Annotated in this window: 47 protein-coding genes; 39 read left to right on the forward strand and 8 right to left on the reverse strand. The window is 38.4% G+C overall.

The genetic code is table 11. The features are described from left to right. Nucleotides 1–266 precede the first annotated feature (266 nt). Nucleotides 267–1,346: a 3-deoxy-7-phosphoheptulonate synthase gene (locus ACT29I_RS21910; RefSeq protein ID WP_430934146.1), complete on the forward strand. Its 1,080-nt coding sequence runs from the start codon at nt 267–269 to the stop codon at nt 1,344–1,346. On the opposite strand, the gene ACT29I_RS21915 is transcribed toward ACT29I_RS21910, so the two are convergent. Continuing rightward, entirely contained in the window at nt 1,328–2,332 is a 1,005-nt protein-coding gene (locus ACT29I_RS21915; RefSeq protein WP_444794419.1) for a radical SAM protein, read from the reverse strand. The two genes, ACT29I_RS21910 and ACT29I_RS21915, sit on opposite strands and share 19 nt — an antisense overlap. A 265-nt stretch (nt 2,333–2,597) precedes the next feature. Here ACT29I_RS21915 and ileS point away from each other — a divergent pair, with 265 nt between their 5' ends. From ileS to cysQ, 21 genes are all read left to right on the forward strand, one after another. Then, nucleotides 2,598–6,044, forward strand: a complete 3,447-nt coding sequence (ileS, locus tag ACT29I_RS21920) for an isoleucine--tRNA ligase (protein WP_444794420.1) — start codon at nt 2,598–2,600, stop codon at nt 6,042–6,044. Nucleotides 6,045–6,061: 17 nt separating this feature from the next. Continuing rightward, nucleotides 6,062–6,439, forward strand: coding sequence for a TraR/DksA family transcriptional regulator (locus ACT29I_RS21925; RefSeq protein ID WP_430934140.1), 378 nt, complete (start codon nt 6,062–6,064; stop codon nt 6,437–6,439). Nucleotides 6,440–6,603: 164 nt separating this feature from the next. After that, a complete protein-coding gene (locus tag ACT29I_RS21930; RefSeq protein ID WP_430934138.1) occupies nt 6,604–7,206 on the forward strand; it encodes a lipoprotein signal peptidase in 603 nt (200 codons plus the stop codon). A gap of 318 nt (nt 7,207–7,524) precedes the next feature. Further along, complete coding sequence (locus ACT29I_RS21935; RefSeq protein ID WP_444794421.1) at nt 7,525–9,921, forward strand: SLBB domain-containing protein; 2,397 nt, start codon at nt 7,525–7,527, stop codon at nt 9,919–9,921. Between the two features lie 26 nt (nt 9,922–9,947). Continuing rightward, a complete protein-coding gene (locus ACT29I_RS21940; protein WP_444794422.1) occupies nt 9,948–11,069 on the forward strand; it encodes a Wzz/FepE/Etk N-terminal domain-containing protein in 1,122 nt (373 codons plus the stop codon). Nucleotides 11,070–11,090: 21 nt separating this feature from the next. Then, a complete protein-coding gene (locus ACT29I_RS21945; RefSeq protein ID WP_444794423.1) occupies nt 11,091–12,497 on the forward strand; it encodes a nucleotide sugar dehydrogenase in 1,407 nt (468 codons plus the stop codon). Nucleotides 12,498–12,508: 11 nt separating this feature from the next. After that, nucleotides 12,509–13,540: an NAD-dependent epimerase gene (locus ACT29I_RS21950; RefSeq protein WP_444794424.1), complete on the forward strand. Its 1,032-nt coding sequence runs from the start codon at nt 12,509–12,511 to the stop codon at nt 13,538–13,540. Next, nucleotides 13,533–14,747 (forward strand): lipopolysaccharide biosynthesis protein, encoded by a 1,215-nt coding sequence (locus ACT29I_RS21955; protein WP_444794425.1) that lies wholly within the window; start codon nt 13,533–13,535, stop codon nt 14,745–14,747. The genes ACT29I_RS21950 and ACT29I_RS21955 overlap by 8 nt, the downstream gene beginning before the upstream one ends. A gap of 135 nt (nt 14,748–14,882) precedes the next feature. Further along, complete coding sequence (locus tag ACT29I_RS21960) at nt 14,883–15,176, forward strand: acyltransferase family protein (protein WP_444794426.1); 294 nt, start codon at nt 14,883–14,885, stop codon at nt 15,174–15,176. Next, complete coding sequence (locus ACT29I_RS21965; protein ID WP_444794442.1) at nt 15,107–15,763, forward strand: hypothetical protein; 657 nt, start codon at nt 15,107–15,109, stop codon at nt 15,761–15,763. The genes ACT29I_RS21960 and ACT29I_RS21965 overlap by 70 nt, the downstream gene beginning before the upstream one ends. Nucleotides 15,764–15,776: 13 nt before the next feature. Further along, a complete protein-coding gene (locus tag ACT29I_RS21970) occupies nt 15,777–16,895 on the forward strand; it encodes a hypothetical protein (RefSeq protein ID WP_444794427.1) in 1,119 nt (372 codons plus the stop codon). Beyond that, the gene (locus ACT29I_RS21975; protein ID WP_444794428.1) at nt 16,877–17,791 is read left to right on the forward strand and encodes a glycosyltransferase; all 915 of its coding nucleotides are present in this window, start codon (nt 16,877–16,879) and stop codon (nt 17,789–17,791) included. The genes ACT29I_RS21970 and ACT29I_RS21975 overlap by 19 nt, the downstream gene beginning before the upstream one ends. Nucleotides 17,792–17,809: 18 nt before the next feature. Beyond that, a complete protein-coding gene (locus ACT29I_RS21980; RefSeq protein WP_444794429.1) occupies nt 17,810–18,382 on the forward strand; it encodes an acyltransferase in 573 nt (190 codons plus the stop codon). A gap of 8 nt (nt 18,383–18,390) precedes the next feature. Continuing rightward, a complete protein-coding gene (locus tag ACT29I_RS21985) occupies nt 18,391–19,554 on the forward strand; it encodes a glycosyltransferase (protein ID WP_444794430.1) in 1,164 nt (387 codons plus the stop codon). Beyond that, nucleotides 19,545–20,726: a hypothetical protein gene (locus tag ACT29I_RS21990; protein ID WP_444794431.1), complete on the forward strand. Its 1,182-nt coding sequence runs from the start codon at nt 19,545–19,547 to the stop codon at nt 20,724–20,726. Before ACT29I_RS21985 ends, ACT29I_RS21990 begins: the two co-directional genes overlap by 10 nt. 406 nt (nt 20,727–21,132) lie before the next feature. Then, nucleotides 21,133–22,248, forward strand: a complete 1,116-nt coding sequence (locus ACT29I_RS21995; protein WP_444794432.1) for a glycosyltransferase — start codon at nt 21,133–21,135, stop codon at nt 22,246–22,248. Nucleotides 22,249–22,528: 280 nt separating this feature from the next. Further along, nucleotides 22,529–24,145, forward strand: a complete 1,617-nt coding sequence (locus ACT29I_RS22000; protein WP_444794433.1) for a hypothetical protein — start codon at nt 22,529–22,531, stop codon at nt 24,143–24,145. Between the two features lie 118 nt (nt 24,146–24,263). After that, nucleotides 24,264–25,658 carry a sugar transferase gene (locus tag ACT29I_RS22005; protein WP_444794434.1) on the forward strand — a complete coding sequence of 465 codons (1,395 nt, stop codon included), beginning with the start codon at nt 24,264–24,266 and terminating at the stop codon, nt 25,656–25,658. Between the two features lie 34 nt (nt 25,659–25,692). After that, complete coding sequence (locus ACT29I_RS22010; protein WP_444794435.1) at nt 25,693–26,529, forward strand: DUF4296 domain-containing protein; 837 nt, start codon at nt 25,693–25,695, stop codon at nt 26,527–26,529. Beyond that, on the forward strand, nt 26,526–27,089 hold the full coding sequence (locus ACT29I_RS22015; RefSeq protein ID WP_444794436.1) for a hypothetical protein: 564 nt from the start codon (nt 26,526–26,528) through the stop codon (nt 27,087–27,089). The genes ACT29I_RS22010 and ACT29I_RS22015 overlap by 4 nt, the downstream gene beginning before the upstream one ends. Then, entirely contained in the window at nt 27,089–27,943 is an 855-nt protein-coding gene (cysQ, locus tag ACT29I_RS22020; RefSeq protein ID WP_430934100.1) for a 3'(2'),5'-bisphosphate nucleotidase CysQ, read from the forward strand. Before ACT29I_RS22015 ends, cysQ begins: the two co-directional genes overlap by 1 nt. A gap of 41 nt (nt 27,944–27,984) precedes the next feature. Here the strand turns inward: cysQ and ACT29I_RS22025 are convergent, their stop codons facing one another. After that, nucleotides 27,985–28,137 (reverse strand): hypothetical protein, encoded by a 153-nt coding sequence (locus ACT29I_RS22025; RefSeq protein WP_444794437.1) that lies wholly within the window; start codon nt 28,135–28,137, stop codon nt 27,985–27,987. A 199-nt stretch (nt 28,138–28,336) separates the two neighbouring features. Between ACT29I_RS22025 and ACT29I_RS22030 the strand changes: the two genes are divergently transcribed. The 4 genes from ACT29I_RS22030 (at nt 28,337) to gltX (ending at nt 35,577) form a co-directional block, all read left to right on the forward strand. Continuing rightward, nucleotides 28,337–29,512 carry a phosphoglycerate kinase gene (locus ACT29I_RS22030; RefSeq protein WP_430934098.1) on the forward strand — a complete coding sequence of 392 codons (1,176 nt, stop codon included), beginning with the start codon at nt 28,337–28,339 and terminating at the stop codon, nt 29,510–29,512. 152 nt (nt 29,513–29,664) lie between these two features. Further along, on the forward strand, nt 29,665–30,891 hold the full coding sequence (locus tag ACT29I_RS22035; protein ID WP_430934096.1) for a 3-deoxy-D-manno-octulosonic acid transferase: 1,227 nt from the start codon (nt 29,665–29,667) through the stop codon (nt 30,889–30,891). 432 nt (nt 30,892–31,323) lie between these two features. After that, nucleotides 31,324–33,882, forward strand: coding sequence for an adenosylcobalamin-dependent ribonucleoside-diphosphate reductase (locus ACT29I_RS22040; protein ID WP_430934095.1), 2,559 nt, complete (start codon nt 31,324–31,326; stop codon nt 33,880–33,882). 159 nt (nt 33,883–34,041) lie between these two features. After that, nucleotides 34,042–35,577 (forward strand): glutamate--tRNA ligase, encoded by a 1,536-nt coding sequence (gene gltX, locus ACT29I_RS22045; protein WP_430934094.1) that lies wholly within the window; start codon nt 34,042–34,044, stop codon nt 35,575–35,577. Between the two features lie 261 nt (nt 35,578–35,838). On the opposite strand, the gene ACT29I_RS22050 is transcribed toward gltX, so the two are convergent. The 6 genes from ACT29I_RS22050 to rsgA form a co-directional block, all read right to left on the reverse strand. After that, on the reverse strand, nt 35,839–36,840 hold the full coding sequence (locus tag ACT29I_RS22050) for a beta-ketoacyl-ACP synthase III (RefSeq protein ID WP_430934092.1): 1,002 nt from the start codon (nt 36,838–36,840) through the stop codon (nt 35,839–35,841). 339 nt (nt 36,841–37,179) lie between these two features. After that, on the reverse strand, nt 37,180–37,365 hold the full coding sequence (rpmF, locus tag ACT29I_RS22055) for a 50S ribosomal protein L32 (RefSeq protein ID WP_081736061.1): 186 nt from the start codon (nt 37,363–37,365) through the stop codon (nt 37,180–37,182). 12 nt (nt 37,366–37,377) lie between these two features. Then, nucleotides 37,378–37,920, reverse strand: coding sequence for a YceD family protein (locus ACT29I_RS22060; protein ID WP_430934091.1), 543 nt, complete (start codon nt 37,918–37,920; stop codon nt 37,378–37,380). 159 nt (nt 37,921–38,079) lie between these two features. Continuing rightward, on the reverse strand, nt 38,080–39,219 hold the full coding sequence (locus tag ACT29I_RS22065; RefSeq protein ID WP_430934089.1) for a sensor histidine kinase: 1,140 nt from the start codon (nt 39,217–39,219) through the stop codon (nt 38,080–38,082). Nucleotides 39,220–39,378: 159 nt separating this feature from the next. Next, nucleotides 39,379–42,165 carry a response regulator gene (locus ACT29I_RS22070; protein WP_444794438.1) on the reverse strand — a complete coding sequence of 929 codons (2,787 nt, stop codon included), beginning with the start codon at nt 42,163–42,165 and terminating at the stop codon, nt 39,379–39,381. Between the two features lie 51 nt (nt 42,166–42,216). Continuing rightward, complete coding sequence (gene rsgA / locus ACT29I_RS22075) at nt 42,217–43,143, reverse strand: ribosome small subunit-dependent GTPase A (RefSeq protein ID WP_430934087.1); 927 nt, start codon at nt 43,141–43,143, stop codon at nt 42,217–42,219. Between the two features lie 303 nt (nt 43,144–43,446). Between rsgA and ACT29I_RS22080 the strand changes: the two genes are divergently transcribed. The 13 genes from ACT29I_RS22080 to ACT29I_RS22140 all read left to right on the forward strand — a co-directional run bounded on the left by ACT29I_RS22080 (nt 43,447) and on the right by ACT29I_RS22140 (nt 57,570). After that, a complete protein-coding gene (locus ACT29I_RS22080) occupies nt 43,447–44,028 on the forward strand; it encodes a TetR/AcrR family transcriptional regulator (protein WP_444794439.1) in 582 nt (193 codons plus the stop codon). A 154-nt stretch (nt 44,029–44,182) separates the two neighbouring features. Next, nucleotides 44,183–44,950, forward strand: coding sequence for an outer membrane lipoprotein-sorting protein (locus ACT29I_RS22085; RefSeq protein ID WP_430934085.1), 768 nt, complete (start codon nt 44,183–44,185; stop codon nt 44,948–44,950). 46 nt (nt 44,951–44,996) lie between these two features. Further along, complete coding sequence (locus ACT29I_RS22090) at nt 44,997–46,214, forward strand: ABC transporter permease (protein WP_430934084.1); 1,218 nt, start codon at nt 44,997–44,999, stop codon at nt 46,212–46,214. A gap of 3 nt (nt 46,215–46,217) precedes the next feature. After that, nucleotides 46,218–47,435 carry an ABC transporter permease gene (locus ACT29I_RS22095; RefSeq protein ID WP_430934083.1) on the forward strand — a complete coding sequence of 406 codons (1,218 nt, stop codon included), beginning with the start codon at nt 46,218–46,220 and terminating at the stop codon, nt 47,433–47,435. A gap of 16 nt (nt 47,436–47,451) precedes the next feature. Then, nucleotides 47,452–48,138 carry an ABC transporter ATP-binding protein gene (locus ACT29I_RS22100; protein ID WP_430934082.1) on the forward strand — a complete coding sequence of 229 codons (687 nt, stop codon included), beginning with the start codon at nt 47,452–47,454 and terminating at the stop codon, nt 48,136–48,138. Then, nucleotides 48,122–49,282, forward strand: a complete 1,161-nt coding sequence (locus tag ACT29I_RS22105) for a hypothetical protein (protein ID WP_430934081.1) — start codon at nt 48,122–48,124, stop codon at nt 49,280–49,282. Before ACT29I_RS22100 ends, ACT29I_RS22105 begins: the two co-directional genes overlap by 17 nt. Before the next feature lie 366 nt (nt 49,283–49,648). Continuing rightward, complete coding sequence (locus ACT29I_RS22110; RefSeq protein ID WP_430934080.1) at nt 49,649–49,882, forward strand: hypothetical protein; 234 nt, start codon at nt 49,649–49,651, stop codon at nt 49,880–49,882. Nucleotides 49,883–50,325: 443 nt separating this feature from the next. Next, nucleotides 50,326–51,030, forward strand: a complete 705-nt coding sequence (locus ACT29I_RS22115; RefSeq protein ID WP_430934079.1) for an ABC transporter ATP-binding protein — start codon at nt 50,326–50,328, stop codon at nt 51,028–51,030. Then, nucleotides 51,023–52,246 (forward strand): ABC transporter permease, encoded by a 1,224-nt coding sequence (locus ACT29I_RS22120; protein WP_444794440.1) that lies wholly within the window; start codon nt 51,023–51,025, stop codon nt 52,244–52,246. The genes ACT29I_RS22115 and ACT29I_RS22120 overlap by 8 nt, the downstream gene beginning before the upstream one ends. Before the next feature lie 11 nt (nt 52,247–52,257). Next, entirely contained in the window at nt 52,258–53,523 is a 1,266-nt protein-coding gene (locus tag ACT29I_RS22125; protein WP_430934077.1) for an ABC transporter permease, read from the forward strand. A 32-nt stretch (nt 53,524–53,555) separates the two neighbouring features. Continuing rightward, complete coding sequence (locus ACT29I_RS22130; RefSeq protein WP_430934076.1) at nt 53,556–54,638, forward strand: efflux RND transporter periplasmic adaptor subunit; 1,083 nt, start codon at nt 53,556–53,558, stop codon at nt 54,636–54,638. A gap of 67 nt (nt 54,639–54,705) precedes the next feature. Further along, the gene (locus tag ACT29I_RS22135; protein WP_430934075.1) at nt 54,706–56,043 is read left to right on the forward strand and encodes a TolC family protein; all 1,338 of its coding nucleotides are present in this window, start codon (nt 54,706–54,708) and stop codon (nt 56,041–56,043) included. A 240-nt stretch (nt 56,044–56,283) separates the two neighbouring features. Beyond that, nucleotides 56,284–57,570 carry an efflux RND transporter periplasmic adaptor subunit gene (locus tag ACT29I_RS22140; RefSeq protein ID WP_444794441.1) on the forward strand — a complete coding sequence of 429 codons (1,287 nt, stop codon included), beginning with the start codon at nt 56,284–56,286 and terminating at the stop codon, nt 57,568–57,570. Nucleotides 57,571–57,671: the final 101 nt, after the last annotated feature.

Raw genomic sequence — 57,671 nt, forward strand, 5'->3', positions numbered from 1 at the left:
AAGAGGACTGTCCTTTTTGCGTTAATCGCGTTTTTTCCACCAGTGCCCTGTCAGGCGCTTCACAACGGAGCTATTTCCAAGGCGATGTCAACTGTTCCGAAATGTAGATTTTTTGGAAACTTTGCTTAACACTTTTAAAGAAACCCTTTTATAAAAACCATTCAACTTTTTTGAGAATGTTTCTGGGATTAATTATATTTTATGAAAAATATCAGCTAATTTCGGCACGCATTTAAATTAGGCCAATAACAAAAGTAATTCAAAAGATGACTGATAAAAGAATTGAAAATATAAACGTAAGTGCGGAAGAGGCAATTATCACCCCAAATCAATTAAAAGACCTTTACCCTCTCAACGAAAATATTATTAAGACGATTGAAGAAGGCCAAAATACTATTAAAAGAATTCTTAGAGGTGATGACAGACGGTTATTAGTTGTTGTTGGACCTTGTTCGATTCATGACATAGATGCTGCGAAAGAATATGCCCAAAAGCTAAAAAGGTTAGCCGAAGAAGTGAACGGATCATTGTACTTGGTGATGCGGGTATATTTTGAGAAACCTAGAACTACAGTAGGTTGGCAAGGATTAATCAATGATCCATATTTAGATGATACTTATAAATTAGAAGAGGGATTAAAGCAGGCAAGGGAATTATTGTCGTATATAGCCGAACTAGGGTTACCTGTGGCCGGAGAAGCATTGGATATAGTCACTCCTCAATACATTCAGGATTTAATTTCGTGGACAGCCATTGGTGCCAGAACAACAGAATCTCAAAGCCATAGAAAAATGGCAAGTGGTCTTTCATCTGTGGTTGGTTTTAAAAACGGAACCGATGGGAATATAAAAATAGCGATTAACGCATTGGAATCGGTGGCTTCACCGCATAATTTTATTAGTATTGATCCCGAAGGGCATGTTGCTGTTGTAAGAACAAAGGGAAATGCTGATACCCATATTATTTTAAGAGGAGGTAAGAGACCAAATTACGATAAAGAAAGTGTTAGGGATTATGAGAAACGCCTCGAAGAAGCAGGACTTCCGGCGCGATTAATGATAGACTGTAGTCATGCCAACAGTTTAAAAAAAGCTGAGAATCAGAAGTTGGTTTTAAAAAGTATTGAGGAACAAATTCTGGCCGGGAATAATTCTATTATGGGAGTTATGGTAGAGAGTAACCTGTTCCATGGGAAGCAATCTATTCCTTCTGATATATCCACGCTAAAGTACGGAGTATCTGTAACAGATGAGTGTATTGGGTGGGATGAAACGGAGCAATTGTTAAAGAAGTTTGCTAATGCTGTTAATTCATCTTTAAATCAAAATCACTCAAAAACCTCATAATTAGCCGTAGACTTGTTTAGCGTAGATTCTTTTTTTCCTAAAATCAGGGTGTAGAGTTTTTTGCGCCAAGCTGTTTGTCGGGTGAATTCAGCAAAATTTGTATTTTTCCATGTAATATTTAATTCTTCAGTTGTCTTGGGACCAATATAACAATATACTGCATCGGCAACTTTAGCGTTATTGTTCTTCCTGGTAAATTGAACATTTGTTGTATTTGCAAGTAATCGAATCCCCCTCATTGAACATTCATTTTTGAGCGAATTTATAATGTTATTGTATTCTGGAATTTGTTCGTCGGTTATTGCATGAGAGTACTTACCCCCAATGTTTATAACGGGACGGATTTGTAAGGTATTAATATTGTACTTATCGAATACCGTGAAGAATTTATTCAATTCTGATAGATTCTTATTGTTGACCGTATAATTAATCCTTATTTCAGGATACTTTGACTTTTTAATATTTTTATATTTCTCAATTAATTCAAGCGTATTTAAAAAGCGATTAAACTTTGAGTTTGTCATAAAGTGCTCGTAAGATTCTTTTGTTACGCCATGACAAGAAAGGGTGAGTTCGTTTAGTTTAATATCAGTCAGATATTCAATTTGCTTTTCTGTTAATAATTGTCCGTTGGTAACTACGCCAACGTCCGGTACTTTGTATTCTTTAGCTAATTTTACAAGTTCAATAAAGTTTCTGTGTGTTGTGGGTTCTGCACCACATCCAACATAGACTTGAAAAGCGCGTGGAAATAGTACTTTTGCAATATGGCTGAAATCAATTTCAGGAATGATGCCTTTTAGCTTTTTGCGCTGCTCCATGGAGCTGAAGTAACACATTCTGCAAAACAAATTACAATTGAGCGAAGGATCAATCCTTACCGATAAATGTCTTCTGTCCAATAAATGCAAAACATAGATTCCTATTAATTTTAGGGTAGTACTTTTTATTTTCTTACTAATATTTAAAAGTGTATAAAAATTCATGATTCTAATATCTTGTATAAAGTATCTGGTAAAAGTAAGCTTTTTAGAATTTAAAGGATCGTATTTAGGTAATGTTGTGAAAAAGTAATAGAATAGTTGTTTTTGAGGTAATAAAATTGAAAGAAAAACTGGTGTAAAGCTATTAAAATTATGGGGTTAAAGTGTTGAGAATAAAATGCGTTTAAATAAACGGCATCTCTATTGTCAAGTATCGCTCGAACTATTATATTTGTACACTTTTTAAAATTAGGAGAATTAAGAACAGATGGGTGCTAAGTTCAAAGAATATAAAGGATTAGATTTATCTCAGATAAATAAGGATGTATTAAAACGTTGGGAAGACAACAATACTTTCGGGAAAAGTGTAACCGACCGGAAAGGCCATCCTTCATTTGTTTTTTACGAAGGGCCTCCTTCTGCCAACGGACTGCCAGGTATTCATCATGTTATTTCACGCTCATTAAAAGATATTGTTTGCAGGTACAAAACGCAACAGGGATTTGAGGTTAAGCGCAAAGCGGGTTGGGACACGCATGGTCTTCCTGTTGAACTTGGTGTGGAAAAATCTTTGGGTATTACGAAAGAAGATATTGGAAAAAAAATATCTGTGGCAGAATATAATGCCTCTTGCCGTAAAGATGTGATGAAATATACCGATGTGTGGGAAGATTTAACCCACAAAATGGGTTATTGGGTGGATATGGATCATCCATATATCACTTATGACAATAAGTATATTGAAACGTTATGGTATTTGTTAAAAGAACTTTATAATAAAGGATATCTGTACAAAGGATTTACCATTCAACCCTATTCCCCGGCTGCAGGAACCGGACTGAGTACGCATGAACTGAATCAGCCGGGCTGCTATCGTGACGTAAAAGATACAACCTGTACCGCACAGTTTAAAGTAATAAGAGATGCAAAATCCGATTTCTTATTTGAAGGTGTTGAGGAAGAATTGTTCTTTTTAGCCTGGACCACTACCCCTTGGACTTTGCCGTCGAATACCGCATTGGCTGTTGGGCCACAAGTGGTCTACCAAAAGGTGAGAACTTTTAATCCGTATACGGGAACACCTGAGGTGGTGGTATTGGCCAAAAATCTGGTTTCAGCATATTTTAATGTTAAAAATGCAGAGCTGTCTTTAGACGATTACAAACCTGGGGATAAGAAAATTCCTTTTGAATTGCTGGAAGAATATACCGGGAAACAACTTGAAGGATTGAGGTATGAGCAACTGATTCCCTGGGTGAAACCTGATGGCGATGCATTCAGAGTAATTTTAGGCGATTATGTGACCACCGAGGATGGAACCGGAATGGTGCATATTGCCCCTACTTTCGGTGCCGATGATGATAGAGTTGCCAAGGTTGCCGGTATTGTTCCGCTTATCCTAGTGGATAAAGAAGGTAAGCGAAATCCGATGGTGGATAAAACCGGAAAATTTTTCCTAATAAAAGATTTGGATCCGTCGTTTGTAAAAAACTTTGTGGATCTGGACACCTATATGGAGTACGCAGGTCGTTACGTGAAAAACGACTATGACGATAGTTTAACGGAGAAGGATCCGACTTTGGATGTGGATATCTCGGTTATGCTAAAGCAGGGGAACCGGGCTTTTAAAGTGGAGAAACATACGCATAACTATCCGCATTGCTGGAGGACTGACAAACCGGTGCTTTATTATCCTCTTGACTCATGGTTTATAAAAACCACCGCCGTTAAGAAAAGGATGATGGAGTTAAATAATACAATCAACTGGAAGCCGGAATCGACGGGGACGGGTCGATTTGGTAAGTGGTTGGAGAACCTGGTTGATTGGAACCTGTCGCGCTCCCGTTATTGGGGTACGCCTTTGCCTATCTGGCGCACTGAAGATGGAAAAACAGAAAAATGTATTGGTTCTGTTGAAGAGCTGACAGAAGAAATAAAAAAAGCGGTTGCTGCAGGCGTGATGGAGAAAAGTCCTTATGGGGACTTTAAAGCCGGAGACTTTTCGAAAGAGAACTACGACAAGGTAGATTTGCACCGTCCATATGTTGACGATATCGTATTGGTTTCCGACAAAGGAGAAAAAATGTACCGCGAACCAGATCTGATTGATGTTTGGTTCGATTCCGGGGCTATGCCATATGCACAAATGCATTATCCTTTCGAAACGGAAGGAGAAGATGGTTCATCATTGGTGTTTCCTGCTGATTTTATCGCAGAGGGTGTGGATCAAACCAGAGGTTGGTTCTTTACCTTGCATGCTTTAGGTACAATGTTATTCGATTCGGTTGCCTTTAAAAATATCATTTCCAATGGTTTGGTGTTGGACAGAAATGGCAACAAGATGTCCAAACGTCTAGGTAATGCAGTGGATCCTTTTGAGGTAATCGAACAGTTTGGTTCAGACCCGTTGCGTTGGTATATGATTACCAATGCACAACCCTGGGACAACCTAAAGTTCGATGAGAATGGTATAGATGAAGTTAGACGTAAGTTCTTTGGTACGCTGTACAATACATATTCTTTCTTTTCGTTATATGCCAATGTAGATGGATTCACAGGGCAGGAAGAAGAGGTTCCGGTTGAAGAGCGCCAGGAAATCGACAGGTGGATCATCTCTTTATTGAACACCTTGATTAAAGACGTAACAGACAGCTTTGAGTCCTATGAGCCAACGAGAGCGGGAAGAGCGATCCAAAACTTTGTTACCGAGAACCTGAGTAACTGGTATGTCCGATTAAACAGAAAACGATTCTGGGGTGGCGGGTATTCTAAGGATAAAATTGCGGCATATCAAACGCTATATACTTGTCTGGAAACAATAAGTAGGTTGTCGGCACCGATTGCCCCTTTTTATATGGATCAATTGTATAATGACTTGCATTCCGTTTCAGGAAAAGCTAAATTTGATTCAGTACACCTGACAGCTTTTCCTAAATATGACGAGAGCAAAATAAATAAGGCCTTGGAACAACGAATGCTTTACGCTCAGAATATTTCTTCAATGGTTCTTGGACTAAGAAGAAAAGAGAGCCTGAAAGTTCGTCAACCGCTTCAAAAGGTGATGATACCTATTTTAGATGTAGAGTTTCATGAACAGGTGGATAAAATTAAAGACTTGGTGCTTTCTGAGGTTAACGTAAAGGAGATGGAGTTTTTAACGGATACTTCCGGGGTATTGGTAAAGAAGATTAAGCCTAACTTTAAGACTTTAGGTCCTAAATACGGTAAGATGATGAAACAAATTGCGGGATTTATCAACCAGATGGGGCAGGAAGAAATAGCGCTGATCGAAAGTGAGGAAAAAATAAATACGCAAATTAATGGCGAAACGGTAGAACTTTCTATCGAAGATGTGGAAATTATGTCGGAAGATATTCCCGGTTGGCTGGTCGCTAGCGAAGGGAAAATTACTGTTGCTTTAGATATCAACATTACCGAGGAATTGAAACAGGAAGGAATCGCCAGAGAATTTGTCAATAGAATTCAAAACTTAAGGAAGGATTCCGGTTTTGATGTGACGGATAAGATTAACCTGGAAATAGTGAAAAATGATGCGATAAATCAGGCAGTAATCAACTATAAAGATTATATTGCGTCGCAAACATTGGCTGAGGAGATAAATTTGGTTGATAAGTGTAACGAAACCGAAGCCAAACTCGTAGAGGTCGACAATGATGTTGAAACCTACATTTTTGTAACAAAAAACACGTTGTAATTCAAATTCTAACTGTTATGGCTGAAAAGACCCGATATTCCGACGAGGAATTGCAAGAATTTAAGCAAATTATAAATGCTAAATTAGGCAAGGCTAAAAAAGATTATGAGCTTTTAAGAAATACCATTACGCATGGTGATGGTAATGATACACAAGACACCTCTCCAACTTTCAAGGTGTTGGAAGAAGGAGCCGCTGTGCTCTCTAAGGAAGAGGCCGGAAAATTAGCACAGCGTCAGTTAAAGTTTATTCAGCACTTGCAAGCGGCTCTTGTGCGTATCGAGAATAAAACTTATGGAGTTTGTCGCGAAACCGGTAAGTTAATCTCCAAAGAAAGGTTAAGAGCTGTTCCACATGCCACTTTAAGCATTGATGCTAAAAGAAATCAGAAGTAAAACCCCTCCCGGTCTCGCCAATAGGGAGAGACCTGGTAGTGAGGTGATACATATTTGGTATGTGGTGGATTTACTTATTATCTTTAGGGTAAAGAATAAATAATTAAGCTGTAAATAGTCCCTCCCCTGGGGGAGGTTAGGAGTGGCGTATAAATTTTAAAATAATGCTTTCAATATTAAAAAAGCCGATCACCATTGTGTTTTTGGTGTTGTTGATTGATCAGGCTTTAAAAATTTGGGTGAAAACCCATATGATGTTGGGTGAGGAGTTCAGTGTTTTTGGAGATTGGTTTATCATTCACTTTATTGAAAACAACGGAATGGCTTTCGGAATGGAGTTGGCCGGCAAGTTCGGTAAAATCATTCTTAGCGTGTTTCGGATAGTCGCAGTTATTGCTATTGGCTATTACCTTTATCAACTTACCCGTAAAAAAGCCCCAACCGGCTTAATCGTTAGCATATCGTTGGTGTTGGCCGGCGCATTGGGAAATATAATCGATAGCGCTGTCTATGGCTTGATTTTTAACGACAGTTATCCGCAAGTGGCCTCTTTATTTCCAGCCGAAGGAGGATATGCGCCATTTTTACATGGTAAAGTGGTGGATATGTTTTACTTTCCTTTGTTAGAAGGTAATTTTCCCGATTGGTTTCCGTTTTGGGGCGGGGAACATTTTGTGTTTTTCCGTCCGGTATTTAATGTGGCGGATTCTGCCATAACGATAGGGATAATACTGATCCTTCTTTTTCAGCGTAAATATTTTAAATAGTAAAAAAATTTTGATTCGGAATGTAATACAATTACTGTGTAACATTCCGATTTTTTACATAATCAAAGCCGAATGACTTTCGCATTTCATAAAACTGACATGTAGATTATGTGACTCAGGAAGCGAAGCGCACCTAATATTTGAGGGGTTTCCTTGTGAATATTACATGTTATAGAGGTTGTGCTATAATTAAATGGAAGAATTTGATAGCTTGTAATTATCAAGCGAGGGATTTGTATTCTTATGGTTTCATAATGTAATTGAAGTCATATTTCGAAGGTAAAATATCAATATAACACATTTGAATTAAGAGATTTCATGAGAGAAAAACTGTTTCTACTGGCAATTTTTATTTTGTTGCCCCTTTTACGAGACATTAAAGCCCAAAATGTTGACCCTTCTGCAGTTAACGTGAGTACTTTAAGTACTTCTGAAATACAACAACTGATATCAGAGATGAACAAAAGGGGCATGTCCGAATCCGAAGCTATTGTTCTGGCAAGAGCTCGGGGTATGTCAGAATCCCAAATTAGTCTGCTGAAGCAAAGAATAGCTGAAGTCAAGATGGGTGGCGGACAAGCCAATGAAGTATATTCTTCGGATGATGCGATGTATTTAAATGAAGATGTATTAAGTGCTAAAGCTGAATTGGATTTTACAAAAGTAGATTCCCGCATATTTGGATTCTCTTTTTTCAATAACGAGAACTTATCTTTTGAGCCCAGTGTAAATAGCGCGGTATCTCCATCCTATATGTTAGGAAGCGGTGATGAGATTTCTATTGATGTATGGGGAGCTTCACAGCAGAGTTATCTATTGATGGTTGACAGGAACGGAAATATAAATATCCCAAATATTGGTCCTATCTCTATTGGAGGACTAACCCTTGAAAACGCATCCCAAAAGATAAGAAGCAAGTTAGTATTGATATACAGAGATCTCGCATCTCAAACTCCAAGGACTTTTGCCAGTATCAACCTGGGTCAAATAAGAAGTATTAAAGTGAATGTTATTGGCGAGGTGTTTGTTCCGGGCACGTATACTATTTCAGGTGCATCTACAGTTTTTAACGCACTTTATCTTGCAGGTGGGCCAAACCCTTCGGGTTCGTTTAGGGAAATAAAATTAATTAGGGACGGAAAGGAAAAAGCCATACTGGATGTGTACGACTACCTGATTAATGGAAACTCAAATGTTAATATTAATTTAAGAGAAGGTGATGTGATTTTGGTTTCTCCGTACCTGAATAGGGTTGTTTTGGAAGGGGAGCTAAAACGGGCTGGTATTTTTGAAGCCAAACAAGACGAGACAGTAGGAGATATGGTGCTATATGCCGGAGGTTTTACGGATGATGCATACACGCATCGTCTTCAGTTGTATAGAAAAACCGGTAGAGACAGATTGTTTAAGGATGTTTTAAATAAGGATTTGGGAAACACAAAAATATCCAATGGTGATAGTATTTTTGTGGGAAAGATTATCGAGCGTCTTCAAAATAGGGTAACTATCAATGGTGCAGTGTATCGTCCGGGTGACTATGAGTTAACCCAAGGGCTTAATTTATCGGAACTGATTAAAAGAGCGGATGGACTGAGGGAGGATGCCAGTATGGAACGAGGTATTATAACAAGGGTGAAAGATGATTTTAGCCTGCAAAGCATCGCCTTTAACGTGTCCGACGTAGTCAACGGAAATTCAGACGTGGCGATGAAAAGGGAAGATGTTATCAGGATATCATCCATCCATGATCTTAGAGAATATCGGACTGTACAAATTTATGGAGAGATTCAGAGACCTGATAAATACGATTTTAAAGAAGGTATGACTATTGAAGATTTAATCTTTGAGGCCGGGGGGTTCCTTGAGTCCGCATCTGACGCTTACATTGAAGTAGCCCGGAAATTAACAGTGGATGAAGGTTCGGAAGTGACAGATAATATGGCACATGTGTTTAAAATGAAGGTGCCGCGAAACCTTGAGTTGGAAAACACTGAAGCATCCTTTAAACTGCAACCTTTCGATTTTGTATTTATACGGGAGTTGCCGGGATATGAAGAGTCTGCAGTTGTTAAAATCACTGGGGAAGTAGCTTATGCAGGAGAATATGCGTTGTCTTCGAAAACAGAAAGGATTTCTGATTTATTAGAAAGGGCAGGAGGTATCACTAAGGACGCATACACGGAAGGTGCTATGGTTACAAGAAGAGTGAAAATAAGCGAGAAACAAAAACGTCTTCGACTGGAATTATTAGAGCGTGACAGCACACTCGAATTTACAGACCTGGATTTTGAGGTGGTAGGTGTAAGTTTGACGGAAGCTTTGCAATATCCAGGAAGCAGGAATGATGTTTTCCTAAAAGATGGGGATGAGATTTATATTCCGCGCGAAATTCAAACTGTAAAAATATCAGGCGAAGTGTTGAATCCAATTTCATCCAACTTTATTAAGGGGAAACCCTTAAAGTCCTATATATGGGAAGGTGGAGGTTTCGGCCTAAGTGCTAAACGGGGAAAAGTATATGTGGTGTATCCCAATGGATCGGCTTCCGGAACCAAAAGATTTTTCTTTTTCCGTAATTATCCTAAAGTAACAGCAGGTTCCGAAATTGTTGTTCCAGCAAAACCATATAAAGATCCTCTTCCTGCATCTGCATGGATCGCGATGGCCAGTGCCATGGCATCTGTTGCAGTGGTCATCTCTAATATTAATTTTTAATTATCATCATTATTCGTGTTCATCTAATGTCTAAACAAGAAATACAAGAAGTAAGAAAACATCAGATAATTAAAGACGATGAAATAGATTTAATAGCCCTGATTAAAACTATTTGGGAAGGACGAAAAACGATTTATTATTCAGTTGGAGTATGCGTTTTTATAGGATTGTTGATTGCGTTTTTGAGTCCAGCTAAGTATACCGCATCAGCAACATTATTACCTTCTTCCGAAAAAATGAGTAATAATCTTGGAGGACTTGGCGCTTTAGCAGGAATGGCTGGTGTCAATTTGTCTTCCATGATGGGACAGTCGGAAGGTATTCCCACAGAAATATATCCACAAGTTATAAATAGTTATCCCTTTTTAAATGAGTTTGTACATGAGAAATTTCATTTTGAAGACTATGCTGAACCAATTTCAATTTATGATTATGTAGTAGCGGATACTATTCCTACATTAGGATCTCAAATAGTTAAATATACTATTGGTTTGCCATGGACTTTAAAAGATGCTATCTTATCAAGTAAAGATGAGTTAGAAAAGGATATTATAGAATATGGTGTATTGAATCTTTCTGAAGAAGAAATTATTGCTTTAGATGTTGTGTTTGAACTTTTGGAAGTTGATGTTGACGACAAAACGGGTCTGGTGAAAGTTTCTGTTGAAGTCGATGAGCCATTGCTGGCAGCTCAGTACGTACAAAATGCAGTTAAATTACTGCAAGATTATGTCATTGAATACAAGACACAACAGGTTAGAGAGAATTTAAAATTTGTACAAGAAAGGTATGTAGAGAAGAAAGAAGAATACGAACATGCTCAAATGGAATATTTTAATTATAAAGATGCACACCGAAATATCGTATCTGAAAGAATGGATCCAGAATTTCAACGTTTAAATGACGTTTATGATATTGCATCTACTGTATACAAAAGTTTAGCGCAACAACTAGAGCAGGCAAAAATTTCAGTTAAGGAAGAGACCCCTGTGTTTACAGTGCTGGAACCAGCTAAGGTACCCTTCGAGAAATCATCCCCAAATACAAAAATAATTTTAGTGTTGAGTGTTTTTTTAGGAGGCTTTATTGGTTTCGGGATAATTTTCGGTAAGATATTGTGGAATAATATTAAGAAGTATTTTAACTAGCAATTTGTACAAAAAAAGGAAATGAATATACCGGATAAAATAAAGAATATATGCTGTATTGGGGCAGGTTATGTTGGAGGACCTACTATGGCAGTCATTGCACAAAAATGTCCAAAGGTTAATGTAAAAGTTGTAGATGTAAATGCACAACGTATTGATGCATGGAATGAAGAACACCTCGATAAACTCCCCATTTATGAACCTGGATTAAAAGAAGTAGTTTCGGAAGCAAGGGGTCGGAACTTATTTTTCTCTACAGATATAGATAAAGCAATTGAAGAAGCAGAAATGATCTTTATTTCTGTCAATACACCAACTAAGACATATGGCGTCGGAAAAGGGATGGCAGCCGATCTAAAATACGTAGAGTTATGTGCTCGTAATATTGCCAAGGTCGCTACATCAGATAAAATTGTGGTAGAGAAATCAACTTTACCTGTTCGCACCGCAGAGTCTATTAAAACAATTTTGAATGCTGAAGGAAAAGATTTACAATTTAAAGTTCTTTCAAATCCAGAGTTCTTAGCAGAGGGTACCGCCATAGAAGACTTGCATAATGCAGATCGTGTATTAATTGGTGGAGATCAGGATGAGGAAGGTTTAAAAGCCATTCAATGTTTGGTAGATATTTATTCACATTGGTTACCTCAAGAACGTATAATTACTACTAATGTTTGGTCATCTGAATTATCGAAATTAACGGCAAATGCGTTTTTAGCTCAGCGTGTGTCTTCTATTAACTCATTATCTGCATTATGTGAGCAAACAGGAGCTAATGTGGATGAAATAGCTAATGCTATTGGAATGGATAGCCGTATTGGTTCCAAATTTTTAAAAGCATCGGTAGGTTTTGGTGGTTCATGTTTTCAAAAAGACATTTTAAACCTGGTTTATATTGCCCGTTCATATGGATTAGTTGAAGTAGCAGATTATTGGGAGCAAGTAATTAAACTAAACGATTACCAAAAACGACGTTTTGCAGAAAAAATTGTAAAGACACTTTTTAATACAGTATCAGGTAAAAAAATTGCTATGTTGGGCTGGGCATTTAAAAAGGATACCAACGACACCCGAGAATCAGCTGCAATTTATGTGGCTGATTATTTATTAAACGAACAGGCTGAATTAGTAGTTTATGATCCAAAAGTTGATAAAGATCAAATTTGCGCTGACCTGAATTCTCTACACACTCGTGCCGAACAAGCGAACAGGCGTTTGGTCAAAGTTGTTAATGATCCTTATGAAGCGATGGATGATTCACATGCCGTCGCTATTCTAACAGAATGGGATGAGTTCAAAAACTACAATTGGGAAAGAGTCTATAAAGGAATGAAAAAGCCTGCCTTTGTTTTTGACGGAAGGAATATTGTTGAAGAAGAACTGTTAAGATCATTAGGATTTTCAACTTTTAACTTAGGAAGAGATTAAAATTACAATTCGTGAAAAAGCAAAAAATACTAGTAACAGGAGCTGTCGGTTTCATAGGTTTCCATGTTTCAAAGGCTCTATTAGAAAGAGGTGAGGAAGTTATTGGGCTGGATAATATCAATGATTACTATGACGTGAACCTTAAGTATGCCAGATTAAAAGAGTTGGGCATTGAAAAACGAATTATCCTAGAAGATAAAGTAGTTAGAGGTAATAAGTCTGAGTTATTCGGATTTATTAAAGTTGATCTTGTAAACCTTAAAATACTGGAAGAACTTTTTTTAAAGGAAAAGTTTGATAAGGTAATTCATCTGGCTGCACAGGCGGGAGTGCGCTATTCGTTGGAAAACCCCCATGCTTATGTGCAATCCAATTTAGTGGGCTTTGTGAATATTTTGGAATGCTGCAGACATAATAAGATTCAACACCTAGTGTATGCTTCTAGCTCTTCCGTGTATGGAAACAATAAAAAAGTACCATTTTCTGAAGGAGATAGGGTGGACCATCCAGTAAGTTTATATGCGGCTACTAAAAAGAGCAATGAGCTAATGGCGCACACGTATAGCCATTTATATAAATTACCAACCACTGGTTTGCGGTTTTTTACGGTATATGGTCCATGGGGAAGGCCGGATATGGCCCCGATGTTGTTCGCTAATGCCATTTCTAGAGGTGAACCAATTAAAGTTTTTAATAATGGTGAGATGGAGCGGGACTTTACCTATATTGATGATATTGTTAATGGTGTTGTAAATGTTTCAGATAAAGTTCCTATAAGAGAAGAGAAATATCCTTATTATCGACTATTTAATATTGGTAATTCAAGGCCGGTTAAATTGATGGAATTTATTTCCATAATGGAAAGTGCTTTAGGGAAAAGTGTTTTAAAAGAAATGTATCCTATGCAACTTGGGGATGTGAAGCAAACTTATGCTGATACAAGTGATTTAACGAGAATTACAAATTTTCAGTCATCAACAAATTTGGAAAATGGGATTAGATTATTTGTTAAGTGGTACAAGGATTATATGAAGTATGAATAAATCATTTATTGTTAATTATATTTGGAGAGTCGTCCAATTTGCATCTAAAAGTTTAACACCTCTTTTTATAAATTTTTACGCTGCAAAAGTATTATTGCCAGAGGAATTTGGTAAAATTGTTTACATTTTAACAATCTTTGGAATCATTAATCTAATATCAAATTTTGGTTTCTCTGCTGCCGTATTAAAAGAAGCAGCTTTATATAAAAGTCAAGATGAAGATAGTTCAATAAAAAATATTTTCCCGTCAGTTGCTGGACTCAATTTACTTGTTTCGCTTATTTTATTAATTATTGTATATATACTTTACCCAGATATAAGTGTTATTATACTTTGGAGTATACCATATGTATTATTTAACCCACTTGTAGCAATATTAGATGGGATATTTGTAGGTGTACAAGAATTTAAACGTATGTCTATTGTAACTTTTTTTATTGGAATAATAACAGTCCTTTTTAGTTATTTTCTAATTAATGAATTTCAACAATTAGGTGTTGTTATCTCTTATTCTTGTTTGTATTTTCTTTTATTTTTAGTCTACTATTTTGTTTTTTCATACAAAGGGGGTGGTTTTAGCAGTAACGTTTTTTTTAGTGTCGCAAAATATGCAATAGTAGTCGGTTTAGGCTCAGTTGCTTTTTTTCTGTACACTAGGGTCGACATTATTGTACTTAAAAGTTTTGGATATATTACGGAAATCGGAAGCTATGAACTAATAATGAAGTTTTTTGAGATTACAAATATCCCTATAATTCTATTAGGTCAGGTGGCAGCTTCTTATTTTATTGGTATTAATGTTCAAGGAAGTAAAGATAAGCTTTATAAGTATATTAGATTTTCTAGTTTAAGTGTTTTCCTGTTAGGTATTGTAATTGCTGTTGTGCTTTATTTTGTTATTCCAGTACTAATAAAAATTTATTATCCTGCGTATAATACGCAAGATTTTTACAATATACTTTTGATCTTATTACTAACTATACCTCTTAAGTATGTTGGTATTTTTATGACTAATGCAATAATAGTTCCTTTAGGATATGCAAAAATTGTTAGTTATTCTACATTAGCTTTTGGTATAGTAAATGTTGGTTTAGATTATTTATTTATTTATAAATTTGGATTTATTGGAATATTCTACGCAACGCTAATTGTGCATAATATTAATATAGTGTTTCAATATATTTTATTCTGGAGAAAAGTTAAATAACTCTGGTCAGATCGTTGTTTTATGAAAAAACGTTTAGGTTTTATTGATACCGCTAAATTGATAGGTATTGCACTAATGATATATGGTCATACCGGATTAAAGGATTCGAGTATACAATTAGTTTAATCTTTTCATATGCCACTTTTTTTTATTTTATCAGGGTTTGTACAATCTGATTCTTCAAAAAAAAATATTGTAAAATTTATTATTGGTAAAATAAAGTCTTTGTTAGTACCTTTTTTATTTTGGGGTCTGTTATTTTGCAGAAATGATAATTATGCTGAATGGAAAGATGTTTTATATGCTAGTTCTTTAAGTCTATCTTATGCAAAGACTTTTTCTCCATTATGGTTTTTGCCATGTCTATTTTTTCTTCTATTATTTTTGTATCGGTTAAGAAATTTATTGATGACAATATTAATTCTATAATTAGGTTGGTTTTTATTTTGTTGGTTTGTTGTATGTTAGCTGGAATTAGTTTATTACTTGGCGACTATGGTGATTCATTTAAATTTAGACTCCCTTTGGGGATTGATATTGCATTTTCTGGCGCACTTTTTATGTTTGTTGGACATGGATTGTCCAGGTTAGAAATTTCATCAAACCTTGCAAATATAATATTAATGATTGGTTTGTTTATTTTTGGTTTTTTACTTTATCGATTTAATTTACCAATATCTAAGGAAATTAATCTTCCACATGTAGAAATGGCTATTGGAGCTTACGGGAATTATTATTTATTCATTTTGAATTCGACTTTAATTTCGTTTGCTGTGATTTTATTTTCTAAACAAATAAGTTTTAAGGTACTTGAGTTTTTAGGTAGAAATAGTTTAACTAATTTAATTGTTTCTTCCTTATTAATTACAGTATCAAAATATATTATAACCAGTGTACTTCCGAGTTTAAATTCATTATTATTTAGTTCGATTGTGACGTTTTTAACAATTTTAATTTCGATACCATTTATTATCGGTTTAAATTATTTTGTCCCTAATGTAGTGGGGCAGAAATAAAAAATACAATAGCATGATTAAGAATGTTTTAAAGGTTTTTCTTTCGATGATGAAATCACGATATAAAGGTGATGTAATTGTTGTTAATAATAGTACGTATGAGAATCTTTTTTTTGGATATTATGATGTGTCACCTTTTAATAGTGTAAATAATAATTTAGTTTTATGTCATGGTGAAAAGAATGATAAAACACTAGATATTTTAGTCTATGATATTAAAGCCATGGAATTTAAAATAATTGGAAGTACGGATTCATGGAATTATCAGCAAGGTGCGAGGTTAATGTGGTTTAGTAGTTCTGAAATAATTTATAATAAATTTGAGAGTGGTAGAAGTATTTGTGTAATAAAAAACATAAATAATGATAACGAGAAAGAAATTTCATACCCAATTCAAGCACTTTACCGTAATGACTATATGCTATCACTAAGTTATGCAAACTTATATGATGTAGGAACAGAATATGGTTATTCTTATGTTGATAATTCACCTACTAAAGATAAATTAATCTATTATGATCTTAAAAAAAAACAAGAACATGTTTTATTTTGTCTTTCTGATTGTCAGAATATTCTTAAGGTTAAATATGAGAAAGCAATAAAAAATCATTTTAATCATTTTTTAATTTCGGATAATGGTAAGTATTTTATTTTTATTTATAGGTTTTATATTGGGAATAAAAGAGTTGATAATTTAATGGGGTATAGTTTGGAATCAAATACTCTTGAGCTTTTGATTGAAGATCAGTTGATTAGCCATTGCAGTTGGAAGAATAATGAAGAATTTATTTTTTGGGGCAGTCTTCAATCAGTTTCTGGATATTATATGTTTAGTATAATTGAAAAAAAATGTAATCTAATTAAGGAATGTAATGACGATGGACATCCTTCATTTATAGATGATAGCACAATTATTACGGATACATATCCAAATAAATATCTTACACAGCAATTGTATTTATTAGATTTAAATAGTATGAATAAAAGATTGTTGTTAGAATCTAAACATCCATCTTTTTATGATAAAGGATCAAGGTGTGATTTACATCCAAGTATATCTGAGGATAAAAAATATTTCCAAATTGATGTTATCAAAAACGGTAGAAGAAAGATATGTATAGGAAAACTGTAGCTGTATCAGTAGTGATGAGCCTTTATAATGAGCCTATTGAGTGGATAAGGGAATCTATTGAGTCTATAATAGTCCAAACTTTTGTTGATTATGAGTTTATCATTATTAATGATAAACCAGATAGGAATGAAAATAGCATACTTTTAAACGAATATGTATTAAAGGATAATAGAATTGTAATCATTGAGAATGATAGTAACATAGGTCTAACCAAAAGCTTAAATAAAGGACTTCGTATTGCAAAAGGGAAGTATATTGCGCGCATTGATGCCGACGATATGGCCATGCCTAATAGATTTGAAAAGCAATATTCGTTTTTAGAAGATAATAAGGATCATATCCTTTGTGGTTCCTTTGCGACCATGATTGATGAACATGGAAATTTGAAAGGGAAATTAATATACCCCAGCGATGATAAATCTATTCGTATTGGACTTGTATTGAAGAATCAATTAAATCATCCAACGTTGTTTTATAGGAATTCCGATAAGCTGCGCTATGATGAGGAAATTAAATATGCTCAGGATTATGATTTTGTGATTAAGGCAAGTAAAATAGGTAAATTAGCTAATTTGGATGCTCATTTATTAAAATACCGAGTAAGTCGTCAACAAATAGGTGCTAGCAAACTTAAAGAACAGGATAATTTTGCCAATAAAATAAGATTATCTTATATAAGAGACTTATTAAAATCAGAATATAATATTACGTTATCTGATGATAATGCAGTTAAGCAGGTCATTCATAAATTTAGAAACGAGAAAAGTACGACAATAAGTAATATCTATTTTTCATTAGCCGTTTATCTAAAAATGGTTAAAATATGGAGCCGTATTGTTGATTTTATATTTATGCCATTTCCATTCATAAAGAAATTACAATTTTTATTATCCTAATTATTTAGAAGATTAATAATGCTTGCAATTATACGTAGTATTTTAAAATATATTAAGTGGAGTTTTTTTAAACGATGGAATAAATTCTGCGTAAGGATTAAAAATCCAACATGTTATATTGATTCTAATTCATTTTGGAATATCGAATCTACAGATATACTTAAACTTGGGAATCGGGTTGACATTGGTGCATTTAATGTGATTCATGTTTGTAACCAGTTTAAGGGTGTAAACAATTCAGCTCTGCAAATAGGAGATTATACTTATATCGGAGAATCTAATAATATTAGAGCAACGGGTGGAAAAATCTCAATAGGCTCCCATTGTATGATTTCACAGAATGTGACCATTGTGGCTTCCAATCATGGGATTTCAAAAAATGATTTAATGCAAAAGCAAGAGTGGACTACCCATAATAATTATATTACGATAGAGGATGATGTATGGATTGGTGCTGGCGCTGTTATATTACCGGGGGTAACAATAGGGAAAGGAGCAGTAGTTGCTGCTAATGCTACGGTTACTAAAGATATTAAGCCTTATTCTATAAATGCTGGCTCTCCAAGTAAATTGTTAAAGTATAGACAATAAAAAGTAATATGAAGGTATTATTGATAAATGATTTTGTTGAAGGTGGAGGAGCTGAGGGTGTTTATAGGTCCACTGTTGATATATTAAAAGAACATGGGCATACAGTTAAATCATTTTATGGTGCAAAACGAGCATGTACACCCAAAAATTTCTTCAACTATTTGTACAACCGAAAGTATAAGAAGGCGCTTGATGAAGTATTGCTAAACTTTAAGCCCGATACCATCCATATTCATAACTACTATCACTTATTAAGCGCATCAATCTTTGTTGCTTTAAGAAATTTCAAGAAAAAGAATCCTAATAGCAAAGTTATTTTAACAGCCCATGATTTTCATCTGATATGCCCTTCAAGTCATTTAATGTATTTTAATAACGGTTATGTAAAGAATATTTCTATACCGGTTAGGGTGAAAGAATGGTACAATAAAAGCATAGATAGAAGGGGAATAAAGTATTCTATAGTGAAAAAAAATGTTTGGCTCTTTGAAAGAGTGGTTGTTAAACCAATGAAGGTTATTGATGTAATTGTTTCTCCAAGTCAATTTTTAATTAGTACGTTTAAGAAAAGCGGTATTAAAAATCATATGGTATGTATACGGAATCCACAAAAGGCTAATAATGTTGTTCGTCAAATTATAAAACAAGGAGTTAAGGAAATTAAGGCTGTTTTTTTTGGTAGGTTATCTGCAGAGAAAGGTCTGTTTGAGTTTTTTAACTTAGCGATGGCAAATGATATACAGTTGGAAGTAGATATTTATGGTGATGGTAATGAGAAAGAGAAGTTGAAATACTTATTAAAGGATAAGACAAAAATTAAGGTTAATTTCTTTGGTCGAATAAATAATGAGCATTTACAAAAAAAATTACCGAATTATCATGTTGCTCTTATTCCGTCTATTGGATATGAAAATGCTCCTCTCACTATACCCGAAGCGGCAAATGCTGGTTTATTGATTTGGGGAACAGACAACGGAGGGATTAAAGAAATGTGCGAAGAAGTAAATATTCCTCACTTTCTATTTAAACCAAATACACTTCATAGTTTTAAACAATCGTATAATAATCTATGTACGTATTTAGAAACTAAACAAGTTCTTACGATAGAACTAGGCAAGTTTAGTGAAGATACTTTTTATCGTGAAACTTTGACTGTTTATAAATGCAAATAGAGCTTGTCAATATATTTCAAGGATTATTAATATTAACTGGATTGGTTCTGGTTTTATGCTTTACAAGTAACATATTGCGAGTTATTCTTATGACTTATTGGTATCCGTTATTACCTATGTTGTTATTTTGTATTAGGATTCCTGTAGGGGGATCTTTAGATGTAATTGGAAGGCCAGTTCATCAGAGTTATTGTGATGAAGCTCTTTTATACGCTTTAGGCTCTTTCTATGTATTTGTTCTTTTTATATGGAAGTTAAGAAGAGAAAAAGTTTCAATGACGACAGTTAATGTATCCGATAATAGTAGATTATTATTATGTGTTATATTATTTGTGGTTGCAATAATAGCTTACCCTAGAGCATTTGGAGTATCTGATAAAAGATGGAATCTGCTACCAGGTCAGTGGTCAGTGATATACTTGGTGGTAAATACTCTCCTTATCTTATCTTTAAAAAAGATTAAGTCAATATCGTACTTTATACATATTGGTGTTTTAATAATTACTATAAAAGGAGGTGAAAGGGTTGATAGTTTAATGGTTTTGTTTCTACTAGCGAGTTTTCAATACGATAGAGAAAGTAATTTGTTAAAGGAAATAAAACTGAATAGGGTGAAAAAAATTGGTATGCTTGCAGTAATTATTCTTGGAATTTCTGTAGGATATTTAAGAGGAGGTAGCACATTTAATGTGTATCTGTTATTGCATAATTTAATTGCTATGCATACTGTTACCGATGTAATACATATTTATTTTTCTTCATTTGATTATGTAAATACTTATGGTGTAAATGCTTTGCCAGTTGTTAATCAGGTTTTTAGTTTAATACCGATGCATCCGTGGGGTGGGGCTGGTAAAGTATATAATTTTACAGAGATTTTACGTAATCATATTCCTAACTTGGGAGGGGGGATATTTTATTCAGAAGGACACCTATTGTTAGGACGAATGGGTATATTAATGTACGGGTTTATCTATGCATTATTTGTAAAAGTAGTAATTAAATATAAAAATCAATACACTGCTAGTCTAATGGTATTATTTATAGTGCTTCAATTACGTATCCAATGGTATGGCACGGTTTATTATTATACTCCCGTTATTGTCACTATACTTTCTATAGGTGTATTAAATTTGGTTAGTAAAAATAAGATTAAAATTAGTGAAACGTAAGTTTTAATAAAAAATAGGTTTTAAAATTATAAGTTTGATTGATATTGATTAATAAAGGTTTGAGGTAGGGATAAAACGCAAAGGCTGTAAGTGTAATTATAAATGGTGATATTCATGCATTAATTCTTTTATTGAATAACACATTTAATAAATTCATATAGAATACCATTATTATCTTTAATCCTAACTTATATTATTCAATTATTATATGATGCTATTGATGTAAATTATAGGAATATACTAGAAGATAACTTTGTGGTGTGAGCAGGTACAAAATTATTTGGAAAGGTAAGATGTGTGGGATGTTTAGTTATTGGTGAAAATGCTATTGTAACTAAAGATGGTAAGCCATATAGTCTTGCGATAATAGGATTCCCAAATGTGATCAGAATAAAAAAATAAAAAATTGAAAGTAGCGTTAGTACAAGATTGGTTAACCGAAATCGGTGGAGCAGAGAAGGTGTTTGAAGCATTTATGGGAATATATCCGGATGCTGATATATATACCTTAACGTCTCACAATAGGGTCATAAATGCCTTAAATATTGATAAAATAAAACTAAAAGAGTCTTTTATAGCAAAACTACCATTCGGAAAAAGTAGGTACAGAAACTACTTGCCACTGTTTCCTAAAGCAATAGAAAGCTTTGATTTTAGTGAATATGACTTAATAATTTCTTCATCTTCTTCTGTCGCTAAAGGAATTTTAACTAATTCAAAACAGATACATATTTGTTACTGTCATTCCCCAGTTCGTTATGCTTGGGATTTATACCATCAATATTTAAAAGAATCTGGATTAGAAGGATTTGGTATAAAAAATTGGTACGTACGTCATATCCTACACAAATTAAGAGTTTGGGATGTTATTAGTTCTAATAGGGTGGATTATTTTATTGCCAATTCGAATTATATTAAACATAGAATAAATAAAGTATACCGTAGAAATGCTAAGGTTATCTTTCCTCCCGTTGATGTAGAACGATTTACTCTATGTAGAGAAAAGAAGGAATTTTATTTTACAGCATCCAGGTTAGTTCCATACAAGAAGATCGACCTGATTGTTGAGGTTTTTTCCAAGATGCCAGATAAGAAGTTGTTCGTGGCCGGATCAGGTCCAGATTTAAAGAAAATTAAAGCTTTGGCAGGTTCAAATGTTGAATTATTAGGTTTCGTGTCAGATGAAGAAATGCATAGATTAATGCAACAAGCTAAAGCATTTGTTTTTGCAGCAGATGAAGATTTTGGAATAATACCTGTTGAAGCGCAAGCCTGCGGTACACCAGTTATTGCTCTAGGGAGAGGAGGTGCTAAAGAAACTGTTGTTGATGGAGTAACAGGTGTACATTTTGAAGAGCAAAGTATTGACTCTCTTGCGGGGGCAATCAAAAGGTTTGAACTTTTGAAGTTTGAAGCTACTATTATTCGTGAAAATTCAATGCGGTTTTCAAAAAATAGATTTATAGAGGAAACTAATGACTTTGTTCGAAAGAAATATGATGAATTCAAAAGTCAGAATTAGATATTAATATTGGGAAAAAGGTTATTGCGATTGTATATCATCATAGAAAAGATAGTTAGTAAACATTCGCTCTCGCACGTCGGCTCTTTGGCTTCAGTTAATGCTAGACATTCAAGTGTAGCATAGAATCTATGGACAATTCTCGCTAATCTAAGAATTCTTCCGGTTATGAGTTAATGTAATATTTAGTTAACTTGTATTCAAGGTTTGTTCTGTTCAGGGCAAACCTTTTTTGTTTATGAAAGGTAAACATGTACTTTTGGCTAAAATATATGACACAATGCAACGGACAATATCCATCATTCTTATTATATCACTTTTCTTTACAGGAAAGTTACTTGCACAAAACAATATTGAAGTAGATATTGAATCAAAAGTTTTAATATCTTCCAAGGACAACCTACTACCCTTGTATCAATATTCAAACCAGTGGGGCATTGTATCTCCATTTGAGCAAACACAAGCATTGGTATTGGCAGGTGCAAAATATAACCTGTTGCAAAAAAGCAATATACGTTTACAACTGGGTGTTTCGGGCGTTGTAAAAAATAAAGCCGGGGATAGCTTCTTGCACGAAGCCTATTTAAAAGGGCAGTTCATCAATGTCATTGATTTCAGCATAGGCAAGCAGGCGTATACCTCCATATCCATCGACGATAATTTAACGTCGGGCGGATTTATGATGAACAGTAACGCCCGGCCAGTGCCCCGGGCGATGATCGGCATTTTCGATTACTGGCCGGTAAGTTTCTTAGGTGATGTGATTGAGGTAAAAGGTGGATTGTCGCATGGGGTTTTAAATGACGACCGGACTGCAACTGACAAAAGCAATAGTGCTGATGACCTATTGGTTCACGAAAAATGGGCATATATTCGTGGAGGCAAACTTAAAGTCAAGCCTTATGTCGGTTTATTTCACGGTGCCTTGTATGGAGGAACCAGACCCAATGGGACGGAGATTACCACTGATTTTTGGGCAACTTTCTGGGCTCGCGGGTCTGAGAAAATCGGAGGCGGAGAAGCGACTAATGTGGCCGGGGCGCATGACGGTTTTTGGGACCTGGGTATAAACTATGAAACAGAAATGGGTTATTTTCAGTTTTACGTGCATAAACCGTTTGCCGATGGAACCGGATTAAAAATTACCAAGGAACGAAACAGGGACTATAAAATTGGCATTTACGCCAGGTTAAAAAACACCAGGTTAATTCAAAGGGTTTCGGTAGAACTCCTTAAAACCGATTACCAGTCTGGTTCTGGAATACCCGATCCGGTTTACCCGGGTACTTATAGTATAATTTTCGTTGATGACATTGAAGATTATGACGCTTTTATGAGGGATACCTTTGGTGAGGTGACTGAAGGATATACATCGTGGCACCTGATGCGATATTTGGAGAAAGTTCAAAATCACGGACAAAAATACGGGAGCAGGGACGATTATAATAACAATGGATCCTATTATAACGGCTGGACTTACCATCAAATGCCTATGGGAACTCCGCTGTACCATACCTATTGGCAGGCACAGGCTTATGCCCCGGATTGGACACCCAATAATCATGTGGTATTTATGAATAATCGAATTAAAGGTTTTCACTTCGGTATAGAAGGCGTAATAACGGATGGTTTGTCTTACCTTTTTAAGTCTACCTATACTTTTAACAAAGGAACATTTGGCGAGCAGTATATTCGCAGGTATAGTTGGGAAGAAGATCCTGAATTTTTCTATAAAGGAGGTAAAAAACAAGTCTACTCTTATTTTGGACTCACCTATAAAAACAGAAACTGGAGAAATATAACCTTGCAAGGTTCCGTATCCATCGATTCGGGAGAACTATACGATGCCTTTGGTTGTATGCTGTGTATAAAATACAGCCCGGAGTTAAACTTTTAACCCGTAAAACTCATAGATTAGTTTGGCCAGGTACGTATTTTGATTGACATAAAACATGGTTATTTAACCATCTGTTTTTATATCTTTGCACAAAACTGTAAACACAAAACACCGCTGCATGATAAGAGAAAAAGAAAATGTCGTGAATAATTTCCTGGCGTTCGTTGAGGTAGCTATTGCCTGGATTTCCTTTAATCTGTCATTGTTTCTGTACTTTGGGCATTTTTCGTTCCTCAGGTACAAAGATTCCATTATACTTCATTTGATCATTGCATTTGTTTGGTTTGCCCTGGGAAAATATTTTAGGTTAGCCCAATTGCACCGTTCCAGACCGTATTCTGCCATCCTGTTTAACTGTGTGGCCTTGGTGCTGTCAGGTACATCTCTTTTAGGACTTGCAGTTTTGGTTTTTGATTTGTATTACGTAGGTTTCGACCCCTTAATCTATTTTGGTTTTATCAATTTGACCCTAATGTTTGCTTTTAAAATAATGGTATTTGCATCTTTTAAAAGGGCCAGGGTGCATGGCAGAAACACAAGGGCAATGGTTATTATTGGTGACTATACAGCCACATCTTTTATTGAACAGATACTCAAATATAAAGAGTGGGGATACAAGATAGTTTCAATAATAGGTAACGGAGATTTAAGTCAAATGTACGGTGATATAATACCTGTTTTATCTCCGGATACGGATGTGGCAAAACTGTTGGAGGATAAAACGATTGATGAGGTGGTGTTTATCAAGGATAAGATGAGTGTGGAAGAAGTGGAGGACATTACGCATGCTTGTTCCGAGGTGGGGGTTATTTTTAGAATGTATTCCCCCTTCTTCAATAAACTTAAAAGTAAAGCCCATATACACCATTATAATACGATGCCCTTGCTCACCATAGCTAATACGCCAACCGACTATTTGGCCATGCGTGTAAAGGCTATTTTCGATTTTGTTTTTTCCTTGGTTCTTATTGTTCTCGCCTCACCGGTGTTTGTGCTTATCTCAATTTTAATAGTGCTAACGGACAGAGGCCCGGTGTTTTTTAAACAAAAAAGGGTTGGTTTAAGAGGAAGAAAGTTCTATGCTTTTAAGTTCCGGACCATGGTGACAAATGCGGAAGAACTTAAGTCCAAGTTGATGGAAGACAACGAAATGGATGGTCCCGTATTTAAAATGAAAAAGGACCCCCGAATTACTAAAATAGGTCGCTTTCTTCGGAAAACAAGCCTGGATGAATTGCCTCAGTTTTTTAATGTTTTAATGGGCGATATGTCTATAGTAGGGCCAAGACCACCCGTTCCTCAGGAGGTAAAGGAATATGAGCGCTGGCAACTCCGCAGGTTATCCATGAAACCCGGAATTACATGTACCTGGCAGGTGTCAGGTAGAAACGATATCCCATTTGAAGAATGGATGAAAATGGATTTGGATTATATCGATAACTGGTCGTTGAAGCTGGACTTTGTCATTTTTTTAAAGACCATCCGAACCATGATATTGGCAGATGGGCATTGATTATTATTTAATGATGGTATCTAATATGAAATAAATGAAAACTAGAACGATAGGGATTGTATTAGTAGTTGCTGCTTTGTTGGCAAGCTGTAAGCAGGACAGGTTGCCCAACGGTTTTCCTGATAAGGATGAGTTTGCGGAAATCCTGTCCGAGGTTCATTTAACAGAGGCCATCATAAACCAAATGCGCATCAAAAACAGAGGTATAGATTCTACGGCCAATAACTACTATCACCATGTGCTTGCAAAATTCAACCTTACCCAGGAAAAGTTTGATACCATTGTTAACTGGTATTTGGCCCATCCGGAGATATACCAGGATGTATACGATGAATCCATCGCCATGCTGTCGGAAAAACAAGCGGAGTGGCAACGAGAAGTGAAAGGTATTGAGGACGAGATTGAAAGGAAGAGAAAAGAAAAGGAAGCCCGCAATGTCTGGAAGGATAAAAAAAACTACTTCATCAGTTTAAAAGATACGTTTGACCGTAGAATACCATTCGAACTAAATGTGGATACGATAGAGGCGGAAAGTTATCGTGTCAGTGCTTTTTATCAGTTTCTGAAGGGGAGCAGAGTCGAGAAACCTACGCTTGAGGTAATGGCGTTTTACGAAGACAGTACTTTGGATACCTTGACCTATAAACTGCATAATACGCACATTAGCACAAAAGCGGAGTTGATGATTGGTTTAAACAAGGATCTTAAAATCCTGAGGATAGAAGGTTACCTGGTGAAGCATGACACTATGGAAGAGATTCGCGCCCGTATCAAGGATATAGAATTTGTGTTTCAACCAAAAGTCGACTCGTTAGAAATGGACTCTGTTAACATCGAATCATTCAATACTGAATTACCCAAAATAGAATGAGAAAAATAGCCGCCCATTATTGGTTGCGCCCCGATGGTTCTATTGGTAAATTTCCCATTGTAACTTTTAATGAAGACAATCAGATTGCGGAAATAAGGGAAAGAGATACCTTTCGGGAAGAAGCTTCGCTTGAGTTGGTGAATGGTTTTCTGGTTCCCGGATTAATTGAGTTTTACTCGTTTCCTGCATCCGTGAAGCAACCCTCGCAAATTAAAAAGTATTTAAATAGATTAATAATATCCGGAGTTCAAGTTTTGGGCGTCCCAAATGATATTTATAAAAACGTAAATGGTTTAAGTTCAGGAAATTTAAAAGTGTTTAAACTAGAACAATTTAAATTTCCTGTGGAAGATTGGGTTGGTTTCGAAAAGATTCAAAATGCGAATGATTCAATACAACAATTGAAGAAGCTAACAATTGGTTATGCAAAAGTTTTAGGCATTGACAATAGGTATGGTTCTATAGAAGTAGGGAAAAAGCCAGGTATTTTGGCCATATCTAACCTGAGTTACGAAACTTTTAATATCAACCATAAAAGTAAATTGAAAATTATCATTTAATGGAGCATTTGTTAAAAGCAGCTATTGATGCGGCGATGGAAGCCGGGAAGGCAATTATGGAAATTTATAAGTCGGGTGATTTTGGTGTTGAGCTTAAGTCTGACAATTCTCCTTTAACACTGGCAGATCAAGCTGCTCATCATATCATTGAAAAGCACCTGACGGCAACAGATATTCCCATTTTAAGCGAAGAGGGAAACCATGATGATTATTCTGTCCGAAGGAAGTGGGAACAGCTGTGGGTTGTGGATCCCCTGGACGGAACCAAGGAATTTGTTAAAAAAACAGGAGAGTTTACGGTGAACATTGCTTTGATTAAGCATAATTTCCCGACTATGGGCGTTGTTCTGCTGCCGGCTTTGGATATTTTATATTTTGCAAGTGCAGATAAAGGGGCATATAAAGTTAAGCTTGATAGCGATTGGTCGAGCCAAAGTAATATTAGTCTGGATAAAGCGGAGAAATTGCCGCTTATATCAAAGAATAACAAACTGCAGGTTGTTGCCAGTGTGAGCCACCTTTCAAGGGAGACGGAGAAGTTTGCGGAGCTGCTGGAAAACAAATACGGGGAAAGCGATTTTGTGTCGGTAGGGAGTTCCATCAAGATATGCAAGGTGGCAGAAGGAACGGCGGATTTCTATCCCCGCCTGGGTCCCACCATGGAGTGGGATACGGCTGCAGGTCAGGCGGTGGCCGAAGCAGCGGGAGCAAGTTTTTTTAATTGGAAGTCAAAAAGTCGGTTCGGTTATAATCGAAAAGAGTTGCTAAATGACTGGTTTGTGGTTTCGGGTGCACGGTTTTCCGCATCGGAAATAGTAGGATTGATATCCGAATTCGAAATTCAATCGCTTTGATCATTGACTCACCCTGGAAATGAATGAAGTTAGGGTTAATGTTATTGTGGCTTGTCTCCCTGAATAAATTCGGAACGACCTGTACCAAAGGATTTCGGGAGGTAGTCCCAAAGGTATATCCACAGGAAGCCCAATTCAGGGATATCATCATTGGTTGTGGCTTTTGATCGCTGCTGAAGGCAGTATTTATCCATGAGCAAAAGGATAAATGTCAAACTGTTTTACAACAAGCATTTTGTGCTGTACTATCCTCAATAAATTTTTTATCTTTGTCTACTCATTTAATAAGGAATGTTATTGTGCCCATAAATGATGATTTTATTCTTCTTGACAATAAAAAATAGGGTACATATTCAAGATGTATTTTTTTAAAAACCATATAATATTTTTGACATGCCTGCAATTGATACTTACAATTTCTCAGGAAAAAAGGCGATTATCCGCGTGGATTTTAACGTGCCTTTAAACGACAAGTTCGAAATTACAGACGATACCCGTATTGTAGCTGCCCTTCCAACCATTAAAAAAGTGTTGGCCGATGGCGGAGCTGTCATCCTTATGTCTCACTTGGGTCGTCCTAAGGGTGAGGTTCAGGATAAGTTCTCGTTAAAGCACGTTGTAGCCCACTTGTCGGCTAAACTTGGGTTAGACGTAATAATGGCTCCCGACTGTGTGGGGCCAGAAGTGAAAGCAATGGCTGACGACCTAAAAATGGGCGAGGTTATGTTGCTTGAGAACCTTCGATTCCACAACGAAGAAACGAAAGGTGATGTAGAGTTTTCTAAGCAATTGGCTGAATTGGCTGATGTATATGTAAACGATGCTTTTGGTACGGCTCACCGTGCACATGCTTCAACAACTATTATCGCTCAGTTTTTCGAGGAAAAAATGGCCGGGTACTTATTGGATAAAGAAATTAAATTCCTGGGTGAAACTGTTGCTAACCCTGAGAAACCATTTGTTGCTATTGTTGGCGGCGCCAAGGTTTCCGGTAAGTTAGAAGTATTGAAGTCATTACTTGAAAAGGTTGACACTATTCTTATAGGCGGCGGAATGGCTTATACTTTCCTTAAGGCTCAGGGTCACGGTATCGGCGGTTCTTTGGTTGAGGATGATTTGATTGATACGGCAAAACAAATCTTAGCGGATGCAAAAGCTAAGGGGGTAAACTTCATGTTGCCTGTGGATAACCTGGCTGCCGACAAATTTGCTGATGATGCGGATATTGAAGTGGTAGGGGTTGAAATACCAGAGGGAAGAATGGCACTTGACGTAGGTCCTAAGACGGTTGAGGCATACGCTGCTGAAATCGCAAAAGCCAAAACAGTGGTATGGAACGGCCCTATGGGATGTTTCGAGATGCCTAACTTCTCAAAAGGAACTTTTGGCGTATGTGAAGCGGTAGCTGCTTCGGATTCTATTTCTATCATTGGAGGTGGTGATTCGGTTTCTGCTGTCAACAAAAGCGGATTGGCCGACAAAATGAGCCATATCTCTACTGGAGGGGGTGCTTCGCTTGAGTATTTGGAAGGTAAAGTATTGCCAGGAGTACAAGCTGTAACTGAGTAGTTCGGTTAAAACTCATATATCAAAACCTGCAGGAACTGTCTTGCGGGTTTTTTTTGTGTCCGAATTTTAAATTCGAGGGAAATCTCTTATCCATTATCTCTTATGTAAGAGTCTAAAAAATTATCTTTGCACAAATTTTAAAAGAGCCGGAGATGTCATTATTCTATAATTTGGGAATCCTTTTTTTTAGTGCAGTATTGAGAGTGTTGGCCCTGTTTAACAACAAGGCAAGAGTGCTTGTGGATGGAAGAAAGGAAACAATGAATAGGGTTGGGTCCCTGGATTTTACGGAAAAGACAGTTTGGGTTCATTGTGCTTCACTGGGTGAGTTTGAACAGGGGAGGCCTGTTATTGAGGCTATTAAAAACAGGAACCCGCGACAAAAAGTTGTTTTAACCTTCTTTTCTCCTTCGGGATACGAGGTGCAAAAGAACTATGCGCTGGCAGACGAGGTGTTGTATTTGCCTTCAGATAGGCCTTCGAACGTAAGAAGGTTTGTAAGTGCGATAAATCCCAAAGAAGTGATTTTTGTGAAGTATGAGTTCTGGTTCCATTTTCTAAATCACCTGAACAAATCAGGAATTAGAACCTATATTGTTTCTGCGATATTCCGGCCGCAGCATGCTTTTTTTAGATGGTATGGCGGATGGTACCGAAAGATGTTGCATTTCTTCACCAAACTGTACGTACAGGATGAGGAATCGGGTCTGCTGTTGTCAAAGATAGGAATTAGTAACTACCAGGTGGCCGGAGATACAAGGTTCGATAGGGTATATGAAATTGCTCAAAACTCAAAAGAATACCCCGAACTGGAAAAGTTTGCAACAGGTTCGGCGGTATTGGTAGGGGGAAGCAGCTGGCCGGCAGGCGAAAAACTGATTGCCGATTATTTAAAACACAATCCTGACTTTAAGCTTTTGTTGGCGCCGCATGAGATTCACGAAGAACATATTTCTCAGATTGAGGATTTGTTTTCGGAATATAAATGTGCCCGGTATACCGAGCTTGCCGGGGAGGATATCCACAAGCTTCGCATAATAATAATAAATACCATGGGTATGCTGTCTTCGATGTATCGATATGGTGATGTGGCCTATATTGGTGGAGGGTTTGGAAGTGGTATCCACAATACGATTGAAGCTTCAACATTTGGATTGCCTGTTGTGTTTGGACCTAACTATAAAAAATACAAAGAGGCATGTGATTTGATTCATTTGGGTGCTGGATTTGCTGTTTCCGGCAGTTCCGAATTTGTTAAAGTAATGGATCGGCTTTTCAACGATAAAAAACATCTGTTAAACTCATCTGAGGCTTCTGTGAATTATGTGAATAAAATGCGAGGAGCCACCGAAATTATTGTAAAGGAATTGATGGGTTAAGGATTCGGTGTAACCCCCTTTTAGTTGTGTTAAACGTGTTTTGGGGAGAAAATAGATGAGCTGCTTGAAAAATGGCCCGATAAATTCCTAAAATTAGATTTTGTTTTCTGAAAAATGGAAAATGTCCCGTCGGAGTTTAATATTTTTGCAAATATCTACTATACGACTTCTTTATAAGCTTTCCAATTGATGGACGTGTATTTTTTAAATTTGTTAATAAAAAATTCTTTTTGGACAACTTTTCACTTTTTTTAAAAACGTAAACATCAGTAAGTGAATGTGTAAGCATTTTGTTTTGGACAACATTTGCAGTTGTTTAAAAGTATTTCTTGCCTAAAAAGTAACTCTTTCTTAATTTTACATTCAGCAATAAGAGCCGAAAATAAAATTCTAACTTAAACAAATAAAGATATTTAAACAAATAAAGTCACCATGGCAGTAACAGAAATCGACCAAAAAACTGAGAAATTTAAAAAAACTTTCACCAATGATGAAGCCTACGAATCGGCATTGAAATATTTTAATGGAGATGAGTTGGCAGCGCGGGTATGGGTAAATAAATATGCGCTGAAGGATTCTGACGGAGTGTTGTATGAGGAAAACCCTGACCAAATGCATCGGCGTTTAGCCAGAGAGATTGCCCGTATAGAGAAGAAGTACCCGAATCCGTTGAGCGAGGATGAGTTGTATGAGCTATTTAAAGATTTCAAATATATAGTGCCTCAGGGTGGCCCGATGGCCGGGATCGGAAATGCATTCCAGATCGCGTCATTATCCAACTGCTTTGTGATAGGTAATGAGGGTAATTCGGATTCTTACGGGGGAATCATGAAAATCGATCAGGAACAAGTACAGTTAATGAAGCGAAGAGGTGGTGTAGGGCATGACCTTTCACACATTCGCCCCAAGGGGTCTCCCGTTAAAAATTCGGCTTTAACGTCTACGGGTATCGTTCCTTTTATGGAGCGTTATTCCAATTCAACCCGCGAGGTAGCGCAAGATGGTCGTAGAGGTGCCTTGATGTTGAGCGTTTCCGTAAAACATCCGGATTCGGAATCGTTTATTGACGCAAAACTAGAGCAGGGTAAAATTACGGGCGCCAATGTGTCGGTAAAAATTGACGATGATTTTATGAGGTCGGTTGTGGATGGTGTTCCTTATCGTCAGCAGTACCCTATCGATTCAAATAATCCGTCTCATGTAAATGAAATTGATGCATCTGGCTTGTGGGGCAAAGTGGTTCATAATGCCTGGAAGTCGGCAGAGCCGGGAATTTTGTTTTGGGACACCATCATCCGTGAGTCGGTGCCCGATTCATACGCGGATCTGGGATATAGAACCGTATCCACGAATCCATGCGGGGAAATACCTTTGTGTCCTTACGATAGCTGCCGTTTGATTGCTGTTAATCTATATTCGTTTGTAGAGAATCCATTTACTGCTAAAGCTAAATTTAACTTCGACTTGTTTAAAAAACATGTAGGTTATGCGCAGCGTATCATGGACGATATTATAGATCTTGAGCTAGAGAAAATTGATGGTATCATCGAAAAGATAAATCAGGATCCAGAATGTGACGAAGTGAAGCTGGTGGAGAAAAATCTTTGGACAAATATCCAAAGCAAGGCGAAAGAAGGACGTAGGACAGGTGTTGGAATTACTGCCGAAGGTGATATGTTGGCTGCATTAAATTTAAGATATGGAACTGCCAATGCAACCGATTTTTCAATAGAAGTACACAAAGCCCTGGCTTTGGCGGCATATCGCTCATCGGTTGACATGGCTATAGACCGGGGTGCTTTCCCGATTTATGACTATGCCAAAGAGGAGAAAAACCCATTTATCAACAGGTTGTTTAAGGCCGATCCGAAATTGGCCGAGGATATGAAGGCGCATGGTAGAAGGAATATTGCCTTGTTGACCATTGCTCCTACCGGAACAACAAGTTTGATGACGCAAACATCCTCAGGTATTGAGCCCGTGTTTATGCCGGTTTACAAACGAAGAAGAAAAGTTAATCCGAACGATCCTGAAACACGGGTTGATTTTGTGGATGAAGTGGGTGATAGCTGGGAAGAGTATACCGTGTTTCACCATAAATTTGTGACTTGGATGGAAGCAAATAACCATTCAACCACAAAAAATTATACACAGAAGGAACTGGATAAATTAGTAGAAACTTCGCCATATTATAAAGCTACATCAAACGATGTGGATTGGTTAAACAAGGTTCGTATGCAGGGTGGTGTGCAAAAATGGGTCGACCACTCGATCAGTGTCACCATAAACCTTCCGGCCGATGTGTCAGAGGAATTGGTGGGCGAGCTATATATTGAGGCCTGGAAAAGTGGATGTAAGGGCGTGACAGTTTATCGCGACGGTTCCCGTGCGGGAGTCTTGCTGGCCGATACCAAAAAAGAGGAAGAGGAAAATAAGGTTCTTTTTTCGAAAAAACGCCCTGAGATATTGGAGGCGGATGTGGTTCGTTTCCAGAATAACAAAGAGAAGTGGATCGCGTTTGTTGGATTGATGGATGGTCGCCCATACGAGATATTTACTGGACTGGCGGATGATGAAGACGGAATCTTGTTGCCTAAGTCGGTTCAAAAAGGATTGATCATCAAGAACCGCGATACAAATGGCGTTTCGCGTTACGATTTCCAGTTTGAGAACAAGCGTGGGTATAAAACTACCATCGAGGGCTTGAGCCATAAGTTCGATAAAGAATTCTGGAATTATGCGAAATTGATTTCGGGCGTGCTGCGTCACGGAATGGAAATCGCGGATGCTATTGATTTGGTATCGGGATTACAGTTGGATAACGAATCGATTAACACCTGGAAAAACGGTGTTGAAAGGGCACTCAAAAAATATATCCCTAACGGAACCAAAGCCAACAAAGGGAAATGTGAGAGCTGTGGGTCGGATAGTCTGACCTATCAAGAGGGATGCCTGATCTGTCAGGATTGCGGTTCCTCAAAATGTGGTTAATTCCACAAACCTGAAATTGTAAAAGTTTGCCTATTATAACTTTTTTACTTCAAAAGCGGGATGGTCAGTTGACCATTTCGCTTTTTTTTATCATTACTCGTTAACTTTCAACTTTCAACTTATTAACTAATACCTATCTTTGCAAAAAAAATAAATATAATGGTAGATAGAAAAGTAAGGGTGCGATTTGCGCCAAGTCCAACGGGACCGTTACATATAGGCGGGGTAAGAACCGCTCTTTTTAATTATTTGTTCGCCAAAAAACACGGTGGCGATTTTATTTTACGTATCGAAGATACCGATCAAACCCGTTTTGTTGAGGGGGCTGAAGGTTACATCAACGAGTCGCTAGAGTGGCTTGGGATGAAGATTGACGAAGGAGTTATGCAGGGGGGCGATTATGGACCGTATAAACAATCCGAGCGAAAAGATATCTATTTGCAGTATGCGGATAAGCTGATCGATGACGGATGGGCCTACTATGCCTTTGACACTGCTGAAGATCTGAATGCTAAAAGGGAAGCGGCCGAAGCCGAAAAAACAAAGTTCTCATATGATTTAAACACGCGAATGGGTCTTAAAAACTCTTTGTCCTTAACTGCCCAGGAAGTTGAAAAATTAAAGATGGATGGTGTTCCTTATGTGGTGCGTTTTAAGATGCCGGAGAACGAGGAAGTATCGGCGGTTGATATGATACGTGGCGAGGTTAGGTTTAACACCGCTATACTTGATGATAAGGTGATTTTTAAATCGGATGGTTTACCTACCTACCATTTGGCTAACGTGGTGGACGATTACCTGATGAAGATATCTCATGTGATCCGCGGTGAAGAATGGTTGCCTTCATTGCCCCTGCATATTATGCTTTATAGAGCTTTGGGATGGGAAAATGAACGACCCGAGTTTGCCCACTTGCCACTGATCCTTAAACCTACGGGTAAGGGTAAGTTAAGTAAGCGCGACGGCGACAAAGCGGGATTCCCTGTGTTTCCGTTGGAATGGGAATTGGGCGATGGCGAAATAGCTTCCGGGTACCGCGAATCCGGTTATCTTCCGGGGGCGGTGGTTAATTTATTGGCCTTGTTGGGATGGAATCCCGGTACGGAGCAGGAAATTTTCAGTATGGAGCAGTTGGTTGGGGCATTCTCGATTGAACGCGTGAATAAGGCCGGAGCCCGCTTCGATCCGGAAAAAGCCAAATGGTTTAACCATCAATATTTGGTGAATATGGGTGATGAAGATCTGGCACAACAATTCATGCCAGTATTAAAGGAAAAGGGAATTCAAGCTGATATGGCTTTGGTTACCCGGGTTGTGGCACTTGTGAAAGAACGTATCAATTTTGTTTCGGAACTATGGGAGCAGGTTTTCTTCTTTTTTGAAGCGCCAACAGAATATGATCCCAAAGTGGTTAAGAAACGTTGGAAAGGTGATGTGCCTGCTTTTATGGCCGGACTGCCCGGTGCATTGGAGGCTGTTTCGGATTGGAAAGCGGATGCAATAAAAGAAACGATATCGGCCAAAATAGAAGAAAAAGAATTGGGTTTTGGTTTGGTGATGAATGCCTTTCGCCTGGCTTTGGTAGGTGGCGGTTTTGGCCCCGATTTAATGACAATTGCCGAGTTAATCGGAAAAGAAGAAGCAATGGCCAGAGTAAGAAAAGCAGTGGAGGTTTTGGCACAGGATAAGGGCTGACAAAGTGTTTTTTGCCATGGTTTTCGGCAGCCTTCGGGCAAGTTTATCATTTTCGAATGACAAATCCGGAATGAAATTTCACCTTTTCCAAAGGTACAAACTTTGGAAAAGGTGTTTGTTAAAAAAATGAAAAGGGTGGTTTCAATTGAAACCACCCTTTGTTGTATCTTATAATTCTTAAAGTCAAACTCAAACTCAAACCTTATCTCAGATCGCTCCGGGCTTAGGGATTCCGGTTCTTCGCTTTCTGCTGTTGGCTGCTTATTGCTTGCCGTCGTATCCCCATTTAAGGTAAATAGATCCCCAGGTAAATCCTGCTCCAAAGGCGGCAAGTACAATGTTGTCTCCTTTTTTGAGTTGTTTTTCCCATTCCCACAAACACAATGGAATAGTTGCGGAGGTGGTGTTTCCGTATCTTTCGATATTGATCATAACCTGCTCTTTGTTAATGCCCATTCTCCTGGCTGTAGCATCAATAATTCTTAGGTTTGCCTGATGTGGAACTAACCAGGCGATATCTTCCGAAGCAAGTCCGTTTTTTTCCATAATCTCAACGGAGACATCGGCCATATTCGAAACCGCATGTTTAAATACAGCTTGGCCTTCCTGATAAACGGTGTGCTCCTTGGCATCTATGGTTTCGTGTGATGGCGGTTTTACCGATCCTCCGGCTTTCATCAATAAATGGTGTCTTCCTATGCCGTTACTTCTTAGGATGGTATCCTGTATTCCAACTTCTTCCTCTGTAGGTTCGAGCATGACAGCCGTCGCTGCATCCCCAAACAATACACAAGTGGTTCGGTCGGTGTAATCTGTGATAGACGACATTTTTTCGGCGCTCACCAATATTACTTTTTTGTGACTTCCCGATTGTACGTATTTGGTAGCCGTATCCAGGCCGTAAAGAAAACCGGAACAAGCGGCGTTTATATCAAAGCTTTGAATGTTGCGGATGCCAACCTTATCACAAATAATGGCGGAAGTTCCCGGGAATATATGGTCGGGAGTTACCGTAGTGCAAATCACCAAGTCAACTTCTTCAGGTTTGGTGCCTGTTTTTTCCAACAGTTGTTTAACTGCCTCGGCACCCATTTCTGAAGCGCCTTTCCCCTCACCTTTTAAAATTCGTCTTTCCTTGATTCCGACGCGGGTCATTATCCATTCGTCGGAAGTGTCCACCATGGTGCTTAACTCGTCATTGGTTAAAACATATTCGGGTAGGTTGACACCAATGCCGGTGATTACTGCATTAATCTTTTTCATGTTAAAAGTAATATTTCCGGTCGCATTAAACTTGCAACCAAAAGTTAGAAATAGCCAGAGCTTATACTCCTGCAATTTGTTTTGTGCGCTAAGGAGAAGCTAAACTACCTTTTATTCTGGAGAACCAGGCTTTACCCTTTTCGAAGATAAAGTACCTTAACCTGAAAAATCTTTAAATTTTTCAAGCCAAAGGCTGATGTTTTATAAAAACAGGGTATACCCCTGACAAAACCTTCGGTTTTCGTCGTTATTCATGATTTCTCATGAATAAACTGGGCTAATGCAAAATTTGCCTCGCAAAGCGAAGCAAATTTATAAAGTACTTTTAGAAATAAAAAGTTATGCTGTAATTTCTTTCTCAACAGCAAGTTTTCCTCTGTAATATCCGCAATCACCACATACTGTGTGCATCTTTACTGTTGATCCGCAGTTAGAGCATACTCCCAATGCAGGAGTGGTAGCTTTGTAATGCGTCCTTCTCTTGTCTCTTCTCGTTTTAGAAATCTTTCTCTTAGGATGTGCCATTTTATAAACTCTTTACTTATTATTATTATCTTTTAATTTTTTTAAAGCTGCCCACCTTGGGTCAATAGCTTCTTCTGTATTATCGTTTGCCTCGTGGTGCCCGGCCGAAAACTCTTCCAGCTTAGCAGTCATTTCCGGGTCGCATTTTTCGTAATCTTCATGGACAGATCGCAGAGGCATGCTTACCGTAATTAATTCATATATTAACTGAGCCACGTTAAAGTCATTTTCTTCGTACGGAAGAACGATGATTTCCTCGCTAGGCTCGTCGTAAACTAAACCAAACTTAATATACATTGTGCCTGTATATTGAATCGGAACAGTAACTTCGCCCAGACAATTGTCGCATACCGATTGGACGTTTCCATCGATGTTAAAATCTAACTGAAGCATCTGCGAATTTTTGTTCATTGTCACATCCACTTCAAAGTCGCCATTTTTTATGGCAGACTCCTCAATTGCATCAAAAAAGGATTGATCAATTGAGTAGTGAAATTGGTGCTTCCCGTCTTTTAAGCCCTTGAAGGCTATGTTATAATCCCTTAGCTTATCCATTTCACCTTAAATAAAAACTTTGCAAAAGTATAAAAATTAATACGAGTACAGAAATATTAATTCAATTTTATTTCTATTTTTTGCTTCGATTATTTTAATGTGTCTGAATGGGCTGATAAATAGGAGGATATGGAATTTTGTGATGAGGAGTGATATTGATTATAATATTATTCTGAATACCGTTCTTTTACCAGCTTCCGACTCTTTAACCATTATTTTCCCCTTGTGATATTCTTCTATAATGCGTTTTGTGAGTGTAAGTCCTAATCCCCAACCTCTTTCTTTTGTTGTGTATCCAGGTTCAAAAATGGTTTTAAAATTTGATTTTGAAATGCCCTTTCCGTTGTCTATAATGTCAATAGCAACTTTATCCTCAAGTTTTTTGGTAGTTACAGTAATTTTCCCCTCGCCTTTTACGGCATCAATAGCATTTTTTATCAGGTTTTCAAAAACCCATTCCATTAATATCATGTTGCCCTTTACCGTTATATCCTTATCTAATTGTAAATGAAAATCAACTTTGTTCGATGATCGACTCTTTAAATAGTGAATGCTTTGCTCAACTACGTTGTTAATGCTGATGTCTTTTAAGTTGGGTTTGGAACCAATCTTTGAAAACCTGTCAGCGATATTTTGCAAACGGTTGATGTCTTTCTTTACTTCGGCAATGCCGTCGGTATCCGGATTCTTTAATGCCATTAGCTCTATCCATCCATACAGTGAAGTGATTGGGGTTCCCAGCTGGTGTGCCGTTTCTTTGGCCATGCCCACCCAAACTTGGTTTTGTTCGGCTTTGCGTGAGTTGCTGAACGCCAAATATGCCACAAGTACAAATATGGTAACAATTAGCAGCTGTATGATAGGGAACCATTGAAGTTTGGTCAATAGCGTAGAAGTGCGATAATATAAAAACTGTTTTTCGCCATCGCCCAGGTCAATTTCAATGTTTTTGCCAGATCTTTTCATCTTCACCAATTGTCTATCCCAATATTTTTCGGCAGCAGAGGTGGGGATGTTTAAGTTTCGGTGATATAATATAGAATCGTTGTCGTCGGTGATAACCAAAGGTACAGTGGTGTTGTTTTTGAGTACTTCCAAAGTAAGGTTAAGGGATCCGTCCTCATTGCCAGGCTGAACAAGCTGCCGCGTGGCCTCTGCCCATAGTTCAATCTTTTTCTTTTCTTCAAGTTTAAGTTCGTCCACCAAATAGTTGGTGTAGATTGTTGACAGCGAGCCAATAAAAACAGCTCCGAGTAGCACCCAAAGCTTAAATCTCTTTTTTCGTGTATAATGTTTCATATTTATATAGCCTAAGCTTGCTAACGGTTCCGCGCTCTAAAGCTGTTTGTGGCTTAGATTTGTTTTGTCTGGCCACCCCGAATTTGTGCGGTTCCGGACTAAAATATAATTGCTGTTTAAACGAAAGAGAGCACGGTTTATTGCACTTTCTGGCTGTAATTAGTGCGAACACCACTTGATAAGCATTCGGGTTATTTCCTCTTTCTGCGCTGGTTTTACTATGAAATCGTCTATGCCCGACTTAAATGCCAGCTCGCGTTGTTTGTCGTCATTGTTTGCGGTCATGGCTATTATCGGACAGCTTTCGTCGTAGCATTTAAGTTCTTTGGTAGCATCAAATCCGTCTATTCCGGGCATTATCAAATCCATAAAAATAATGTTGTATTTATTTAATTTGAATTTATCCACAGCCTCTCTACCGTTATTTGCAAGGTCTATTTCGTAGCCAATCTTGCGGAATAAGTTAAGGGCTACCTGTTGATTAAACTTATTGTCTTCTGCAACAAGTATCTTAATATTATCGGGAACAATTTTTCCGACAAGACTATCTTGCGACTTTATGCTTTGGAAATGTCTCAGGACAAACTGCCTCAAGTTGCTTAGCTTAACTGGTTTTCTGAGGAATATGTCGGCTCCTAGTTTTTTGCCGATATTGGTGTTCATGGTTTCGTAGTCGGAGCTTTGGAGCAGAATAATAAAGTTATTGTGCAGATTGTTGCTGTAAATTTGCTGAAGAAAGTCGATGCCGTTAAAATCGGGGCGCTGATCAATAACCAGCAGTTGTATGTTTGGTTTGTTTTTAAGAATTACGATGGTTTCCTGCGAAGGGGCCATTACCTTGTGGTTGATGCCCAAAGCCATTAGGTTTTTGATAATATTTTGTACCTGAAGTGTTTCGTCGGTGATGATGAGCGTATTGATCTGTCCCCAGGATAATATATACGAAAAATCAAGTTCCTTGCGTGTGTGTTTGGTGACAAACGGTAAGGTAAAGCAAAACTCGGATCCGGGGTATCTGGTATTGGTTGATATGTTCGAAGGGCTGTTGGCCCAAATTTCGCCCCCCATAAGTCCAACCAGGTTTTTGGAGATAGAAGTTCCGAGCCCTGTACCGCCAAACTTGCGCGTTGTGCTTTCGTCTTCCTGCGCAAAGGGATTGAAAATGGTTTTAAGTTTTTCTTTTTTTATTCCAATTCCAGTATCGCTAATGCAAAACTTTAATGCAGGATTTCCATTGAAAGCAGTTGAGCGCGACACCGATAAGCGTACTTCTCCGACCGGAGTAAATTTGATGGCATTCCCTATTAAGTTATTTAGTACTTGCCTGAACCTTAATGGATCGCACATAAAATCCTTAGGTAGCGATTCCTCTTGCTCCGTTTTTAATACGATATTTCTTTCTTTGGCGATGGGGTTGAAGGACTCTATGGTTTCCTTAATTTCATTTGCTAAATTCATTGGGATGGACTCGACCTCAAGTTTTCCGGCCTCGATTTTTGAGAAATCCAGTATGTCATTGATTAAAGCCAGGAGCGTATCGGCCGATCGTTTAACCACTTTCATCATCTCTCTCTCCGCACTTTGAATTTCATCAGATGAAAGAACCAGATCTGTCATTCCTATAATACCATTTAATGGAGTTCTGAGTTCGTGACTTATGTTCGCAATGAAAGTGGTTTTTGCCTTTTCGGCACTGCCGTTTGATCGGGCGGTTTGATCGCCGAATATTTCAATAAAAAACTGAATGTTATTTTTAATATCCTGGTTGAAGAGGGTTTTCTTTTCACTGACAATCACTTGTTCCTTTTTGCCGCCTCTCCCTTTAAAAATATACTTATTGGAAGTTGGCGATACTTCAACAATTTGAACAAGTTTTTTCTTTTCGAACATGGTTTTGTCCGTTGCTTCCTGATCTATTAAAATATCTTCGTCTTCGTGCTCAAATATTTTTAGAGCAACCTTGTTAACCAATTTTATTTTGTTGTTGCTATCGGTTAACACAACCCCTAGTGGTAAATAATGTAAAATCTTACTTAGTGCATCTTCCGATTGGGATGACCTAATCATCGACATTCGGTTTTTCGAAATGTGTTGGTAAAAAGCCAGCACGATAAGCAAGATTACCGCAAATGAAATCATCGCAACCAAAAACGAGTTACGCACAATGGAATGCGTGATAGGTTGAATGGGCATGGAAAATACCAATGTCAGTTTCGTTTTGCTGGTTTGAACATTTTGACTTACAGATATCACCTTAAACTTTCTGCCTTTACGTTCTAGAAAATGGGTGTGTAGTTTGGAATCTTCTTTTGGCGGAAAATTAGTTGGGGCAACAAGTTTTATATTTGGTAAAGAAGAATATATGATATTGGTGTCTGATGCAATTATCCATTGGAACTCGTGGTCCTCAACATGGAAATTGCGGAATATGTCGGCATAAAACTCCTGAAGGTTATACGTAAATACGACATAGCCAAAAATGTGTGTTTCGCTGTATAAGGGTTGGACGAATATGATGTTTTCTTTGTTGGGCAATATCGAAGGCTTAAATTCTTCTTTTATGTAATCTTCTCCAAAGGTTGTTATCAGGTTTTTGTTGGGGTCTTTGGTCAGCGAATAAAAGTGTCCATTTGTGTCATATACCTCTAGCTTGTTCAGAACTTTGCTGTACCTGTTAAACAGCAGTTCTATTCGTTTTTGAACTTCCTGGTTTTGTAGCTTAAAATTAAAAAGGCCGCCGAGTTCCTCTTCGTTAAGCATCAGCATTACATTGGTTGTTGCTTCCGAAAAATAATTCGAAAGAATTTCGGAACAGGTGGATAAATCTTTTTCCAGTACTTTGTGGTGGGTCGCAATTTGCCAGTTATACGTGTCGCGATAGTAATAAATGTTAGACACCACAAGAAAAACGATGCTACATATAACAAAAATCAGGGTACGTTTCATGTATGGGTATCTGTTGAAAACATGCTTTGTAGTAAGTAAATATAAAACGTATTATCGATACTTCTCTTGGTTGGACTGAAAAATATTAATATAGCTTTGATACCTGCTGTGTGCCAATTTTTCATCCTTAACTGCTTTTTTTACTGCGCACCCGGGTTCGTGTATATGCGTGCAGTTCCCGAATTGGCAATCGTGGGAGTGCTCAAATATATCTTTAAAGTAATGGTGCAGTTCTTCCTTTTCGATATCAATTAATCCATATCCTCTAATTCCTGGTGTGTCGATAATGGCCCCTCCAAAATCAAGCTCATGCATTTCGGCAAAGGTTGTGGTGTGTTTTCCGCTTTGATGAATATCTGATATCTCGGCTACTTTAAGGTTTAGTCCTGGTTGTATTCTGTTGATTAAAGTTGATTTGCCCACTCCGGAGTGGCCGGAGATTACGCTGACTTTATCTTTTAATAGTTCAACCATCACACCCAGGTCATCCTGGGTTTTAGCCGAAATCGTGTAAGTTTCGTAACCAATTGCCCGGTATACATTTATTAGGTCATCAACACTGCTCAGGTGCTCTTCGTCGTACCTATCCATTTTGTTGAAAACTATTTTAACCGGGATGCGATAGGCTTCGGCCGATGCTAAAAACCGATCGATAAAAACGGTGGTGGTAATAGGGTAGTTGATGGTGACCAATAACAATGCCTGGTCAATATTCGAGGCGATTATATGCGATTGTTTCGAGAGTTTAGAAGACTTGCGGATAATATAGTTCTTTCTTTCTTTAATCTCCGAAATCACTCCCATGTCGCTATCCTCGTCAATTGTAAAAGTAACGTGGTCGCCAACGGCAATGGGATTGGTGTTCTTGATATCCTCCATCCTGAATTTGCCCTTAATGCTGCATTTAACAAATTCTCCTTCGTCGGACTTAACCAAATATCTGCTACCTGTCGATTTAAAAACTATTCCTTTTTTCAAAATATAGATACTTATTAGTGTGTTGTGGGAAGCAAAAATACTTATTCGTTTATTAAAAGGGAAATTTAACCTGAACTATTCATAAACTATTGAATATATAAGCACACTTTTGGGTATGTTCGGGATAAGTTGCGCAAGCAGAATTTATAATAATGAATGCAATTTTTAAATTTTCTCACTGGTATTGGCTTTCCGAATATGTCGAATGACTGATTTGGATGATGTTAAATATGGCGGTAAAATTGAATTGATGTAAAAATTGATTTAACTTTGACCGAACGTTCAGTCAAAAGATGTGGTTTTATGTCTCCAAGATCAAAAGCGCAACTCAGTGCAATTAAAGCAGAAAAGCGCAACTTAATTATTTCTGCAAGTTTAAAGGTGTTTTCGGAGCAAGGGTATCAGGCTTCCAGTATATCTAATATCGCAGCAGAGGCGGGCATATCAAAGGGCTTGATATATACCTATTTTGACAGCAAGGAGGATTTGCTTCGATCACTGCTCTTCGAAACAATTGAGAATATGTTTGAAGTAAGCATTAACGCACTATCTGGCAATCCAACTAAGTATGAATTCGTACAAATGATTAGAGATAATATTGAATGGGTAAAAGAAAATAGTAGGTTCTCGAAAATTTATTTCGGACTTTTACTGCAGCCTAACATTATAAATATGTTTCATGATGAACTGATGGCTCTGGCTCAACCTTTTTTTGTATCCATATCCCGATATTTTGAACTGGCAGGTTGTGACAATCCAATGCTTGAAACCAGGTACTTTGTTTCAGTATTGGACGGTGTGTATATGAACTACATAATGGACCCGGATTCCTATCCGCTCAAGGAAATTGAAAACAAAATTATTGATCAAATTGTGGATATATGAATCCGGTAGGGCCACCTTTCTGCCGAACCTGGTTCGGAAGGAGGTATAGAGGAGTGAAATATTGCTGAACTGATAAATCGTATGATCTAAATTTTAAAGTTTTGCATACTCTTACGGCACTAATTATCAATTTTTAACGTATTAAATGGTGAAGATGAAAGTTGTATTTTACGTTTTGGGTTTTTGGGTTCTGGTGATGTTGCCAATCAAGGTTGGTGCCCAATATAATACATCGGCAACCGCCAAAGAAATTGTTGACCATGCCAATGAATTGATGCGCGGTACTACCAGTATCTCCGAAATGGAAATGACCATTACCCGTCCCAAATGGAGTAGGACGCTAAAGTTTAAGTCCTGGTCCAAGGGAATTGAATATTCGCTAATTTATGTGACTCATCCTGCCAAAGAAAAAGGTCAGGTATTTTTAAAACGACAAAAGGATATGTGGAATTATATGCCAAATATCGAGAGAATGATGAAGATTCCGCCAAGCATGATGATGCAATCGTGGATGGGGAGCGACCTGACCAACGATGATTTGGTAAAAGGCGCATCGATAGTGGAGGATTATTCGCATAAAATAATTGGTGAAGAAAAGGTAGATGGATATGATTGCTGGGTGATTGAACTGATTCCCCATGAGGATGCCACCGTGGTTTGGGGAAAGATAATCAGTAAAATAAGCAAAAAAGGCTTTATGACTTTGAGGAATGAATATTACGATGAGGAAGGTTTTTTGGTGAACAAGGAAATCCTGTCGAAGATTAAGGATGTGGGCGACCGGGTGATGCCCACCTTTTTTGAGATTATTCCTGTGGAAAAAGAGGGGCAAAAAACTACAATGGAATTTTCACAGGTACGGTTTAACGTGCCCATCAAAGACGATTTCTTCTCTATTCAGAATATGAAAAGGGTTCGTTAGTCTCATTTGTGAATAGATCAGGCTGGATAATGTAAACGATGGACTTATGAAAATTTTGGTAATGTCGTGGCGAAATTTATGGCGTAACAAAAGGCGAACTTTAATTACGGTATCATCCATTTTCTTTGGTGTTATCTTATCGTCCTTGATGAGTTCTATGCAGGAGGGGTCGTACACCAATATGATTAAAAATGTGGTGAACTTTTACGCCGGTTTTATTCAGGTTCAGAATGAGGATTACTGGGAGGATAAAAGTATTAACCATAGTTTTATCTTGGATTCGGCCTTACAGGTGCAACTCGGCCAATTCGAAGAAATTACTGGCATTATTCCCAGGCTCGAGAGCTTTGCCCTGGCTTCGTCGGGAGCCAACACTAAAGGAGCCATGGTCATGGGGATCGACCCAGAACGAGAGGCGGGAATGACCTCCGTCGATGCCAAAATAATCGAGGGAAAATATTTGAAGAATGGGGACGATGGTGTTTTGATTGGCTATGAACTGGCAGCCAAATTGAAGTTGTCGGCAGGAGATACCGTGGTTTTGTTTGGGCAAGGGTACCATGGCGTTACAGCAGCCGGAAAATTTCCTGTACGTGGCTTGTTTAAACAGTCTAATCCCAATTTGAACCGGCAGTTGGTATATATGGAAATACAAAGTGCCCAATCTTTTTATGCCGCTGAGGACATATTAACCTCTCTGATTTTGGAAGTGAAGAATAACGACATCATGAAAAAAGTGTTGCCAAAAATAAGGGAAAAAATTAATTCGCCTTATCGGGTGATGAGTTGGGAGGAGATGTTTCCAACCATTTTACAACAAATCGAAAGCGATCGATCATCGGCCTTTGTCATGAAACTGATTTTGTACATTGTGATCATGTTCGGAATTTTTGGTACCGTGATGATGATGATATCGGAGCGGAAAAAAGAGTTTGGTGTGATGATGGCCTTGGGAATGCAAAGATTTAAGTTGGCCATAACTGTTTTTATCGAAACACTTTGGATAGGCTTACTTGGAGTAGTGGCCGGTTTTTTAGGGAGTATGCCCGTTGTAGCCTATTTCTTTTACAACCCGATTCCTTTGAGCGGACAGGGTGCTGAATGGATGGCGGATCTGGGTTTTGAGCCATATATGTTTTTTGCCTGGGAGCCATCGGTTTTTATGTACCAGATGTTGGCTATTATGATCATGACCTGTTTTATTTCAATATTTCCGTTTGTAAGAATTGTGAGGCTCTCGGAAATAAAAGCCCTAAAAGGATAAACCATGGTATTAAAAATTGCTTGGCGAAATATTTGGCGTAATCCTGTAAGGAGCGGGGTGGTGATAATGGCGCTTACCATTGGTATGTATGCGGGCGTGTTTTCCACTACCTTTATGAATGGTTGGATGATGCAGCGATTGCGGGCAGGTATTGAAACGGAGACTGCGCATATTCAAATTCATAAGCCGGGCTTTGAAATGGCCGAAGATGTAAATCATTATTTTGAAGATGAGGAAGTACTGCTTGATAATGTTGAAAGTATTGAAGGGGTTGCCGTTGCCTCGTCGCGAATAGTGATTTCCGGCATGGTGGCTTCAGCTCAAACTGCGCAGGGTGGTATGGTTATTGGCGTGGATAGCGAAAAAGACACCTTAGTGGTTAATGTGAGTAAGCAACTGATCGAGGGGGCTTGGTTGAAAGGAATAAAACAAAATCCCATAGTGATCGGGAAAAAACTGGCGGATAAACTTAAATTGAAAATACGTTCTAAAATTATTGTCCGGTTTCAGGATTATAATGGCGATTTCACCGGTGGAGCTTTTCGTGTAACCGGAATATACAAAACCATCAACACCGCTTTTGACGAAACGCACTTGTTTGTCAATAAAAGTGATTTGCGACGGATTAGTGTGCTGCCCCAAGGGGTTGCCCACGAAATGGTTATCCGATGTTCCGATCCTACTTTAGTGGATGCGGTTTGTTCCAAGGTTTCTGCAATTGCTGGGGGCAACAAAGTGGAAAATTGGAGAGAGATTTCTCCGGAGTTAGGTTACCTGACAGAGATGATGAGTGTATACATGTATATTTTCGTTATTATAATACTAATGGCTCTGGGCTTTGGTATTGTTAATACCATGCTTATGGTGGTGCTGGAACGGGTACATGAACTGGGTATGCTTATGGCCGTTGGCATGAAGAAAGAGAGGGTTTTTATTATGATTATGGCAGAAACGATAATGCTGTCGGGTCTGGGAGGTTTTATCGGAATCTTTCTTGGCGTTTTAACCACAAAAATTACGTCGGTTCATGGCATTAATCTTTCCATGTGGGATGAGGCTTTGTCCGAAATGGGATTTGCCAGCATTATTTATCCTGAGTATGATTTTAAAATAGTAGCGACTGTGTCAATACTGGTTATCCTTACAGGCGTTGTGGCAGCTGTGTATCCTTCCTACAAGGCACTTAAACTAAACCCTTCGCAGGCATTACAATCTGTTTAACCGAAAAAATAAGGCTATGTCTATAATATGCATTCATAATCTCACAAAAATATATAACCAAAAGCAGATTCCTGTTCATGCCATAAACGGTATCGACCTTACTTTTGAAGAGGGGGAGTTTACAGCTTTGGTGGCGCCTTCCGGTGCTGGCAAAACCACATTTTTAAATATGTTGGGAGGACTTGATTCCCCAACATCGGGCTCCATCGAAATCGGAGGGGAAAGAATGGATTTGCTGTCATCCTCGCAACGCACACTGTTTCGTTTGCACAATATCGGTTTCGTGTTTCAAGCTTACAACCTGATTCCGGTGCTGACTGCCACAGAAAATATAGAGTTTATAATGGAGTTGCAAGGCGTGCGAAAAGAGCTGAGAAGAAAAAGAAGCACCGAATTGTTGGAGGCCGTGGGAATAGCGGATAAGGCGAATGTACGGCCCAATAAAATGTCGGGCGGGCAGCAGCAAAGGGTAGCGGTGGCAAGGGCATTGGCATCAAAACCCAAGTTTATTTTGGCGGATGAGCCTACGGCCAACCTGGATTCAAAGTCAACAGAAAATTTACTGGACATCATGTTAAAAATGAACCAAAAGGAGAATGTAACCTTTATATTTGCTACGCACGACGAAAGGGTTGTGAAGAAAGCCCGCAGGGTAATAACTTTTGAGGATGGTAAAGTAATTAAAGATGATAGCAAAGCGTAAAAAGTTTGTTCTGGCCATTGTTTCCCTCGCTGCATTTATAGGTTTTGGGGATGTTTGTGGGCAGTCGCCTATTGAGGTTTCCGGGTATGTGTCCGAAATGCCTTCTTATACCTGGCAAAAAGGGTCAGAAAACCTCTGGGATAACCTCGTTCACAACCGTATTAAGTTAAACTATTCAAGGAACGACAACCTAAACATTAGGTTAGAGGTCCGAAATCGATTTTTTTTAGGCGAGACTGTGCGTAATACACCATTGTACAAGTTTTATTTGAACAACGACCCGGGATGGGTGGATATGAGTTTTAACTGGGGCACCACAAATAGCTATGTGGTCAACACTGTAATTGATAGGTTGACCTATGAGCGTATATGGGGGAAATTCCAGCTGCGAATAGGAAGGCAAAGAGTGAATTGGAGTCAGAGTTTTGTTTGGAATCCCAACGATATATTTAATTCATATTCTTATTTCGATTTTGATTACCCCGAACGGCCGGGAATGGATGGTTTGCGCTTGCAATATTACACAGGTGCCTCTGAAAGACTGGAAGCGGTATTAAAAGTAGATGGAAACAAAAAAGTGACGAGTGCATTGTTGTACGGTTTTAACAGGGCAGGCTACGATTTTCAGTTGATTGTAGGGGAGGTAAACCAGGACGATTATATATTGGGGACGGGGTGGAGCGGGAATGTCATGAATGCGGGGTTTTACGGAGAGTTTTCTTTTTTATCGCCAATGGATGGCAAAAGTGATGATATTTACTTGCTTTCTGTTGGTTCAAACTACACTTTCAGGAATTCGTTGGCTTTGACCGGTGAATATTTATATTCAAGTAATCTAAACAGTACGTTCCAGGATTTTGGGAGTCTTGCTTTTTCTGCATCATCCATTAAAAAGTTAAGTGTTTCGGATCATTCTTATATGATAAGTGCAGGATATACTGTTAATCCGTTGTTAAACGTTTCTTTGGCTTTTGTCGGATTTTCGTTTCCGGTACTGGAAAGTTTTTATGTTTCCCCTACCATAGAATACTCATTAAACGAAAACCTATTCCTTTCCGGAGTATTTCAAGTTTATTCTCACAACCGGGGAATCGATAATGTATTAAATATTTCGTCATTTGTTCGCTTGAAAAAAGTATTTTAACCGTGAGACCCCTTGTTTTGAAGTAGTTTATTTGCGTAACAGGATTTCTAATGCATATTGCGGGTTTATGGCAATATACAGTTTTTCGTGGAGGAGTTGGCAATTAGATGAAGTCGAATGGAAATTTTGGGATGAAATAAAAAAAAATCTGCTGGTGCTCATGGAGGTGTCCTGAAAATATGATATATTGTAAGTAGCAGACATACTGGCATTTGTGTTCTGTCACGTTTTTGTCACGCTTGCCATTTGTATGGTCACGCATTTGTCACACTCCTGTCACGCATTTGTCACGCTTTAAATTAGGTGTAATTGAATATAACCATGTAATTTAGCTTTCGAAGATTAACCAAATATAAAATCTTTGTTATGAATTATATTAAAATAGGTATCCGTTTTTTGCTATTTGCCATCTTGTTGATTGTGGCAACGTTTATTATTGACTTTGCAATAACTAAGATTTATTCTCTGTTGTTGGAGCACTATTCCCTTCCGAAATCGGATTCTAACATCACTGTGTTATCATTTTTTATCAGCCTTGTTTTTACAGGTCTGTTGTCATTTGGAACCGGCTTTTGGCATATGTCAAAATTAACTGACTAAAAGATGTAAAAAATCCGGTATTTCAAAAGTGCTTCTTAAAAAGCCTGTCAAAGGATATCGGATTTTTATGTTTTTTTAAATGGCATGCTATAGGCCGTTAAGCTGTCCAAGACCCGGATGGCGAGCTTTCGAGTATTTTAGGTTTATTTAGTTAATAGATTGGATTTAGGCGTCTGGGAAAGACGATGTATTAAAAACGGACAGTATTCAACTACTTTCATCTATCGTGGCAATTCAGCCCATACCTTCCTTTTTTTTGTTCGGATTCGTACAGCGATGTTTCGTAACTGTACACTTTTGCCTTCGCTACTCATTAGTGATTAAGTGATAAAAGTCACATTAACAACCCGATAAGGGTTTTGGAATAAAGGTTGTAAATTAGGAGGTGCAAGAAAACGCCTCGTTTTCTTGCGACAACAGTTTATTAATTAAAACTAAATCAGGTGGGTAAAAGTGTAATTAAAGTAAACTCGTTACATAAGTCTTACATTACCGGAGCCAATTCCCTGCATGTTCTTAAAGGAATCGATATGGATATAGCTGAGGGGGAGATGGTTTCTATTATGGGTTCATCCGGTTCGGGAAAATCAACGCTGCTAAATATTTTAGGAATCCTGGATAATTACGATAAAGGTGATTATTACCTGGATAATATCCTTATCCAAAAAATGAATGAGAAAAAAGCAGCGGAATTCAGGAATAAATACATTGGATTTGTTTTCCAGTCCTTTAATCTTATCTCGTTTAAAAATGCGATGGAAAACGTAGCCTTGCCTCTGTATTATCAAAAGGTGAGCAGGAAAAAAAGGAACGAGATTGCCATAAAATATTTGGATAGATTAGGACTGAAGGATTGGGCCTACTATATGCCAAGCGAACTTTCCGGAGGTCAAAAACAGCGGATTGCAATTGCAAGGGCCCTAATCTCACAACCTAAAGTGATTTTGGCCGATGAACCAACAGGCGCCCTGGATACGCAAACATCGTACGAAATGATGGAAATATTAAAGGAGGTCAATGATTCGGGGATTACCGTCCTGATAGTAACCCACGAGCACGACATTGCTGATATGACCCATCGTGTGATTCATTTGAAAGATGGAATAATTGAAAGTGAACAAACGCATAAAAATTTCAGCTATGCTTGATTTAAGTAATTGGCAGGAAATTATCAGCACCATGCAGAAAAACAAGTTGAGATCTTTCTTAACCGGTTTTAGTGTTTTCTGGGGGATATTTATTCTCGTAATACTTCTGGGTGCCGGCAAAGGACTCGAACGGGGGGTGATGCATAACTTTAGTGATGCGCGAAACAGTGTTTTTATGTGGGGTGGACAAACCTCGGTAGCTTTTGATGGTTTAAATGTGGGCAGAAGGATTGATCTCAAAGACGAAGATTTGGAGTTGATACAACGGTCGGTCCCCCAAATAGAGCACCTAACGGGTCGTTATGGTATGTGGAGCAGCCTGATTAATTACAAGCAAGAGTACGGAACGTTTCAGGTAATGGCTATTCTTGAAGGATACCAGCATATCGAGGCCATTAAAATGATCGAGGGCCGAAAGCTAAACCAAACAGATATTGAAAAAGCCCGAAAGGTGGCTTTGATTGGCAGGAGGGCAAAAGAACAGTTGTGCAACGATGATAGCCCTGTGGGAGAGTATATGAAAATAAAGGGTATCCCGCATAAGATAGTCGGTATTTTTGACGATGTGCACGATGGCGAAACGGAAAGGTTTTACATACCACTGACAGTGGGACAGAAAATTTTTGGGGCTAAAAAAAATGTGGGCAATATAGCGTTTACCACAGGAACCGATAATATTCAAGAAAGTGCTTCAATCATTAGCAATATCCGCAATGTGCTGGCTAAAAAACATAGGTTTAAACAAGATGACAAACGTGCCTTGGGAGATTATAATGGACTGGAGGATTATCAGCAAACCAAAGCGATTTTTACAGGTATCAGCATCTTTGTCGGCATCATCGGTATTTTTACCATCATCGCGGGAATCGTGGGGGTGAGTAATATCATGATAATCGTGGTGAAGGAGCGTACCAAGGAAATAGGGATACGGAAGGCCATTGGGGCCTCCCCCGCATCGGTAGTAAGCCTGATTTTACAGGAGTCTATAATAATAACAGCGGTGGCCGGATTTTTGGGCCTGCTGGTGGGCGTCGGAATTCTCGAACTCGTTTCGGGCCATATGCCTGCCTCCGATTTTTTCCGCAACCCCGGTGTTGATTTTGATTTGGCTATTGGAGCGGCCTTGCTCATTGTGTTGGCGGGTGGCTTGGCCGGATATATCCCTGCCCGAAGAGCCGCACGCATAAAACCGATTGTCGCTTTGCGCGATGAATAATCCTTAAAGTCATGTTTGATATTGATAAATGGCAAGAAATATTTTATACGCTCAAAAAAAACAAGCTGAGGACTGCACTGACCGGGTTTGGGGTGTTTTGGGGTATCTTTATGTTGATGATCATGATGGGTGCCGGCAAGGGACTCGAAAACGGTGTTTATGCCAATATGGGCGACTTTGCCACCAACAGCATGTTTATATGGACCCGCCCTACTTCAAAACCTTACAAAGGGTTTCCCCGAAACAGGCGTTTCTATTTTAGGTATGAAGATAAGTACGCCTTGGAAAATAAAATAGCAGGTATCGATATTGTTGCGCCCCGAATGAACGGTGGAGGGTATCAGAATGCAACTGCTATTACCCGCGGTTCGCAAGAGGGTGCGTACGAAGTGGGCGGTATCGTACCACAGGAATTTGAAATTGATCCGGTGACTTTAAAAGGCGGACGATATATCAATCAAATAGATTTGGATACCAGACGAAAAGTCGTGGTTCTGGGAAAGAAGGTCAGAGAAGATCTGTTTCAGGAGGATGAAGACCCGGTGAATCAATATGTGAAAATCGGCGAGTTGTATTTTCAGGTCATCGGCACTTTTGAGTCAAAGCATTCGGGGCGCTGGGGCGAAAACCAAAATGCTTCGGTACTGATACCTTTTTCAACTTGCCAGATTGTTTATAACTACAACAATGTTGTGGGGCATTTTTCAATAACGGCCGAGCCCGAATACGATATGGTGGAGGTGGAAAAGCATGTGAAAACGCTATTGGCAGAGCGGCACAATATCCACCCTGAAGACCATGGGGCTTTTGGTTCCAATAACGTGGGGGAAGAGTTTAAAAAAATGAAAGGCCTGTTCCTGGGGATTGACATACTGGTATGGGTTGTGGGCATCGGGACACTGCTTGCCGGAATTATCGGAATCAGTAACATCATGCTGATCATCATAAAGGAACGAACACAGGAAATTGGCATTAAGCGGGCCATAGGAGCTACGCCCTCCAATATTATATCAGCGGTAATAACCGAATCTGTTTTTTTAACCTCGGTGGCTGGAACCATTGGAATGTTTATAGGTATATCTATTATAGAGCTGGTGAGCCAAGCCATAGGTTCTTCACCGTCCGAAAGTTCCGGATTTGTAAATCCCCAGGTGGATTTTCAGGTGGCCATTTGGGCGCTCTGCATCCTGATCGCATCAGGTGTCTTGGCGGGGATCATTCCATCCCGGCGCGCTGTTTCCATCAAGCCCATCGAGGCTATTCGATCCGAAATTTAAACAAATACACGAACCAATATATACAGTAAACCATGAAACGAGTAAGAAACATTTTATTTATAGCGATATTCTCTGTCGTTTTTGTAGGAGGGTTCTATTACTTATACGATAAGTCAAGAGAGAAAGAAGTTGTTTTTGAAACAGAGTCGGCCGAATATGCCGATATCGTTAAAAAAACGGTGGCTACCGGATCTGTGGTCCCAAGGCAAGAGATTGAGATTAAACCACAGGAATCGGGTATTATTACCGAAATCTATGTGGAACCGGGGGACATCCTGAAAAAGAACGATCTGATCGCCAAGATTCAAATTATACCGGAAATGGTTCAGGTGAACAACGCCGAGTCTCAGCTGAACAAAGCGAAGATTAAATTCAGGAATGCGGAAATCGAATACCAAAGAAAGCAAGAACTGTTCGATACAGGGGTAATTGCCGAGTCGGAATACCTGGACCAACTGATGGCGTACGAAAATGCCAAGGAAGATGTGAATGCGGCCGACAACAACCTGCAATTGATAAAGGAAGGTGTCACCAAAAAAATGGGCGCGCAAACCAATACCATTATTAAGGCAACAATTGAGGGAATGGTGCTGGATGTGCCCGTTGAGGTAGGGAATTCCGTAATCAAGAGCAATACTTTTAATGATGGGACAACGGTCGCTATTCTGGCCGATATGGGTGAAATGGTATTTGAAGGAAAGGTAGATGAAACGGAAGTGGGCAAAATTAAGGAAGGTATGGATCTGGTGCTCTCAATTGGCGCTATCGAGGACGAGACTTTTGACGCGAAGCTTGAGTATATTTCACCTAAAGGGGTGGAAGATAACGGAGCGATTCAGTTTGAGATCAAAGCAGACGTAAACCTAAAAGAAGGCCAGTTTATACGGGCCGGGTATAGTGCCAATGCCGATATAGTTTTAGACAGGAGGGATAGTGTATTGGCTATCAACGAAAGACTGTTGCAATTTGAAAACGATACCGCTTATGTTGAAGTGGAAGTGGCCGAACAGCAATTTGAGAAAAAACAAATTGAAACCGGGATCTCGGATGGAATCCAGATTGAGGTGAAAGCAGGTGTGAGCAAAGATGATAAAATTAAGGTTCCAAAATCTTAACATTGAACCATTCATATATTTTGTTTATCTTATTTTCTCGAAATGTACAATTTTAAGCAAGCTAAAAATGACAAAAACATCATTACCATTACTTGTCGGACTATTTTTTTTAAGCGCAGCACCGATAAGAGCACAGGAGGCATGGACACTTGAACGGTGCATCAGTTATGCTTTTGAAAATAATATCGTTATAAAAAGACAATCGTTAAATACGGATTTTCAGCAAAACGAGTTGCGACAAAGTGCGTTAAACAGGTTGCCAAGCCTGAATGCACAGTCGTCTTACGGACACAGTTACGGTTATACCTGGGTTCAACAGGAAGCCGAAAATATCGATGTAAACAACCGTTCTTTTGGCCTGGGAATCGGTGCTTCGGTAGATGTGTTCAGTGGGCTTAATGCCAGAAATACCGTTAAACGAAATAAAATTGATCTAATGGCTTCGCTCGCTTTAAACGAAGAAATCAGAAATGATATCGCCTTGCAAATTACCGGTCAATATTTGCAAATTTTGTTTGATAAAGAGTTGCTGGCTGTTGCAGAAGAACAATACGAAGTAACAAATCAACAAGTTATAAGAACACGGAAACTGGTGGATGCAGGCAGTCAGGCTAAGGGAAGTTATTTGGAAATAAAATCTCAGGCTGCAAAGGAGGCACTGACCGTTACACAGCAACAAAATAATTTAGTACTATCCTTGTTGGATTTAGCGCAATTGCTCGATTTGGAAAATGTGGACGATTTTGACGTGATATCCCCTGTTATACCTGAAATAGAGAACTTGAAAATAGACAGACCCGCTGCGGTTTATTCTGCCGCATTGGGCATTATGCCTCAAATAAAAGGGGCTAAATATGAGTTGGAAAGTTCAGAGGTAGAGGTGGATATTGCCAAAAGTGGTTATTATCCCAGCTTGCGCTTGGTTGGGCAGTGGGGAGCTAGTGCCAACTGGTTAATGGACGATCCTAACGGAATAAACCGCTCCTTAAGCGATCAAATCAATTCCACAAAAAATACCTATGTCGGGGCGTCTTTGAATATTCCGATTTTTAACAAGCTGCAAACCCGTACGAATGTTAAAAATGCCAGAATCAGGGTGCTGGATGCTCAATATTCTTTGGGGCAGGAAAAATTGGCTTTACGAAAAGAGATACAGCAAGCCTATGCCGACGCATTGGCAGCATACAACAATTACCTTTCGAGTCGCGAAGCGGTTGAGTCGTACAAGGAGTCGTTCCGTTATACGGAGCAAAAATTCAGTGTTGGACTGGTAAACTCGGTTGATTATAATGTGGCTAAAACGGATTATACCCGTGCCCAGTCCGATCTATTGCAATCGAAATACGAGTATATTTTGCGAAATAAAATTCTTGATTTTTACAAGGGGATTCCTATCGTTTTGTAGTTGGGATAGGATTTCCTTGTTGTGTTGGGTTTAATAATGTAGCACCTGTCTGTTTTTTGAGATAGGTGCTTTTTCATAATAACGAATAGATAAAAAAATGTAACTTAGCGATATTAGAGATCACAAATCTATTATAATAACAATTACAGGTCTTTGCTCCTATGCTAAGTTCGCCAAAGGTTATGACCGTCGGAGAAAGCTTTAGCAGCACGGGGAGTGCCTAGTGTTCATACTTTGAAAATGAAAAAAAAATTACTTTATCCACTAATTATATTAATTGTAATTATTGTAGGACTTGTTATTGCCAAAGGGCAAGGTTGGATCGGTGGCGATTTTCGACACAAGGTTGAGGTGAAGAAAGCTGAAACCCGCACGCTTACAGAAATTATCACTGCCAACGGAAAGATAAAACCCGAGGTTGAGGTAAAGGTGTCTTCCGATGTGTCGGGAGAAATCCTGGAGCTGACTGTCAAAGATGGAGATGAGGTACAAAAAGGTCAGATATTGGCCAGGGTACAGCCAGATATTTATCAGCGTAACCTCGAAAAGATGCAAGCGTCCGTGCGTAGTTCGGAGGCCAACTTGTCGCAGTCGGAGGCTCAGTTTCAGCAAAAACAGCTGGCTTATAATCGTAACAAAACACTGTGGGAGCAGCAAACAATATCAGAATCGGAATACGAGCAAGTCCTGGCTGATTACAATGTAGCAAAAGCCAGTGTTGAGGCAGCAAATGCATCGTTGATTAATGCCAAAGCCTCGCTGAACGAAGCAAAAGATAACCTGACCAAAACCACTATTTATGCTCCGATGGACGGTACCGTTTCCCGGTTAAATGTTGAAAAAGGTGAGCGGGTGGTGGGAACGGCCCAGTTTGAAGGAACGGATATGATGACCATTGCCAATTTAAATAATATGGAAGTGGTGGTGGATGTGAACGAAAACGATATTATCCGTGTATCTATGATGGATACTGCAATCATTGAGGTGGACGCCTATTTGAAAACCAAGTTTAAGGGCTTGGTGACCGAAATTGCTAACTCGGCAAAAACGGAAGGGACCAGCGCCGACCAGATAACCAATTTTGAAGTTAAAGTACTTATCCTCCCAGATTCTTACAGGGAACTGATGGAGGAAAAAGGTGAAGGATTCTATCCTTTCCGCCCGGGTATGTCGGCTACGGTGGATATTCAAACGAATACTAAGGTAGATGTTTTAACCATTCCGATACAATCAGTGACCACGCGCAAAGACACAACCGAAGTGGAGGAGCAAGAGGAGGATTTAAAGAAGGAGGAAGAAAAAATAGAGGTGGTATTTGTGGTGGCAGACGGGAAAATAGAACAGCGCAAAGTAAAACCGGGCATTCAGGATACCAAATTCATTGAAATAACAGAAGGGCTCCAAGTGGGCGAACAAGTGGTGAGCGCCCCGTATAGTGCCATCTCCAAAAAGCTAAAGCATGAGGACCTGGTAGAGGTGGTAGACAAGTTGTTCGAAGAAAAGGAAAAAAATAGTCCAGACAAATAGGATTCTTGGGACGGTGTGATCGTGTTGTTTAAGTGTTGCTATGGTGAATGTACGTGGGTGAACTAATTTTTTTGTTAAAGAATTTATTTTACTGTTCTGCC

Origin of the sequence: Saccharicrinis sp. GN24d3, assembly GCF_052400645.1 — a bacterium.
GTDB lineage: Bacteria > Bacteroidota > Bacteroidia > Bacteroidales > Marinilabiliaceae > Saccharicrinis.

Bases quoted from the DNA above. Each gene is read 5' to 3' on its own strand.
- ACT29I_RS21910 (WP_430934146.1), top strand. From the start codon at position 267: ATGACTGATAAAAGAATTGAAAATATAAACGTAAGTGCGGAAGAGGCA.
- ACT29I_RS21915 (WP_444794419.1), bottom strand. From the start codon at position 2,332: ATGAATTTTTATACACTTTTAAATATTAGTAAGAAAATAAAAAGTACT.
- ileS (WP_444794420.1), top strand. From the start codon at position 2,598: ATGGGTGCTAAGTTCAAAGAATATAAAGGATTAGATTTATCTCAGATA.
- ACT29I_RS21925 (WP_430934140.1), top strand. From the start codon at position 6,062: ATGGCTGAAAAGACCCGATATTCCGACGAGGAATTGCAAGAATTTAAG.
- ACT29I_RS21930 (WP_430934138.1), top strand. From the start codon at position 6,604: ATGCTTTCAATATTAAAAAAGCCGATCACCATTGTGTTTTTGGTGTTG.
- ACT29I_RS21935 (WP_444794421.1), top strand. From the start codon at position 7,525: ATGAGAGAAAAACTGTTTCTACTGGCAATTTTTATTTTGTTGCCCCTT.
- ACT29I_RS21940 (WP_444794422.1), top strand. From the start codon at position 9,948: ATGTCTAAACAAGAAATACAAGAAGTAAGAAAACATCAGATAATTAAA.
- ACT29I_RS21945 (WP_444794423.1), top strand. From the start codon at position 11,091: ATGAATATACCGGATAAAATAAAGAATATATGCTGTATTGGGGCAGGT.
- ACT29I_RS21955 (WP_444794425.1), top strand. From the start codon at position 13,533: ATGAATAAATCATTTATTGTTAATTATATTTGGAGAGTCGTCCAATTT.
- ACT29I_RS21960 (WP_444794426.1), top strand. From the start codon at position 14,883: ATGCCACTTTTTTTTATTTTATCAGGGTTTGTACAATCTGATTCTTCA.
- ACT29I_RS21965 (WP_444794442.1), top strand. From the start codon at position 15,107: ATGTCTATTTTTTCTTCTATTATTTTTGTATCGGTTAAGAAATTTATT.
- ACT29I_RS21970 (WP_444794427.1), top strand. From the start codon at position 15,777: ATGATTAAGAATGTTTTAAAGGTTTTTCTTTCGATGATGAAATCACGA.
- ACT29I_RS21975 (WP_444794428.1), top strand. From the start codon at position 16,877: ATGTATAGGAAAACTGTAGCTGTATCAGTAGTGATGAGCCTTTATAAT.
- ACT29I_RS21980 (WP_444794429.1), top strand. From the start codon at position 17,810: ATGCTTGCAATTATACGTAGTATTTTAAAATATATTAAGTGGAGTTTT.
- ACT29I_RS21985 (WP_444794430.1), top strand. From the start codon at position 18,391: ATGAAGGTATTATTGATAAATGATTTTGTTGAAGGTGGAGGAGCTGAG.
- ACT29I_RS21990 (WP_444794431.1), top strand. From the start codon at position 19,545: ATGCAAATAGAGCTTGTCAATATATTTCAAGGATTATTAATATTAACT.
- ACT29I_RS22000 (WP_444794433.1), top strand. From the start codon at position 22,529: ATGCAACGGACAATATCCATCATTCTTATTATATCACTTTTCTTTACA.
- ACT29I_RS22005 (WP_444794434.1), top strand. From the start codon at position 24,264: ATGATAAGAGAAAAAGAAAATGTCGTGAATAATTTCCTGGCGTTCGTT.
- ACT29I_RS22010 (WP_444794435.1), top strand. From the start codon at position 25,693: ATGAAAACTAGAACGATAGGGATTGTATTAGTAGTTGCTGCTTTGTTG.
- ACT29I_RS22015 (WP_444794436.1), top strand. From the start codon at position 26,526: ATGAGAAAAATAGCCGCCCATTATTGGTTGCGCCCCGATGGTTCTATT.
- cysQ (WP_430934100.1), top strand. From the start codon at position 27,089: ATGGAGCATTTGTTAAAAGCAGCTATTGATGCGGCGATGGAAGCCGGG.
- ACT29I_RS22025 (WP_444794437.1), bottom strand. From the start codon at position 28,137: ATGGATAAATACTGCCTTCAGCAGCGATCAAAAGCCACAACCAATGAT.
- ACT29I_RS22030 (WP_430934098.1), top strand. From the start codon at position 28,337: ATGCCTGCAATTGATACTTACAATTTCTCAGGAAAAAAGGCGATTATC.
- ACT29I_RS22035 (WP_430934096.1), top strand. From the start codon at position 29,665: ATGTCATTATTCTATAATTTGGGAATCCTTTTTTTTAGTGCAGTATTG.
- ACT29I_RS22040 (WP_430934095.1), top strand. From the start codon at position 31,324: ATGGCAGTAACAGAAATCGACCAAAAAACTGAGAAATTTAAAAAAACT.
- gltX (WP_430934094.1), top strand. From the start codon at position 34,042: ATGGTAGATAGAAAAGTAAGGGTGCGATTTGCGCCAAGTCCAACGGGA.
- ACT29I_RS22050 (WP_430934092.1), bottom strand. From the start codon at position 36,840: ATGAAAAAGATTAATGCAGTAATCACCGGCATTGGTGTCAACCTACCC.
- rpmF (WP_081736061.1), bottom strand. From the start codon at position 37,365: ATGGCACATCCTAAGAGAAAGATTTCTAAAACGAGAAGAGACAAGAGA.
- ACT29I_RS22060 (WP_430934091.1), bottom strand. From the start codon at position 37,920: ATGGATAAGCTAAGGGATTATAACATAGCCTTCAAGGGCTTAAAAGAC.
- ACT29I_RS22065 (WP_430934089.1), bottom strand. From the start codon at position 39,219: ATGAAACATTATACACGAAAAAAGAGATTTAAGCTTTGGGTGCTACTC.
- ACT29I_RS22070 (WP_444794438.1), bottom strand. From the start codon at position 42,165: ATGAAACGTACCCTGATTTTTGTTATATGTAGCATCGTTTTTCTTGTG.
- ACT29I_RS22080 (WP_444794439.1), top strand. From the start codon at position 43,447: ATGTCTCCAAGATCAAAAGCGCAACTCAGTGCAATTAAAGCAGAAAAG.
- ACT29I_RS22085 (WP_430934085.1), top strand. From the start codon at position 44,183: ATGAAAGTTGTATTTTACGTTTTGGGTTTTTGGGTTCTGGTGATGTTG.
- ACT29I_RS22090 (WP_430934084.1), top strand. From the start codon at position 44,997: ATGAAAATTTTGGTAATGTCGTGGCGAAATTTATGGCGTAACAAAAGG.
- ACT29I_RS22095 (WP_430934083.1), top strand. From the start codon at position 46,218: ATGGTATTAAAAATTGCTTGGCGAAATATTTGGCGTAATCCTGTAAGG.
- ACT29I_RS22100 (WP_430934082.1), top strand. From the start codon at position 47,452: ATGTCTATAATATGCATTCATAATCTCACAAAAATATATAACCAAAAG.
- ACT29I_RS22105 (WP_430934081.1), top strand. From the start codon at position 48,122: ATGATAGCAAAGCGTAAAAAGTTTGTTCTGGCCATTGTTTCCCTCGCT.
- ACT29I_RS22110 (WP_430934080.1), top strand. From the start codon at position 49,649: ATGAATTATATTAAAATAGGTATCCGTTTTTTGCTATTTGCCATCTTG.
- ACT29I_RS22120 (WP_444794440.1), top strand. From the start codon at position 51,023: ATGCTTGATTTAAGTAATTGGCAGGAAATTATCAGCACCATGCAGAAA.
- ACT29I_RS22125 (WP_430934077.1), top strand. From the start codon at position 52,258: ATGTTTGATATTGATAAATGGCAAGAAATATTTTATACGCTCAAAAAA.
- ACT29I_RS22130 (WP_430934076.1), top strand. From the start codon at position 53,556: ATGAAACGAGTAAGAAACATTTTATTTATAGCGATATTCTCTGTCGTT.
- ACT29I_RS22135 (WP_430934075.1), top strand. From the start codon at position 54,706: ATGACAAAAACATCATTACCATTACTTGTCGGACTATTTTTTTTAAGC.
- ACT29I_RS22140 (WP_444794441.1), top strand. From the start codon at position 56,284: ATGAAAAAAAAATTACTTTATCCACTAATTATATTAATTGTAATTATT.